Genomic DNA, 54,454 nt, shown 5'->3' on the forward strand with positions numbered 1-54,454 from the left:
CCGGTTGGTCCAGTCCGCCATCGCTTCCATCACAATCGGGGCTTTGGGCGATACGCTGAATCTTTCCGTCCTTATCTACACGGGCAACGGCATTTGCAGAGAAATCTGCTACCCAAATATTTCCTTTATCATCGATACACATACCGTCTGTGGTACGAAGCTGAGTCGTATCCTGTGCCCAGACATCGTTGCTGACAACTTTTCCTTCTGCGTCCATCTTGATACGATGGATAGCGCCGTCACCGAAGTTACCCACAAAAAGGTCACCCGCTTCGTTAAACACGATTCCATCCAGTCCGTATTGTACTTCAGGGTTCTTGGTGATTACCGTAGTCAACAGGTTCTGATCTGCCGAAGTATTGGTTACTGCGATGTCACGGTCGTTCATATCAAAGCAATATACACCGCTGACAAGCAGACCGGAAGGGTCTTTGATCTGTGACAAAGAGCTTTGAGTCACATATAATTTTCCGTTACGGATACGGATACCATTGGGATGCTCCATGCCGGATGCCACCGTAATAGTTTCCTTCAACTGGTCATTTTCAAACTTCAGACGAAGTACACGTCCTTTGTTCTTTGCTTTCTCTGCACCGCTCCAGCCCTGATTATCACTAATGAACAGGTCGCCCTCTTCATTGAAGGCAAGTCCCATCGGAGAAGCCCATCCGGTTTCTTCCAATACAGGCACATCCAGCCATTTTGAAACGGCTCCATCCTTAGTAATACGCATCAGGCAAGCAGGCTGTGTGATATCTGCAAAATTGGGACATGCCAGAATCAAATCTCCATTGGGAGCAATGGCCATGCCATCCGGTGTCGGACAATAGTCCGGCAATGATACAAACAGTTCACTCTTTTGGGGAAGAGTATTCTCTCCACTCTTTTGTTTGGGAGAAGTACATTGAATACAAGTTGCTCCAATCAAAGAAGCGGAAATCAGAGATAGTAAATAATACTTTTTCATGGTTAGCTGATACAAATGTTTATGTTTATAATTTGAGTCCGTTAGTTCGGTACGCAAACTTACTGGAAAATCTCAGCAAAGAAGGAAAACGACAAATCAATAAAGGACAAAATTTGTTCATTATGACGCAAAAATGCCCCTTTTTTTATGAAAAAATCGGCATAAGGCGCAAAGAAAAGCAAAGTTCTACATAAATAAATGCAGGTCAGCATCTTGTATGCAGAGCGGGTGGAAACGGACTCCGGCATAAAATGCCTGAAAACACCCCTTTCGGACAAAGTTCGGCTACTAAACAGCTACCGGTTCCAAAACGGGGTATATACAGCATAACAAGTTCTGTTTCATTGCTTTGCCTTGTTTTGCATAGCTCTTGGTAAGAAATAAGTAACTACCTTTAGAAACGAAAATTTTAGAGTTATGGAAACAAAGAGAAGTACGTTTGCGACCTCGTTCTACATCAAGAGATCCGCAGTGAGAAACCGGGACGGAAAAGCCCCCATCATGGTGAAAATCTCCGTTGACGGCGATGACAAGGCAGTGGGAACCAAGCTGTTCGTCACCCCCGACCTCTGGGAGAACGGCAAGGCGAAAGGCAAGTCCGCCGAGGCAAACGAGATAAACGGGCAACTGAAGGAGGTCTCCGCCCGGCTCACCAACCACTACCACCGCATCCTCCGGGAAGAGGATTTCGTCACCGCCGAGAAGCTGCGCAACGCCTTCCTCGGTGTCGGCGTGATGGAGAACTGCATCCTCAAAGACTTCGGGAACATGAACCGGGAGTTTGAGGCGATGGTCGAGAAAGGGCAGCGAGCCAAGTCCACCTACAACAAGTATCTGGCTGTTTACAACCATTTCAAGACCTTCCTTTGGGAGAAGAAGAAGCGCACCGACATGGCTTACAAGGAGCTGACCAAGGAGATCATCACCGATTTCGACAAGTACCTGCGGGTGGAGAAGGGATTGAGCGCCAACACCCTCTGGATATACACCATGCCCCTGCTCAGCCTGACCGACAAGGCGTGGCGGCGTGGAATCGTCCGCACCGACCCCTTCGGCGAGTACAGCCTTGAGATGCAGGAGACCGACCGGGGCTATCTCACGGAAGAGGAGCTGCGCACCTTGGCTAACGCCGTGTTCGTCAAGAAACAGACCAGCCTCGTGCGGGACATGTTCCTCTTCGGGTGTTTCACCGGGCTTAGCTACATTGACATAAAGACGCTCACCCATGACAAGATACAGCGCATGGACTTCGACGGCGAGGAATGGATCATCACCCGGCGCACCAAGACCCGTGTGTCGAGCAACGTCCCCCTTATGGAGATTGCCAAGGAGCTGATAGAACGTTACAAAGGGCTTGCCGGAGGCGACCTCGTGTTTCCCATGCCCAGCAACAGCGTGTGCAACAGGCACCTCAAACAGATAGCCAAAGCCTGCGGCATCCACAAGGAGATCGGCTTCCACCTAAGCCGCCACACCTTCGCCACGACCATCTATCTCTGCAACGGCGGCACCATCGAGGCGCTCTCCAAGATACTCGGGCACAAGCACATTTCCACGACCCAGATCTACGCCGAGGTGACCAACAGGATGGTAAGCTCCGATTTCCGGGCGATCTCCGGCAACCTCGCCGCCATGCAGCGGAGCGTGCTGGAGAAGAAGGACAGGAAACAGGACGGGAAGCGGGTGCGCCGCTCCCTCCGGGAAACGGCTTGACGCCTTCCCCCGGTGCAGAATGCGGCAAAGGCAGGAACTTCCGATGCGGTGTCCCTGCCTTTGCTGCATTTCCCGATGCACACCCCCGTGCGTTTATGTTGGACTTTTCCCCCGTTTGCGCTTTGGGCGCATGTCCACGTAGTTCTCCTCCAGCATACGCAGCAGATCCGACTGGCGGTAGAGCGTCTTGCCCGGCAGCGATATGTACGGGATCAGCCGTTGCGTGCGGTAATCCTGCAACGTTCTCGGCGTGATGTGCAGCAGCCTGCACACGTCCTCGCCCGTGAGATAGACCTCGCCGTTCATCGCCGGGCGGAAGTGCGCCGTCACCGTGTCGATGTACCTCATTCCCTCTTCCAACGCCTCGAAGTACGCCCGTACCTCTTCCGTGTCCCTTGTGATCACTTCCATCTCACTCGTCCTCCGTCATTTCCCGGCTCATGGCTTCCACGAACGCCTCCACGTCCTCCGTCCGGTAGTAAATCTTGTGGTTGATCTGGCTGTACGGCAGCAGCCCCCGGTCACGGTAGGTCTGCAACGTCCGCTTGCTGATGCCCAGTTTCTCACACACGTCCGCCCCGTCCATCCAGTTCATCTTTTCGGGCGGGCGGTAGCGGGCGCAAAGCTCCCTCACGTGCTGCGAGAAGCTGCCGAACCGTTCCTTCATCTCCTCGAAGGTCTTTTTCTCGATGCTTACTATTTCCATTGTCCCGATACGTTTTTATTGTTATACTTCCCTGCAAATATACCGGTCTGTATATGTCCGTGTATCAAAACCGTACCGCTTGTCCTCGTTTTGCTTCACGTTTGTAGCCTTGTCACGTTCCGGGCGGTGAAAAGCAGGGAGAAGCTCTACATATCCGCACGCCCTTCCGCATATTTTCCGCCCCTTCCGTTTGCCGTGTGCCGGACATTTCGCATATTTGTAACCGACCAAACATCATCACTATGGACGAGGCTGTCTTTATCGCTTAATACACCTTCCTTGCCACTCCTGCGGTCATCGAGGAGGAGAGCCGCATCTTGGGCAAGATCGCACGCCGCCTGCGTTGCGAGTACGTCATCCGTTTCGAGGACGACGGCAAGTTCTATTTCCTGCTGGAGACCCGTTCCGGCTACGAGGAGCATTTCGCCCGGTGCGGCTGGTACGTCGTCAGCCAGACCGACTTCAACAGCCGCCTGACCATCGGCATGGGCTTGTACGAGAGCGGGAACTTGGCGGGCTTCATGTACAGGCTCGATTCCGGCAGCCGTATCCGGGCGATTCAGGAGAACAGGCATCGTGCCGCTTGGATTATAAATTAAGCGTTATTTATTCCTAAATATCAGCACTTTCTGAAATTTTGGCTTTGCATCCATCACGCTTTTAGTCCTTAAAAACTGTCTGCTGTTGTCCGGTGTCTGTCTGCCAACATCTTGGGTTCAGATGTCCGCATTATTTTTGGATTATGCAAATCATTGAAAATAAACATTCTAAGGTTAGTGCAAGGTGCAAGCTATATATAGATATATACTTGTACCTTGCACTAAATTTCAATATTTATTTTTCCGTCTATTTTCCATTATCGTTTCAAAATTTTCTTGCCCCCATTGTTTCAACTGCTCTAAATAAGGGATTAAAGTTTCTCCAAATTCAGATACATAATATTCCACTTTGGGTGGAACTGTGGGATATATTTTTCTATTTACCAATCCGTCCGTTACCAATGACCGCAAAACAGTAGATAGCATCTTTTCCGATATAGAGGGGATTGTTTTGTATAGTTCATTGAAACGTATTACTTCATTCTCATGTAGCTTCAATAAGACAACTAAAGCCCATTTGTCACCCAGCCATTCCAGTATAGGGGAAGCAGAACAATAATCGTAATCTAACTTTTTTCTCATTTTTCTTTTATCCAACAAATTGATATACAGGAAAACTAACCTAAATGTAAGTTACTGATAACCAAGACAGTTCTTCTTTTTTTTAAAGAGACCTATTAACTTTGCTGTCGCAAAAATAAATGTTATGGACTATAAAAGCAAAACGGCAAACGACAAAGAAATATCCATCTATTATTTCTCCGCCACAGGCAACAGCCTGAAATTGTCGCAGGATATTGCGGCGGCTTTTGGAGGAGCCGGGCTGTTCAGAATGACACCGTCAGCTGGAATCACCGCATCGGACTCCCGAATCGTAGGTTTTATATTCCCCGTATATATGGGCGGACTGCCCGGCATTGTCCGCCGGTTCTTGGAAAGTTATCCGTTCAGGAAAGGCGTGTACTATTTCTCCATAGGCACATATTACACGTACAAGGGCTGTGCGGTGTCCGTTGTGGACAAAATCATGTCCGGCAAAGGCGTGCGTCTGGACTATGGCTACAACCTGCCCACCGTAGGGAACTGCCTGAAGGAATACGAGGTATCTTCAGTAAGGAGGACGAAGATACTGGAACGGGCGGAGCTTTACACTTCACGAATAATCGACGACTTGAAAAAAGGCAAACGGAAAAAGCCTTTCCCGTATTGCAGGTTATCGGATCTGTTGCACAAAGGGCTGTTCAATGCCTTTTTCAGTCGCTCGCACTTGAACTTCTCCTTGGAAAATGGTTGTATGGGATGTGGTGTCTGCGAACGTGTATGTCCCGTGAACAATATTACGCTGAAAAACGGAGTGCCCCGGTGGGGAATCGGTTGCGAGGCTTGCCATGCTTGCGTACACTGGTGTCCCCGGAATGTCATTCAGATCGGGAAGTCCAAAGGGCGGCTGCAATACCATCATCCAGCTGTAAAAAGAACGATGCTGTACCGTGTGGAATGACGGGTTCCTATGCTGCGTATCCAGAGATTCCGGTCTGTTTCCCGTTTGTAGGATTCCACCGGAACCAGCCCGTTCTTGCGTTGTTCATGCCGACAGGTCATAGAAACGATATGGATGACCTTACGCATCCTTGCCATCATCTGGAAGAATCGGCGCATGTATTGGAATATCCTCATGCGTCCCTCTTTGCAGGTTATCGTGAATGGTCTAACTCGATGTACCAGCCTTCCTTGACAGGCTTGTACAACGTGGTGTCGTTGTACGTCCTGCGGTAGATCTCGTTCAGGTCGCCGTGTTCGGTGATACGGATATTCCGGCGGCTTCTCAATCCGGGATCGTAAACGAAACTCTTGGATGTTCCTGCGTCCACGATGCCGTGGGAATAGTACGGCATAACGAGGCTCACATATACCGAATCCGCCGTTTCCCATTCCCTGCGGTCAACAAGGACAAGACCGCATCCAATCTCTGACAACAAGGAATCGAGCTGTATTCGGTCTGGCTTCAGCAGCCCATATACCGGGAGGTCTTCTTCGTCATTCGTTTCATGGGATGTATCGCTTTGCTCTGTTGAATCAAGTATAATGACCTCTTCCGGAGAAAGCGGCGGGTAGTGGAAACTGCCTTCTGAACTCTCTGACATGATTTCGTACACCTTGCGGAACGCCGCCTCGTGCGTGGTAAAGTGGCGTATCATTTCCTCGTCGCTCGGTGGCATGGGCGGCTCTCCGCAACTTGCGGCAAACAGGCTTGCTAAAAGCAGGATTATGGCGAATGTTCTCATATTTTTATGTAGATGATGCTTGGCAGCGTTTCGCTTTAAGCGGCAGTGCTGTTTGTTATCTAAATCTTAATGTATTTATTGGCAAAATCAAGGCACTATTTCGTAAACGGTTCGCTCATTGTTCCTGAAAATGGTATGCTCAATCTGGCTTCCGACCTTTACGATACTGTCTATGTCAGCATGGACTTTCAGGCTAAGGACGGGAGCGTATTTCAGATGCTCGTAATCGACCGGAGTATTGTTATAGGTTGTTTCGACAATAGGATAATTATGTTCCTTTGCGAACTGTTTCAAGGTATCTATGTAGGGAAGCTGCTCTTTACCCATAGCTTCAAAATCTATGTAAAACTTTCCGTTCTCCAGCACAAAGTAGATGCAGTCCACACCATTGGAACAAATACCTATAAAATCATAATCAGTATTTCCTGCCTGCACGTTTCTCAATACATCCGGCAGTTTGTCTATCGTAATCCGGGCAGCAACCGGGATATTGGAGTTTATACCGTCGTTTTGCGTCACTCGTTTATTCCCATGCCCGCAACTCAATAAACTTAAGATAGAAGTAAATATTCCCATAATTTTTAAGAATCTCATAGTTTTATGCTTATTATTAAATAGATAACATTCGGTGGATAATCGACTCTATTAAGAGAAATTTATCCGCTTATTATTAACGAGTTATTAATAGTATTTTTCTATTTCCACCATTTCATTTCCATTATCATCCCAAAATAATGTTCCGCAATCACTACAACTTTTTCCTGCCAGATTTTTTTCGTCTATGTCTGTGTCTAACCCGAAAAATTGTATATTGCCACATTTCGGACAATTTGCGACATAAAGCGGAGTTTTATTTTGGAAAGAAACTAATTTGAACTTCCAGAAAGTCGATTTTATTTTCGTTAATCTATCAGCATCCGTTTTAGGTGCGACAAATATATAATATGTATCATTACCCATATCCAACAAAACAACTCTCAAACCATTTGATTTAAGATGTTTGTCAAAGTATTCAAGTGCAAAAGGCACGAAATCACCTCTTTTAGGTGTATCTATATCTTTGTCAAATTGCTGATATACTTCATTGCTTGATATATCTAACTGCCTACCCAATAGAGAAACAGTTCTTTGATTAAAGAAATTGAATAAATAATTATTTCCTTCTTCTCCGCTCCAATCCACAACCAAAGCATATTCTTTACGAATTAGCTTTTCGAGGAGAGCATCGTCCTCCTTGATTTTCTTTATATCCATATCTGCAAGTTCTTTCTCTGAAAGAACCTTAGCGAGCATTACTTTGTAATTCATATAGTCTTTTTTCCGTTGATAATATGTAATTATATACGTTTTCCGCTGTATATCTTCGCTCAATTACAAATATATATCATAAGGGCGAAACTTCGGAATATTCGGTCTTCCTTTTTTCAAGGTATGCTTAAAAGCAGTTCTGCGGGCGGTTGTTTGGGCGTTCCCCTTCGGGTCGGGCTTTCCGTTGCAAGTCCTCGCTATGCTGTGGGCTTTCCCCTGCAATCCCTAACGTGGGTGAAAGGGATTCCACTGTCTTGCGCTTAAACCTTGGCGCACGGGCTGTCCCGTCCCGGCGTCCGTTTCCGACCACTTCGGCAGGCTGCATGGCCGAAGCCGGACATCGGGCGGAAGGACAAACGGAACACGTCCGTCCGTACCGTCACACGGGGCTTCGGCTGTTCGCCGAAACTTCCCGTGCCCCGTGCCGTCCGAAAGAGTTCCCCGGCGTTTGTCCGGCAGCCGGAAGCTGACCGTCCTCCCATTGTATTCTCCCGCCCGTATCTCCTTGCCTTGGGAAACGGGCGTTCCCGGCTCTCCGGATGGCTTCTTTTTCCCGCATCCGGCAAGTAACTTACCATTGACTGGAATAGACTGACAGGGCATTTTTTCCCTAAGCTGATTGGAAAAACATTGACGAAGGTAGGCGGAGGTGAAAGCAAATCCGCAAAAAATGCCAAATCTCCACCCTGCGGGTAGTATTTACCATTTTTTCAGATGGTTGCAATTCACCTTTTCCGCTATCAATGATGGTCAATGTTCTTCCCAATCAGCCAAGGGAAAAAAATTGGTTGGGGCGACAAGCGATGAAAACAGAGTAATAACGATTAAAATTTGTGAGTTATGGCAACAACGAACAGCACCATCGAAAAGATTGCACCGATGTTCACCGATTTGTTAATCAAGAAAATCGAGTGCTTGAAAACGGATTGGCAAAAACCATGGATTGCGAGCCTTGAACAAGGTTTGCCCCGCAACATCAGAGGGACAGTCTATAACGGCGGAAATGTCTTGATGTTATTGTTCTACACCGAGTTCATGAAATTCACTTTGCCCGTGTTCCTCACGTTCAACCAAGCGAAGGAAGAGGATTTAAGTGTTTGCAAGGGCGCACGCTCGTTTCCCGTCTATTATTGGTTTAAGTTCGTGGTACACAAGGAAACGAAAAAGACAATCAAGTACGAGGAATACCGCAAGCTGCCCGCAACCGAGCAGGAAAATTACAAGGTCATCCCGCAGATGAAGTATTACAATGTCTTCAACATCGACCAGACCGATTTTGCCGAAAAGCAGCCCGAACGCTACGAGCGCATGAAGAAGGGGGAGCAGCCCGAAGACTGTTCGGACGGGATGATTTACGAGGCGTTGGACGAGCTTGTCTATCTGCAAAATTGGTATTGCCCCATCAAGGTGCAGTATTCGGACAGTGCCTACTATTCGCCCTCTTCCGACCATATCGTTTGCCCGCAGCGTGAGCAGTTCCCGCAGGGAGCGGAATATTACGGCACGCTTCTGCACGAGATGGCGCACAGCACGGGAAGCCCCCAACGGCTGAACCGCACGTTCGGCAGCTTCTTCGGGGATGCGCTCTACGCCCGTGAGGAACTTGTCGCCGAACTTACCGCAGCCCTTTGCGGTGCGTTCTTCGGCTACGCAGCCGCACCGCAGGAGAACAACGCCGCCTATCTGAAACACTGGCTCACCAAGCTAAAGGAAGAACCCGCCTTTTTGGTGGAGATATTGGGGGACGTGAACAAGGCGGCGAAGATGATTGCCGACAAGGTAACCGAACCGATAAACGAACCCGCAGCAGCCTAAGCGGGACAGCAAAGAACAAGAGTTTCAACCAACGGGCGGAGCAGTCCGCCCCACTAAAGACATAAGACGATGAAAACATTATCGGAAAAGGAATTTAACGGGTTAAACATAAAAGTTATGTTTACCGAGAAGGTGGAACAGGCAAAAAAAGAGCTGTCTCCACTCATGCAGGAGATAAGGAAGTACATGCCCCAAGCGGAATACGGCTACCACGTGGTAAGCGGTGAATACCCCGCATTTTACGGCGTGCGCATAGAGTTCACGTACAACGGCATCCGTTTTCATGTGTACAAGATAAACAAAGAGAACAAGTACAAGATAGCCGCCGACATGGAACACTTTGAATATGTCAACCGCTACGACATCGAAAGGGCGGGCAGCCAATACGAAAAGCCGTGCAATATCGGCGTGTTCACCGCCAAGAAAATAAACGATTGGATAAACTACTGCACGCAGATATACAGGCAGGTGGAGCAGGGAAATGCGGAGAATTCGAAAAAGGTAGCCGACTTCTTGAAAAGTATCGAGAACGAACCCGTAAGCTGGGAACGTAGAAACTATGCGAAAGGGACGATAACCCGCAACGGCTTGCGCTTCACTTTCTACATAGAAAAAGGACACCTCTCCTTTGAACTGTCCCTAAGTTATCGGGGAACGGCTGATTACGACACGTTCCGGCTGTTGGCTGATAACCGCTATATCCCGTAAGGGAACTGTTAAAGAACCACGGGCGGAGCAATCCGCCCGACAATACCCAAGAACATGAAAACGGCATTTGTTTACAAACTGATATACCGCCTAATCCTTTGGGCTTCGGCGGCTTATTTCCTTACCACCGCCGCAGGGCAGCTTTTCGCCTTGTTTCTTGTCGTGGCTCTGTTTTACTTCGTGGCACGGCTTGTTTTCGCCCTTGCGTGGCGGCTGTTTGTCGGCTTCGTGTTCGTACTGATAATCATTCTTTTAATATTCTAATATTTACCAATATGGAAACAAGGACATGGACAGAAAACGGAACACCCGTTACCAAAGAAAAGACGGTAGCCTTTTCGGGACACCGCACCAACCGTATAGCCAAGTTCACGGCAGACCGTGAGAAACTCTTCAGGGAGGTGGCGTTCGACACGTTCGCAGCCATCGAAAGTTATTGTATCAAAAAAGGCTACGACACCTTTTTGTCGGGAATGTGCGAGGGCTTCGACCTTATCGCAGCAGAAGAAGTATTGAACCTCAAAAAGAGATACCCGCATATCCGTCTGAAATGCGTTGTCCCCTTCAAGGGACAAGCCGAACGGTACACCCAAGCCGACAAGCAGCGTTACGACACCATTTTGGCGCAAGCCGATGAAGTGGTAACCTTGCAGGACGGATATACCGAGGGCTGTTTCCTGCGCCGTAACGACTACCTTTTGGAAAACTCCGCTTTTCTGATGGTCTATTACGATACGGTAGCCATAGGCGGCACGTTCTACACCCTCAAACGGGCAGTAGAGCAGAAAAAGAAGTTCGCGAACGTATGCTATAACCGCAGGTAGCCCCGTAAGGGCGGATTTTCCGCCCGCTACTTTCTTTCGTGAGCCGGAGCGGGGAAAGAAAGATAGCAAAGAAACCGATTGCCCGAACGGGACGGTTTATTAAAATCAAAAAGAACAACTATAAACAATCAACTTAAAAATAACAGATTATGAAGACAAAAGCAAATCAATCAGCAGCAGAGAAAAACATCACGATGGTAGCATTGGCAGACATTCAGCCGAGCGGCTTCAACCCACGCAAACGTTTCGATGAAGCAGCCCTTTACGAACTTGCCGAGAGCATCAAACGGCAGGGCGTGTTGCAGCCCATCACCGTACGCCCCGTTGACGGGACAGACCGTTACGGGATTGTTTTCGGGGAACGTCGTTACCGTGCGTCCGTCATTGCGGGCAGGGACGAAATTCCCGCAATCGTAACCGAGTTGTCGGACGAGGAAGCCGAGGAAATGGCGATTACCGAGAACTTGCAGCGAAAGGACGTGACACCCGTGGAGGAAGCCGCAGCCTATCAACGGCTTATCGAGAGCGGACGCCATACCGTGCAGACCTTGGCGCAACTCTTCGGAAAGAACGAGAACTACATCCGCACACGGCTGAAATTCACCGCCCTTATCCCCGAAATCGCCGCCCTTTTGGAAGCGGACGAGCTGACCATCAGCGTGGCGGCTGAAATCTGCCGATACGGGGAGGACATTCAGCGTGAGGTGTACGAGAAGCATTTGCAGGACGAGGGAACGTACAACAGTTGGCGGGGACTGAAAGCCGCCGATGTCGCAAGGCGCATCGAACAGAACTTCACCACCGACCTGCAATACTACCGCTTCGACAAGACCGAGTGCGCCACGTGCGCACACAACACCAACAACCTGCTGCTGTTCCGTGATGGCGGGTGCGGGCATTGCGCCAACCGCACGTGCCTTGCCGAAATGAACGCATCCTACCTCATGGAGCGGGCTGTGCAAATCATGCAGACCCAGCCGGGCGTGTCGCTCTGCCGTGACCGCTACTGCACCAACGAGACGGTGGCAGAACGGCTAACCGCTTCGGGCTACGAGGTGGAGACCCTTGACAGGTACACCGCCTTTCCAAACTGCCCGAAAGAACCCAAAGCCGAAAATTTCAACGACCCCGAACGCTACGGGGAAGCCCGCACCCGCTACGAGCAGCAATGGGCGGACTACATGGAGCAGGAGGAGGAAATCACCCGCAGGAGCGAAGCGGGGGAAATCACCATCTATGCCAAAATCGGGCAGAAGGAGATTGACTTCTGCTATGTGGAGAACGTGACCGAAGCGCAGACAGCGGACGGAACGCCCGCACCCGCACCGCTCTCACCCGTGGAGAAATTGGAGAAGCAGGACGAGCGCAACAAGGAAATCGCACTCGAACGCACGGTGGAGGACACCAAGAAACAAATCCTCGAAGCCGACATCACGGGCGGCAAGTTCAGTGCGGACGAAGACACGATGCTCTACTTCTTCCTTCTGTCCTCGCTCCGTAAGGAACACTTCGCAGCCGTGGGGATTGCGGAAGACAAGCAGTATATCACGGACGAAGACAAGATGGGGATTATCGGCAACCTCACCGTGAGGATGAAGACCATCATCCGCAGGGACTTCCTTGTAGCCAATTTCAAGGGAGCATACGGCAACAACACCGTGGCGACCCTCTTGCTTGACTTCGCACGCAGGCACATGCCGGAGGAACTCGCCAACATCGAAAGGGAGTACAACGGGGTGTACGAGAAGCGGCATCAGCGCATCGAGGAAAAGAAAGCCGTCCTCTTGGTGCAGGAACGGGCAAGGGAGCGCAAGGTAACGCAACCCGAGGAACAACCGCAACCCGAAGAGATTGCAGCCTAAGGACAAAGGGCAGGGCGGAGAAATCCGCCCGCTACTTTCTTTCGTGAGCCGTAGCGAAAAAGAAAGATAGCAAAGAAACCGATTTTTCAACTTTCAAATTTTGATAACAATGAAGCAGGAAATCAGACAGAACGGGAAAACCGTCCTTTACAGCGAGGACGGTTGCAGCATCCCCATGATATTCAACAACCTTGTCGGGAAGAACCTCAAAGGCAGGGAGTATTCGGACTATATCGCTCTCGTAGCCATTCCCGACATGGGATTTACCTACGGGAAGATAGCGTATTATTCGGACGGGAATTTAATCGCAACGGGGGAAATCAAGCCATAACCTTCCCCCCTCTATGTTTCATCGCCGCAGGTCCGGGACGGGTAGCGATCCGCCCGGACTTCTATTTTTACCCGCCCGTGGGAAAGGATTGACCCGACATTTCGGACGCACTTCTTTTTCTTTCGGTGAGCCGGATGCGGACAAAGACAAAGAAGCAAAAAGAAACCCCTTGACCTACCGGATTTTTAGCCAAGCTCCACACTCATTTTTTAGCAAATCTACGGGGAAAAACGGACAAGTAGCAAGGCTGAACCTGACGGTTTTGCGCACAATCTCCACACCTTCGGGTCGTATTCCACGCAAAAGCCTTGCATGAAGTCCGTTCTTTCCCCGTGCCCCAAAGCAAAAAATAAATGTTTCACTTTTAATTTTTTGCATTATGAATACACTGTCTTTTCCTCAAATCACCGTAAGTTACAAGGATGCTGACGCATCCAAGAGAATTAAAATCCACTCTTCCAAGGAGTCTTACGACATCCTCAAGACCTTCTACGAGGACTGTATGCAGCACCACGAGGAGTGCTGGGCGATGTACCTGAACCGGGCAGGCAAGCTGCTGGGCGTTTCGTGCATCTCACGCAGCGGGATAGACTGTACGGTGGTGGACATACGCATCGTTCTTCAGACGGCTCTCGTTTCCCATGCTTCGGGAATCATCCTCTCGCACAACCACCCTTCCGGCTCGACCGTGGCGAGCACGCCGGACAACAACCTGACCAGCCAGTTGAAGAAAGGCTGCGAGGCAATCGGCATACAGCTTTTGGACCACATCATACTGACCGAGGACACCTACCTCAGCTACATGGACGAGGGGATGCTTTAAGCGTCCCCTTTTTTGCTCGCTATCCTTTTTGCACTTCTTTTCTTTCGTGAGCGGGGCGGAAAAAGAACAAGAAGCAAAAGAAACCGGAAGACGATAGGGCGGATATGAAAAAAGCATCCCGAAGGATGCTTTCCATTTCGTCCGGCTCACGCTACATCTTCAATCCCCGTTTCCGCTCCTGCCGGATGTCGGAGAAGGAGAACTTCCCCGTCTCCTTGTCGAACTTCACCGCCTTGTCCTTCTGCACGCCGTCCGGCGTCTCCATCCGTTTCACATTCAGCGGCTTCCCGTTGTAGAAGTCCGTCATTTGCCGGTAGCTGAACTTTTCCCCCGTCAGGCTTTCCATCAGGCTGTTCAGCGTGTAGATGCTGTCTTGGTTACGCACGCTCTCCGGCACGAACTCCGGGTGATTCTTCACCCAGTCCGGGTACAGCGTCTTCGCCATCAGGCAGACCTCCGGCGAGCGTTCCGCCCACGGGATCATCATCAGCGACTCCCGGCTGTGGGCGGCGCACCTGACATACACCTCGGGCGTGAGCAGGCTTTTCGGCACTCCGCCACGCCCGACGGCGGACATCCCCGATGTTTCCACCGCCACCCGCACCCGCTCCGGCGTTTGCAGGTGTACGGGCAGGATGCTGATGCACCTGCCGTCCAGCGGCAGCAGGAAGTCCGCCATTTCGCCGTTCATCACCTCCGGGCGGATAGCCACCGCCACCCCGTAGAGTTCTTCCGGGTTGTTCTCCCGGCACTCCTTCAGCACCTCCATGCACACCTCCGGGGACGGGATATGCTGGACCAGCCCCCGGTGGAAGTCGTTCCCGAATCCCGCTTCCGTTTCCAGCGCCTTCCGGCACAGTTCCGGCGTCTTCATCTCCTCGGGCACGTTCTCCAACTGCCAGCCGTCCTCTTCAACGGCGGCACGGCAGACCTCCGCCGTGCGGTCGTGCCTGCATATCATCTCTAAAGGCACTTGATACATTCTTTCTTCTCGTTCCATGTTTTTACATTTTTTCTTGTTATAAACCCCTTTAAACATCCACCGACAACACGCACATCCATCCGCCGCTCTCCTCGTCCGGCGTCCAGCATCTCGCCCGGACATGGCAATAGCCTTCATTCTTTATCCACTCCAGCAGGCTTTCCGCTTCATCGCATTCCGTTTCCGCCAGCAGTTTTCTATCCGCCTCCGAGAGCAGCGGCTTTATGTTCACGAACTCACGCACCTCCGGGTATTGCGGCAGCGTGTCCGGCACGTCGATATGCACAAAGTATTTCCGGAAATAAAACCGGATTTTCCCGCTTTTCCGTTCCACGCCCCGGGCTGGATAGGATGGCGGCACTTCTGTTTTCATCCGCCTTCCGGCATCGTGCACACGGTATCTTTGCAGCGTCAGCGTGCAGCACGGTGTCCCGTCCCTGCGCAGGTGAAATCCCCGTTCCGTCACCCGGAACAGCTCGTGCTCCACGACCCGGCGCATGGTCCGGCAGTCGTCCTTCATGTCTTCCCAGACCTCCCCGGCGGAAACCGTCTCCAGCATGGCGAGCGTTTTCTCCGACAGCAGGTTTTCCGGACGTATATTGTCCCCCGCTTGTGGAAGGACAATGTCCGTCCGCCACTTCGAGACATGCAGGGCTTCGGAAAATTCCGGTATGTCGAGGTATAGAACCAGATCATTCCGTTCCATACCCGTCCTCCTTGTCGTTGTCCGCATTGAAGTCGAACTCCAGCTCGACCGCCTGACCGTCCGAGTCCTCCACCCAGACGGTGAAGCCGCTCTGCTCGTCCGACAGCGGGGTGTAATAGAGCCGGAACGTCTCTTTCTCCAGCGGGTAGCGGTCATTGGGCAGCAACACCGTGCCGTCGTCCAGTTTGAGCGTCCCTTCCCCGTCGAAGAGGAACCAGCGGATCGTGTACCGGGTGTCCTCCCAGCGTCCTTCCCGTTTCAGCTCGCACCGTATCTCCGCCGTCTCGTTCACTTTCAGCTCCTTCGGGACGGACATCGTCTCCACCGTGAACGGGTATTTCGTCTGAATGTCCAGCCCGTCATTACAGGCTGCGACCAGCACGAGGGCGGCCACGATGTAGCAGCCCGTGAGCATTTGATAGATTATCTTTTTCATATACTTTGCAATCAATCAGTTATTATCGAATCATAAAACGTATTCCCACGCCGACCTGCGTGTGGAATTTCCCGCAGTCGCCGCCGAACAGCACCCTTTGGCGACCGTTTACCAGCAAGACAATCTTGTCCGTCACGTAGGCGGACAGCTCCAGCGTCAGCGCACCCCCGTAGATGAAATTGTCCTCATCCGTGAGCCGGGAGCCGTCCGGCAGCAGGCTCTCGCCCCAGTTCACCGTCTCGTACCCGGCAAGGGCGGACAGCCCCAGTGCGGCGAAGAACATCTTTTTCCGGTCGGAAAGGAAGTTCAGGTAATAGCCACCCTCGCCCGTGAACTGGCTCGCCGGATAGAGGCAGTCCCGGTAGCCGTATCGCTTCTCCAAGTATTCCGCACCGACCACCCAATGGTGGGCGTTCTTCGTGTAGGTGCTCACCGCTATCCCGGCGTGGTAGCCGAAGCCGTCGCCGTTTTTCCAGCGCATGTTGTCCGACAGCCCGCCCGTGAGCTGTATGCCCCTCATTCCGGGCAGGCACCGTTGGGCGTGTGCCTGGTTCACATGCAGGCACACCCCGAAAAGCAGGATAATGAACAGTAACCTTTTCATCGCTTATTTGATTTTCAGTTCGTTAATCTGTCTTGCCGCCACGAGGTCGGCGTTCTCCACCCGGATGGTCTGGTGCCTGCCGCCGTCCTTCTCGAACAGCTCGATGACCAGCAGCTTGTCGTCCGGTATGGTGAACTGCGGGACGGCATACACCGTGCGCACGTCGCTTTTTCCCTCCGTCACCAGCACCTCGTTGTAGCTGCGCACCGGGTCGATCACCCGTTCCTGAATGGCGGTGCGCTTCGGCACTTTCTTGTCCACGATCTTGAACCGGATAAAGTCCGTCCGGAAAGCCACGTTCGACCTGTTCCTCGTTTCCGTGTGGAAATAGAACAGCCCGTTGTGCGAGTGGACGGATTTCAGGAGGAACTGCACCCCGAAGCGTTTGCAGCCCAAGTGCCGGATCTCCCGCCTGTCCTCCTTGTAGATGCTCTGCATGATCAGCTTCACCAAGAGCGGGCTTTCGCCTGCCAGCTCACGGAAATGGATGTTCATGCGGGTATGCGAAAAGTCCGTCGTGTCCCCGTTCTCCAAAAAATCCTTCATCTCGATGTTCAGCATCTCCGGCTCGTGCGCATACCGGGCATTGAATGAATAGAAACTCCCGTCCTCGCAGATGACGGAAAAGTTCGTTTCCCCCGGAAACCCCTCGGTCGCCGCCTTCACCCGGATCACGTTCTCCGCACCGTCCGCTTTCCCGGCGATAATCCAATTGCTTCCCAAATCCACGTACCGCACCGCCGAGGGGAAGATGATATGCACCGTCTTGGCGAACGTCACCTGCACCCCGTGGGGCGTCACCATCTGCCGGTAGGGTAGCTTCCGTGTAATCCCCTGATACAGGTCGTTGCCCGTGGTCCGCTGTATCGTATCATTCACTTGTGCGTTCGCACCCGTCACCATGCCTACAAGCAGGGCAACCCATCCAAAAATCTTTTTCATTGTCTTTACTTTTTAATGGTTTTATAATCTGTTGATTTATTGTTGTTTGGCGTAGAGCATCAGCGGATCACCCGCTTTCAGGTGCACCTTTACCGTGCGGAACTTCTTGGCGAGGTACTGGCTGCCGCCCTGCATCAGCCCACGGGTGATGTCCATCGCCACCTGTTGCCCGGCGCTCCGTGCGAACGAGATGCTCGTTCCCAGCCCGCCGCCGATGTTCGCCATCGCCTCCTTTGCCGCTTCCCGCTCCAGTGAGGTTTCTATGCACAGCCCTTTCATTCCCTCGTTGTCATAGACCGCCAACTCCACCGGCAATATGTTACCTTGGTACTGGACGGACGATACCGTGATGTCGAGCCGTTCCCCCTGCACCTTGCCTGTACCGGATACCACCGTATTGCGTGGGATGGTCAGGTTTCCCGCCTGCAACGGTTCGAGCAGCCGGAGCTTCACCTGCTGACCGTCCATAACCGTCTGGTCTTGGTGGATGCAGGCGGCTATCGTGTTCTTCCCGAGGGCGTACCCGCTGCCCACCGCCGTGTTGAAGCCGTAGTTCCTCGGCTGGCTGTACCGCCGCATGAACTCCGCATCGCTTAGGGGCTGTCGCAGCCCCGATACCGTCCGCTCCCGTGCCGCCTGCACCGCCACGGCGGGCTGTCCCAAGCCGTTGCCGTTCTGCACGGTGGCGGGTGTCTGCACGGTTGCGCCGTCCTGCCCGTTCTGCCCCATGTACTTGGCGGCAAGCTCGTAGCTCTTCTCCATCAGTGCCACCTGATCGTCGATTCCGCCCGCCTGCCGTTCCCTTTCTTCTAACTTGGCGGTCAGCTCCTCCACCTGCCTTTTCAGCTCCTCCTTTTCCCCGTCCACCTTCGGCTCTTCGTAGAACGAGCCGAGTTTCCGGTTGATGTCCCGGTAGGCGGCGACGGAAGAGCGGCCGCCGCCGTTGCCCGAGTAGTCCCTGAACGGTTCCCGTTCCGGCTCGCTGTCCGGCAGTTCCATTTCCACCCCGTCCGCATCGCTCTCTTCGGAGAAGGCGAAGTCCTCCAGCGAGCGCACCTTCTCTGCCTGCCGCCTTTCCGCCTGCGCCTGCTCGTAGGCTTTCCGCTTGTCGCCGATGATCCCGTCGTTCTCCGGCAGGGGGATGTCGGCGTTGAACGCCCCCACGGTGTCCCGGTTCACCTCCCGCTCCTCCGAAGGTGCGAATATCAGCCACATCGAGCCGAGGAACAGCAAGCCCATCAGCGGATATACCATCAGCTTCTTCCGTTGCTGCAACTGTTTCGGCGTGAGCGGCTTGGCTGTCTTCTTTTCCTTTTTCCCGCCGCCCTTGTCCTCCTTCTTTCCGTTCCCCGTCTCCGGGGCTGCGGCATCCGCCGCCTTTACGTGCTGCGTTGCCGTTACTTTTTCTTGGTTCTGTTCTTCCATCATGTCAAAAATTTATGGTTGTCCTACATTCTGATTCTTCTCCCCGGAGGCTTCCGCCTGCCTGTCTCCCCGGCTTGCCGCTTGCCGGGTGGTTCCTTCCGTTCCCGTTTGAGCGATGCCGTGGGGCTTGCCCGGTTGTCCGCCCGCAGGTGCGCAGCCTTCCGTTCCCGGCTTGCCGCCTTTTCGGGGAACAGCCTCGCTTCCAGACCTGCCAGTTCTTTCGCCGCCCGCTCCCGAATGGCACGGTTGTGGCGTCCGATGGCGGCTTCCGGGTAGTCACGGGAGAGGTCGCCGTTGTCCTCGCTCAGGTGGTAGTCCCACCTTAGCCGGGCGATGCCGGCAAAATCCTCCATCAGCCCGTACTTCTCCACCGTCTCCTTCGGTACTTCCCGCTGACCGTCCCAGCCGTGGCGGGCGAGCCCGTGGAGCAGCGCCCGTTCCGCCTTCACCGCTTCCAGATAGTCGCCGGGCAGTATGCCGCCCGTCTTCCTCTCGTAAAGGGCGGCGGCTTGCCGCATCAGCTTTCCCCGCTCGTCCGCCTCCCGCAACTCGATCTGTTCCATGACGGTGTGGTTGTCGCCCCGCATCTCCTCGCTCCATTCCCGGCTCAGTTCTTCGAGCCTGCGGTAGCCTTCCGCCAGCCCGTGGCGGATGGCCACCGAGTCGTCCGGTTTCTCGCCTTTCAGGGCAAGCCTTTTCAGTGCGTCGAGGTCGCCCTCCCTCATGCAGCAGTTCAGCAGCCGGTGCGCCGCATCCCGTTCCGCCTGCGCTTCGGGGGATAGCGGCTGCGGGGCGTTGCGCCTCGTGTACTCGTGCTCCAGCACCTTGTATTGCGCCGCCAGACGCAGCATCGGGCTTTCCGCCGCCTCCTTCACGCTCCGGGGGATTGCCGCCCCCTCACGCATCCCGTAACGGGTCTCTTTCAAGGCGTCCATGACCGCCCGCCATTCGGGATAGCCCGTCTGGTACACGTACCGGAAGAACCTGTGTTCCAGCAGCAGCTCCGCCTGTTTCCTTGTCACCTCCGGGCAGTCCCGGTAGTCCCTGACGGACTGGAGGATTGCGCCGGCATCCGCACGCCTCTTTTTCAGCAGGCTCCCGAAATACGCCGTTACCTGCCTCATGTTCCGCTCCTCCTGCCGCTCCCGGCGGCGGAGCAGCCACTCACTCAACCTCTCCGCCAGTCCCATGCCGTCCGCTTTCAAAAGGGTTGACAATACTGTCATTGGGCAATTGCAGGCGCCTGACATGCTCTATCCCCAGTTCCTTCCCGTCGTTCCTGCCGATGCGGTAGATGGAGGCGACGGTCATATAGACCGACAGTGCGCCGAACGCCGCCAGCATCACGAGGATGATTGCCACACGCATGTCGGGCGAGATACGCCCGGCGAGGCGGCGGAGCTTCCCGTCCGCCCAGTCCTGCGCCTTTGTGATGAACTTGCCTATCATGTCCGTCAGCGTTTGAGGGTCTGCAAATCCTTGTTCTCCGTGACCTCGAAGCCCTCGATGATGAAGCCCTGCGGGTTGTTGTCGCTCCTGACCGCATCCAGCAGACGGCAGCGGGTCACAAGGCTGCGCTCCGTAACAGAGCTTTCCCTAAGGATGATCTGCCGGGCGAATGTCCGCACGCTGTACGGGTACTTGTCGAAGTCGCACCGCAGGCTGTCTATCTCTATCATCTGGTTGATGTTCCCCGAGATTATCCGGTTGTAATACCCCTTTTCCGAGAGGTCCTTGTAGTAGTTGAAGGCGCTCTTGTCCGCCAGCAGCAGCGAACGCCTGATGTTGCCCTCGATAGCCGACTTGTCGGGCGAGAGCGTGAAGAACAGCTCGTGGAAGCGGCGCACGTGTTCCCGTGCCTCCACCGGGCGGTTCTGCCGCACGTCCTGCGAGAGTGCCAGCATCAGGCTCTTGCCGTTGTCCAGCACGTAGATCTTCTGCCGCTGCGCCTCGGCGAAGCTGTACGACTTCCACAGGGCGAAGCCCGTCACCACGGCGCACAGGCTGGCGAACACCAGCGTAAAGAGCCGTATCTGCCTGAAGCTCGTTTCGATATTTTTCAAACTTTTAAATTCCATGTTTCCGGTTTTTTATTCGTTATGACTCATGTTCTTGGGACATCCGCCGCTACTTGACGATCCTTCCGGCGATGTTCCCCACGGCTGCGCCCGCACCCGCTGCGGCGACGTTGCCTATCTTCGTGGCGGTCTGGTTCATCGCACGGTTGGCATGGCTCACCCCGCCCGCCATGATGATCCAGTTGGCGACGGTCGGTATGGTGAAGTACCCGAATATCCCGATGATTAAAAAGATGATGTACACCGTGTTCGAGCTGTCCGGGATGAAGGTCGGGTCGCTCATCGCCTCGATGTCACGGGTGAGCATCAGCACTTGGATGCGTGCCAGCACCGAGCTGAACAGGTCGCTCACGGGCAGCCACATGTAGATGGAGATGTACCTCGTTATCCACTGCGTGAGCGTGCTCTGGAACCCGTCATAGACCGAGAGGGCGAACGCTATCGGACCGAGGATGGAGAGGGCGATCAGGAAGAACGTCCGTATCGTGTCGATCACCAGCGCAGCCGACTGGAACAGCAGTTCGAGCAGTTCTTGGAACCACAGCCGGATGCTCCGCTTCATGTTGTACTCCGTCCGGTCAATGTACATCACCGCCATCGTCTTCAAGTCCTTGGGCGACCAGCCCAGCTCGTCGAGCTTCTTGTCGAAGTCCTCCTTGCTCGCCAGATACGCCTTCTCCGGGTCACGGCGGAACGCCTCCCTCTCCAGCGTCTCCTTCTGTTCCCGGTATCGGTTCATGTCGAAGGTCTGTGATTCGAGCATCCCGTGGCAGCCCTTCACCACGGGCGAGAGCACCGTGTTGATCGTGCCGATGACGAAGGTGGGGAAGAAGAGGATGCACAGCCCGATGGCGAACGGGCGCAGCAGCGGGTACACGTCGATGGGCTCGGCACGGGCGAGCGCCTGCCACACCTTGGCGGCTACGTAGAACAGCGCACCCAGCCCGGCGATTCCCTTGGCTACCCCCGTCAGCTTCTCGCAGAGCGGCATCATGTCCTGATACAATGCCTGCAATATCTCGTGCAGGTTCGTGAAGTCTATCGCTAACAACATAGTCCTATATTATATTTATGTACGTGAACATTATTATATATTGCCACTCTCACCAGTAACGGTCTTCCGCATCCCCGTAGAGAGCCACCACCCGGTCGGCGTCCTTTTTCTTCTTCGCCCGCAGGTAGCTCACCGAGATGTTCTTGTCCGTGTAATACTGCACGAGGTTGCGGTACTCCAGCAGCCGCTTGTAGCTCTGGTCGATGATCGCCAGCCGCTCGGCGTCCGAGAGCGACATCCCCGTCACGTTCACCACGTTCTTCAGATCTTGCAGGATGTCCGCGCTCTCGGAGAGCAGCTTGGCGTACCCGAACGAGATGGTTGACAGCTCGTCCGGCGTGTAGTTCGGGTCGCCGAGCATCTTCTGGTAGTTGCGCACGTAGATTTCCGAGATGTCCGCCACCATCTCGATGGACTTCTTCACCTTCACGCCGCCTTTCACCACGTCATGCACCGCCTTGAGCGCATCGTAATACTTCCGTCCCTGCTCGAATATCTTCGCCGTCTCCTTGAATCCGTCCAGCGTGTGCTGTGCGGTGGCGGAGGTCTCCACGATCTCCTTGGTCGTGTTGATGATGCCCTGCGCCAGATTGCCGGGATCGTGTACGACCCACTGGGCGTTGGCCGCACCTGCCGTCAGGCACGCTACGCCCACGATGATTGTCTTTATCGTTCTCATGTCCTTACTGTTTTAGGGTTCCGTCACTCTTTCTCCTGTACTCTCCGCCCGGCGACAGCCGGATGCGGTCTTTCTCCCGGTCATAGTCCATCATCACGGCGAAGCCCGTCTCGATGAACAGCACCCCTTCCGTTTCCCGGACGAGGTAGGTTTCCGCTTCACTGCCGCCCGTGTGGTTCCTGTGCATGACCGTCACACGGTACCTGCCGTCCTCTTCCCAGAGGGTGAAGGGCGGCTTTCCGCCCGTGCTGACCCATTCGCCGCACATCTTTTCCAACCGTTCCGCATTTGTCTCCTTGCAGGAAATGACAAACGCCAGCGCCGCCGTCACCGCCGACAGCAGCAGGATTAAATTCAATCGTCTCATCTTGATTCCGTTTTTTTAAGTTTTACAAAATTTTATTCTCTCCATATCGTTTAGCCGTTTGTACATCCAGCCGTTTAACTGTTTAACCGTTTGACCGTTTAGCCGTTTGGTCAATCATCCGACCCTTCAGCCGTTCGTCCGGTCAATCAACCACCCGTCCGGCAACCTGTCCGCCGCTCCCCGCCAGCGCATCGGCACATTATTTATACTTCGTCTCCGCCAGCCGCTTGATGGCAAGCTCCAAGTCGCCGCCCAGCTCTTCCGCCAGTGCGAACACCTCCGTCTTCTCGCTCTCCTCGGTGGTATAGGTCAGGTACTCGGCAGCCGACACCTCCGTGGCGTACACCGCCGACTGCACCCCGTTCAGACCGATCCAGACCTCCTTGTACTTCCGTCCGGGATGGTTGGCGAGGTTGATGGAGAGTATCTGCGACTTCTCCTTGTCCGTCAGACCGAGCATCGACTGGATGCCGTCGAACTTGTTCATGTACTTCTTCTGGTCCAAAAGGATCTTGCAGTCCGAGTTGGTGATGATAGCCTCCTTCACGATGGGGGACGAGATGATATCATCGACTTCCTGCGTGACGACAATCGCCTCGCCGAAATATTTCCTGACGGTCTTGTAGAGATATTTCAGGTACTCGCTCATGCTCGGCGAGGAAAGGGCTTTCCAAGCCTCCTCGCAGATCAGCATCTTCCGCACCCCTTTCAGGCGGCGCAGCTTGTTGATGAAGGCTTCCATGATGATGATCGTAACCACGGGGAACAGCTCGGCGTTGTCCTTCACGGCGTCGATCTCGAAGACGATGAACCGCTTGTGCAGCAGGTCGATGTTCTCGTTCGAGTTCAGCAGGAAGTCGTAGCGCCCGCCCTTGTAATACTGCCGCAGCGTGGTCAGGAAGTTGTCGATGTTGAAGTCCTCCCGGCTCACCTTGATGTCCCTTGCAGCCAGCTCCTTCCGGTAATCGTTCAGCATGTACTCGTAGAAGGTGTCGAACGAGGGGGCGATGTCCCGGTTCTGTTGTATCCGGCGGATGTACGCCGACACCGCACTGCCCAGCTCGCCGCTCTCCGTCTTCGTGACCTTCTCGTCCTCGCCCTTCCACAGCGCCAGCAGCAGCGTCTTGATGCTGTCCTTCTTCTCCACGCTGAACTTGTAGTCGTCCGTGAAGAAGGGGTTGAAGCTGATGGGCTTCTCCTCCGTGTACGTGTAATAAATCCCGTCCTCGCCCTTGGTCTTGCGGTGGATCAGCTCGCACAGCCCTTGGTACGAGTTGCCCGTGTCGATCAGCACGATGTGGCTGTTCTGCTCGTAATACTGGCGCACGAGGTGGTTCATGAAGAACGACTTGCCGCTTCCGCTCGGACCGAGGACGAACTTGTTGCGGTTCGAGATCACCCCTTTCTTCATCGGCAGGTCGCTGATGTCCAGATGCAGCGGTCTGCCCGTCATCCTGTCCGCCATCTTGATGCCGAAGGGCGAGAGCGAGTCCTTGTAGTTCGTCTCCTCGGTGAAGAAGCACAGGGCTTGCGGGATGAACGTGTAGAAGCTCTCCTCGAAGGGGAAGTCCCCCTCGTTGCCCGGTATCGCCGCCCAGAAGAGCGTCGGCACGTCCACCGTGTTGTGCCTCGGCTTGCACTCCATCAGGGCGAGCTGGCTGCCCACCTCGTTCTTGATGCGCCTAAGCTCCTCCCGGTCGTCGCTCCACGCCATCACGTTGCAGTGGCAGCGCACCGAGGTCAGCCCTTTCGAGTGCGCCTCGTTCAGGTATTCCTCGATCCATGCCTTGTTGATCTGGTTGGAGCGGGAATAGCGGGAGAGCGAGTGCATGTTCCGGGCGGTCTGCTCGAAGCGTTTCAGGTTCTCCCCGTGGTCGTCGATGAAGATGTACTGGTTGTAGCAGTGGTTGCAGTCCAGCAGCAAGCCCACCGGGGCGGCGAACGACAGGCGGCAGTCCGAGCGGTCGGTCGAGAGCCGCTCGTAGCGGCTGTCAGTCGCCACCTTGCCCGGCAGGTCTTCCGTGTCAGAGAGGGTGTGCAGGCAGAGGATGTCGTCGCCGATGCGCATCTCCTCCGGGTTCAACTGGATGTCCTTCAGCACCGTCGTGTCGTGCTGCGAGAGCGAGAGGTACTTCTCCACGATGCCCGCCGCCGTTTCCGTCCCGGTGATCTCGTCCGTCGTGAGGCGGCGCAGCGTAACGAAACCGCTGTCGTTCATGATCTTCTCGAACTGACCGACCGCTTCGAGGAACCTCGTAACCGTCTCCCGGTCCTCGATCTCCTTGGGGACAAGCCTGCCCTTGCAGAGGGTGGAGAACGTGCTTTCCTGACGGCTCCGTGCCTTCGTCGTCTTGGTAAGGAACAGGTAGCAGAAGTGGTTCAGGAACGGGCGTTCGTTGAAGTGCCTCTCAAAGCTCCGGCTCAGGAAGCTAAGGTCGTCCCTGTCCGTTTCCGGCCGGTACTTCTCCTCGATGAAGAAGTCCTGCTTGTGCACGATGGAATACTCCGGCAGCACCTTCACCGCCTTGTGCCAAGCCGAGTGGACCGCCTCGTACTCGCTCCCCGTGACGGAGAACAGTTCCGGCAGTTCCACCCTGAAGGCGACCGTCACGTCCGCCTCCTTGCTCACGATGCAGCCGTTCTCCACCGCCAGCAGCGGGAACTTGCTTTCGAGTGTCGCCGCTTTCATTACGTTTCTCATTCTTGCCAGTGTTTAAAGGTGAATAATCGGGGGATTTTCAGGCGGTTCACCACGTACCTCGGATGCCGCCTGCGGGCGGCTGCCTTCATCAGCCCGTGCGTGCCGTACCGGGCGTTCAGCCGGAAGGTCAGCCATACCAGCAGCGTAGCCGCAGCCACGCCGAAGCCGATGCACACCCACTGGTTCACGCCCGCCATGTACAGGATGACGAACACCACGAACACGGCGAGCAGACCGCCGCAGAAGATGAAGAGGTACTGGCTTTCCAGCCCCTTGAACTCCACGTTCCTGCCGATCCCCTTGTTGATTTCCAAGTCCATAGTCCGCTGTTTTACAGGAAGAACGAACGGAGGATGGTAGCCGCCACGATCAGGAAGATGCAGGCTCCGAACCAGCTTGCGGCGACTTTGCTCACGTCCGGATCGCCGGCGCTGTCGAGTAGGTCAGCCCCCTTACGGGAGCTTTCCCCTCTAAGAACCGTACGTGCGAGTTTCCCCGCATACGGCTCAAGCAACATGACCGCTACCGACTTTGTTGTCGGTAGAGCCATCTCATTTTCGACTTTCATATTCATAATCTACTTTGCATTTTACGTTTACAACTGGTATGTACAAGAGTTCTTACCTTTTGTCCGCTGACAATTTGTTCTGTGATACTCCAAGGTCTTTCTCTGTCAATACGTTCTCCACATACAGGACACACTTTATTCTGTCGTTTCCAAATGTTTATCAGAGATTGTCTGCCTTTCAGCGTTTGCTTCATTCGGTAGGTTTCTCTCCATTCGTAGTACGACTTATCGGCTGGGTCATAGGGATTGGCATAGTGGCGAACCTTGACGAACTTTTCATGGTGAATGGTTGGTAGATAGGTCAGTTCGAGATAATCTATTTTATCTTTCTTGCCCATATCTGCTGCAAATCTCCACGAGCGTCCGTGTAGTGTTCTGAAATACTTATCCTTTACCCACCTTTTACATTTTTGTGGATGTCTGCGTCTTGCCCATTGCCATATTTTCTTGAAGATTTCCCAATCCATTCGGTGAAATATCTCGCCAGAAGCACCATATTTGTAATAGTTTCCCCAACCTTTTATGATTGGGTTCAACATCATGATAAGTGACTTCTGTTTTATACACTTGTTGGATTCTATAGTCTTGCGGATTTTATCGCAAAATCTCTTTTGCGCATCCTTTGACGGTCTTGTCAGCAATGTGTTGTTGCGGAACTTTCGGATATTGAAACCGAGAAAGTCAAATCCCTCACTTATATGTGTGATTTTTGTCTTTTCTTCTGATAGTGTCAGACCTCTTTCTGCAAGAAATTTGCGTACTAACGGAAGTATGACCTGTTCAATCGTTTCCTTATCCTTTGCCGTGACAATGAAATCGTCTGCATATCGTACAAGATGTATCTTAGGAACTATCTTTTTGTAGTTCACCTGATATTTCTTGATACTCTTTTCCAACAATTCTTGTAGTCCATCAAGTGCCATGTTTGCAAGAGTTGGGGATATTATGCCACCTTGTGGGGTTCCCTCTTCCGTGGGAAAGAGTTCGCCGTTGAACACGTAACCGCATTCAAGCCATTTTCGTAGTATCTCCTTATCCATAGGGATATTGTTGATTAGCCACTCGTGACTGATGTGGTCGAAGCATCCTTTGATGTCCCCTTCAAGAATCCATTCGGGAGCGACCGAACGAGAAAGAACGATGTAGCATTGTTCAATGGCATCATGCGTACAGCGATGCTTGCGGAATCCGTAAGAGTGGCTGTCGCCAGTGGTTTCCGCTATCGGGTCAAGAGCCATTAAGTATAATGCTTGCATCGCACGGTCTTTCATCGTTGGTATTCCGAGTGGGCGTAATTTCCCGTTCTTCTTTTTGATATTCACACGCTTTAGAGGTTGTGGCTTGTAACCACGTCTTTTCAGAGTGAATATGGCTTTGGCTTTCGCCAATGGAGAAGACCATGTAATCTTGTCAACGCCGGAAGTAGATTTTCCTTTGTTAGTCGTAACTCGTTTTACCGCCAATGCTTTGGCGTAGAACGAGTGGGTAAGCATCCATTGCAGGGCTTTCACCTTGTTATGTCTGCCTTCCCTTTGAGCCTTTACAATACGTGCTTGCAGCTTTTGGACAAAACGCTCACATTTGTCCCAGTCGATTTTTGACCAAAGTTCGTGAATGTTTATGTCTTCGGGCGCACACGCCAATTTCTTTGCGTTCATTTGCTTTCCTTTCTTTAAAAGTTCTGTAAACTATTTTGTAAAGTGTCACCATAGGCGGAAGTCTGCCCACTTTCGTGTCGGATGATGTTGCCTTTACCAACCCGTGATATTGGCTCAATCCGTATCCTCCCCATTACAGGGAGGCATTCGCTTTTTCCGCTATCCTATACCCGCACCCCATGTAGGCTTGCCTTACGGCTTACTTACCAGCTCTGATGAACTGGAGAGGTACGGGCTTACCGTGTTTTACATAAGTGACAAATAAGCGGGTTAGGTCCTGTCTATTCCACCGGCAGTGCTAATGTCCGTGTGTCCCCAAAGTTCAAGAGGACAGCCGACTGCTTACCTTTTGGTTCGAGCCTGTCAACAACCTTTGGCTCGTTGTACTTTACGGTGTTTATCGGACAGTTCACTTTCGTTGACCATACCGCTAAGCCAAGCTCCTCGCGCTGAATGGTGTTATCAGCCGTTGATTTCCCCTCGCGGTTCAATCTCCTCCTTTCGGAAAGGCTACCTTGTCGGGACAGCTTCGTACAAAAGGATTACTCCTAATGCACGTGTCCGTAGGCTACTCCAGACGGAACTGGAGGTGTAATCTTAATGTTACACAATCACTTACGCAACTTCACGTCGCACGAACTTCCCGTACACTTTCACCCCGCCGATCAAGCCGACCACCGCACCGATGGCGTAAATCAGTTTCGTCCCCGGCTCAAAATACGAGGTGACCATCTGCGTGGCTTCGGTGATGCCCGCCTGCCCGTTTCCCTGCGCCATTGCGCCCACGGCAGCCAGTATGCAGGCCGCCGTAAAAAAGATTCTTTTCTGTTTCATTTGTCTTTAAAATTTTAATTAAACATTATGGTTGTCCATCAGCCGGGCGACACGCTCACGTGCGCCCTCGAACTCGTCCAGCATCGCCTCCCAGATGTCCGACCCCATCACGGACGGCAGCACCTCACGGGCTTCCCGCTCCGCCTTTTCGCCCGCATCGTCCGACACCAGTACCCGGCGCACCTTTTTCAGGTCATCGAAGGAGTACCCCGTGGCGAAGTCGGGGTTGCCGTCCGGGTAATAAGCCCCTAATTCCTCTTCCTCCTCCAGTGCCCGGATCTCCTCCGGCGTGGGTTCATAGTCCGTCTCCTCCTCGTCCTCCTCCGGCTCGATGTCGGAGTAGTCCGCCCCGTCGTCCTCCGTGGCGGGTTCGTCCACGGCTCCGGCTGCCGCTTCCTCCCCGTCCTCCGCTGCGAAGGGCAGGTAGGTGCTTTCACCCATGACCGTGTACGGCTTGCCCGGTTGCCCCGGTTCCTTTCCCGTTCCGTCCGTGTCTTCGTCCGTTTCCGCTGTCCCGAATATCCCGGCGATGTCCTGCCGGTAGTATTTCCACAGCACGGCGAGGTAATAGAGCAGCAGGACGGTGAGCGATAATTTCAGTATCATGCCGTTTCCTCCTTCCTATTTAAAAGAGGTTCTCCAGTTTCCCGGCGTATGCCGCCTCGATCTCCTCCCGGTATTGCTCGAAGTGCTGCGCCAGCACGTTGTCGATGTATGCCGAGAGCGACACCTTGCCGCCCGTCAGCATCACCGAGATTTTGGCGATGCGCTCGTGGTACTCACGGCGCACATAGACCGGCTTGCCGTAGCGGGCGGGGATGTCCATGCCTTTGAGGAAGGTCGTCTCGTAGTCCGCCTGCCTTCCCTTGCGCCGTCTTGTGTCCGCCGCCTTCCCTTCCTGCGCCTTCTCCACCGGCACGGCGGTTTCCTCCTTTCCGGTTCCCGGTTCTCCCGTCCCTGCCGCCTCGCCCGCCATCATCCGCATCAGCAGCTCCTCGTCGATGGGCTTCTCATTCCGCTGTCTCTTCATAGCCTTCCAGTTTGAGGATGGTCGCTATCTCACGGGTCAGTTCGGGGATGCCGCTGCCTGCCAACATCCGCCTGTCGGGAGCCAGCAGCGTGGAGCGGAACACCGTCCGTCCCGTGCCGTCCGCCTCCTTGCGGAAGCGTTTCGTGTCGGGGATGCGGGTTTGCAGCATCGGCAGCCCCATGTCGGCGACCACCTGCCCGTACTTCTCGTACAGCCCGCTCGTTTCCCGCTTGTCGACTTGGTTCCAGAAAAGGTAAAGCCCCTTCAGGCGGCTCGTCTCCTTGCCCAGCATCATCCGTTGCAGCACGTCGAGGAAGGAGAGCGTGCTTTCCAGCACCGCCTTGTCCGCACTCACCGGGGCGAAGATGTAGTCCATCTGTGCGATCGTGCGCAGGATGCCCGCCGAGTTCACCGTGCCCGGCAGGTCGAAGAAGAGCAGGTCGTAGCAGCCTTCCGCCGCCAGCTCCCTTGCCGTGTCGGGGGCTTGTTCCACCCGGCACTTGCGCACCGGATAGGCGGCACGCCCCGGCTGCCGCATCTGTTCGTAAGCCGCCCGTTTCAGGTGTTCGTTCTCCAGTACCGCCCGGCTGTCCCGCTCCCGCATCTCGTACAGGCTGTACTGCGGGAAGTCGCAGTCGATCACCGCTAACGGACACCCCAAGCGGTAGTGCAGGTAGCCCGCCACCAGCACCGTGATAGCCGTCTTGCCGCTGCCGCCTTTCTGTGTGGCGAAAGCCACGTTCAATGTCTGTCTGTCCATATCGTCATTCTGTTGGTTATTCATCCGGCTGCCCGTGCAGCCGCTTCTCTGTTCACTCAATCGGTCAGCTTTTCAGCCACTCTGCCGTTCATTCGTCCGTTCATTCGTTCAGGCATCCGGTCATACATTCAGCCCGGCATCCATCCAATCATCCGGCTGTCCGCTTGTCCGGCTGTTCAGCCGTTTGACCGTTTAGCCGTTTAGTCATTTAGCCGTTTGGCTGTTTAGCCGATCATCCGGCTGGTTATCCGGTTGTCCGTCCGTTTGTCCGGCAAGACAATCAGCCGTTCGGCTGTCCGTCCGGTCGGCTATCCGGCTGTTTCCTTGTCTATCCGGACAGTCGTTTCACCGCTTCCACGGCGCAAAGGAATATCAAAATACCGGTAGTTTATCCGTTTGATTATCAGCGTGTCGTGCATTGTCTTTCCACCCGTAGGTTTGTCGCATCCGGGTATGGTGTCCGGACGGGAAAAGGACTGTTACTTTGCAGGCGGAAACCAAAATGGAGTAAGAATGGAAAAGAGCGGCAACCGCCCGAGGGAGTGCCCCGGCACTCCGCAGCAGGCAAGGGCATCCCCAATCTGTCCGGCAGGACGGATTTTATTTTCAAACGAAAATGGCAAGTTGTGTGCTGCGGCACTCGAAATGAATTTCGTGCCTCACCACCACCTTGCCCCCTCGATGTGGCATCCCCCTCCGGAGTCGGGGGATGCTCACGGGGGAGAGCCGTAGGCATACGGCGTTTTCAGACCATGTTTCACTTAAAATTTTACAGGATGATGGACAACCAGAAGAAGTATGCGGGCAACCACGGGCGAAAGCCCAAGCCCGACAAGATGCGCCACCGCTACGTGTTCCGTCTGGACGACGGGGACAACGCCCGTTTCCTCGCGCTTTTCGACGAGTCGGGCAAGGCGACCAAGGCGGAGTTTATCGTTTCCGCACTTTTTGGCAGGGAGATTAAGGTCATTAAACTGGATAAGGGGACGCAGGATTTCTACATGCGCCTGACCACTTTCCACTCGCAGTTCCGTGCCATAGGCACGAACTACAACCAATGCGTGCGTGCGCTCAAATCCAATTTCTCGGAGAAGAAAGCCCTCGCTTTCCTCTACAAGCTGGAGCGGCACACCCTCGAACTGGTCGAGTTAAGCAAGCGGATTTCCGCACTGGTGGAGGAATTCCAAAGCAAATACCCCGTCCGATGATAGCCAAGATCTCGCACGGCAGCAGCCTGTACGGGGTGCTTGCCTACAACCAGTTGAAGGTGGACGAACGGCACGCCGACGTGCTTTTCACCAGCCGGATTATCGAGCCGCAGGGCGATAACCCCTACACGATAGGGCATCTTTCCCGCTCGTTCGGTGACTACCTCACAGCCAACCGCAAGACCGAGAAACCCGTCCTGCACATCTCCCTCAATCCCGACCCGAAGGATTGCTTGAGCGAGGAGCGGTTTGTCAGCTTGGCGGAGGAGTATATGCGGCGCATGGGCTTCGGCGACCAGCCCTATATCGTCTATCGCCACAACGACATCGGGCGGGAGCACCTGCACATCGTCTCCGTCCGGGTGGACGAAACCGGGCGTGCCATTTCCGACAGCTACGAGCACGGGCGTTCGATGAAGGTCTGCCGAGAGCTGGAACGGCAGTTCGGTCTTGTCCCGGCTACGCCCAAGCAGTGGAAGGAGGGGCTACCCTTGTCGCCCGTCGGTTACGGGGACGGCAACCTCAAGGGGCAGTTGGCGGGAGTCATCCGCCCGATAGCCCGGGAGTGGCGTTTCCGTACACTGGGCGAATACCGTGCCGTCCTTTCGCTCTACGGCATCACGGTGGACGAGGTGAAGGGGGAATACGGCGGGCGGGAGTATCACGGCTTGACCTATTCGGCAACCGACAGGGAGGGCAACAAGGTCGGCAAGCCCTTCAAGTCCTCCGTGTTCGGCAAGGAGGCGGGCGTCGCAGCCCTCGAAAGGCGGATGCACAACGCTGCCGCATGGGAAAAGACCCACAAGGAAGTCGCCGCCGCCACCGCCGGAAAGGTTGCCGCCGCCATGCAGACCGCAGGGCATGACCGGGCGCAGTTCGAGCGGGAACTCATGCGGCAGGGTATCGGCGTGGTATTCCGTCAGAATGAAACCGGGCGCATCTATGGGGCGACCTTCATCGACCATGCCGCCAAAGCCGTCTTCAACGGCTCCCGTCTGGGCAAGGAGTTCTCTGCAGGCGTGTTCAACGACCTTTTTGCCGGGCAGGAAGGTATTCACCTGCCGCAACCCTCCGCCGAAGTGGAACATCCCACCCGGCAGCAGGAGCATACGGGCGCATCCCAATGGGACGGACAGGATACCGGCTACCGTCCCGACCACAAGGACGGCACCACCCAAAACGTGGCGGCCGCCTTCAATCTCTTTGCCCCCGTACCCGGCGGAGCGTCCGGCGACCAGCCCGTACCGCCCCGAAAAAGGAAGAAAAAACGCAAGTACGGCAGGCAACAATAAAGAGCAAAAAAGCATTAACCAAGCAACCAGCCGCATGGCACACCGACCTCATTTTCGCAGCGTAAAGCGAACGACCGAAGTGTAGCGTTAAAAAGAAAAAGCTGTTTGAGCGAAGCGAGTTCTTTTTCTTTAGCGAAACGCAGGAAGAGAGTAGCGGAGAAAATGCAGTCTTGACTTTTTCTTTTTGGTATCTTTTTCTTTTGTGTCAAGACAAAAGAAAAAGTACATAATAAAACGAAGTTTTATATTTAATTTTCAACGAATTATGCAAAACGAAGACGATTTGCGTGGACTCGCCAAAGTCATGGAGTTCATGCGTGCGATAAGCATTTTATTTGTAGTCATCAATATTTATTGGTTCTGTTACCAGTCCGTCCGGGAGTGGGGCATCGACATCGGCGTGGTCGATAGGATATTGCTCGGCTTCCAGCGTACCGCCGGGCTGTTCTCCAATATCCTCTGGACGAAGCTCTTCGCCGTGCTGTTCCTCGCCCTTAGCTGCCTCGGCACAAAGGGTGTGAAGGAACAGAAAATCACGTGGCGCAGGATCATCCTTTGCGGCGTGTCCGGCTTGCTGCTCTTTTTCGGCAACGGGTGGCTGCTCGCCCTTCCTCTGTCGCTTCCGCCGGGCACCGTGCTGTATATCGCCACCCTCACCGCCGGGTATATCTGCCTGCTCATGGCGGGACTGTGGATGTCCCGCCTGCTGAAGACCGACCTGCTCGAAGACGTGTTCAACGTCGAGAACGAATCTTTCATGCAGGAGACCGAGCTGAAGGAGAACGAGTATTCCGTCAACCTCCGCACCCGCTTCTGGTTCAGGGGCAGGGCGTATGACGGATGGATCAACCTTGTCAATCCCTTCCGTGCGACGATGGTCTTGGGCACGCCCGGTTCGGGCAAGTCCTATGCGATAATCAACCAGTACATCAAACAGACCATCGAGAAGGGCTATTCGCTCTTCCTGTATGATTTCAAGTACCCCGACCTCTCCGAGATAGCCTACAACCACCTGCTCGCCCATTTGGACGGCTACAAGGTCAAGCCCAAGTTCTACGTGATAAACTTCGACAACCCGAGGGAGAGCCACCGCTGCAACCCCATCCACCCGGACTTCATGACCGACATATCCGATGCCTACGAGAGTGCCTACACGATTATGTTAAATTTGAACCGCACGTGGATTTCCAAGCAGGGCGACTTCTTCGTGGAATCGCCTATCATTCTGTTAGCCAGTATTATATGGTATCTCAAAATCTACAAGAACGGCAAGTATTGCACCTTTCCCCATGCCATCGAGTTCCTGAACCGCAAGTACGCCGACATTTTCCCCATCCTCACCTCGTACCCGGAGCTGGAGAACTACCTTTCTCCCTTTATGGACGCATGGGAATCCTCGGCGGTGGAGCAGTTGCAGGGGCAGATTGCCAGTGCCAAGATACCGCTTTCCCGCATGATTTCCCCGGCGCTCTACTGGGTGATGACGGCGGACGATTTCACCCTCGACATCAACAATCCCGAAGAGCCTAAAGTGCTCGTAGTCGGTAACAATCCCGACAGGCAGGGCATTTACGGGGCGGCGTTGGGACTGTACAACTCCCGCATCGTGAAGCTCATCAACAAGAAGAAACGGCTCAAATCCGCCGTGATTATCGACGAGCTGCCCACCATCTACATGCGTGGGCTGGATAACCTGATTGCCACCGCCCGAAGCAACAAGGTAGCCGTCATGCTCGGCTTTCAGGATTTTAGCCAGTTGAAGCGTGATTACGGAGACAAAGAGTCCGCTGTGATTTGCAATACGGTCGGCAATGTCTTTGCTGGTCAGGTAGTTGCCGAAACCGCCAAGACACTGTCCGAGCGTTTCGGCAAGGTCTTGCAGAAACGGCAGAACATGACCATCAACCGGAACGAAACCTCCGTCTCCATCAACACCCAGATGGACAGCCTTATCCCGGCGAGCAAGATTTCCACCCTCACACAGGGTATGTTCGTCGGTGCGGTAGCCGACAATTTCGACGAGCGCATCGAGCAGAAGATTTTCCATGCCGAGATTGTCGTGGATAACGAGAAGGTCAGGCGGGAGACCGCCCGCTACGTGAAGATACCGCAGATCATCGACTTCACCGACAAGGACGGCAACGACACCATGCAGCAGCAGATCGACGCCAACTACTACCGCATCAAGAGCGAGGTCAGGCAGATTGTCGCTGACGAGATCGGGCGCATCAAGGCAGACCCGGAGCTGTCGCATCTGATTAAGGACAAGTGAGGATAAAAATACCCCGTCGGCAAGAACAAGCCGGCGAGGTCCTTTTTATCGGGTATGGTGTTTTTCGGCATGAAGTAATGGTTAAGTGGGCAAAATACATTATTTTTGTAATGATATGGATAAGGACAATCGCAAATACCGGTTCTGCTTCATCGACTATATGTGGTATGTAGCCGAGATATGGCACGAAAGGGAGCATACCAACCTTAACGGGCGTATGCTGTTGCTCTTTTGCTGGCTCTTTGCCATACTCGTACCGCTTGGAACACCGTTGATGTTTCGCTATTTCAGTTGGATTGTTGCTTTTGCCATAGTGATGATGCTCTGCTTTCTTCCCGACTTATTCTGCCAGCTCCGCTACACAGCCGGGCGGCGTGAAGCACTTCGTGAATATTACGGAAAGATGAAACATCCCGGCAGGAAGCTCGCCAAAATAGTCCTTATCGCTATCGCCCTGACCGTGGTGAATGTCGCACTGATGTTTCACCTCGGATTTATACATTGGGCATGATGAAACGGCAGGAGAATAAGCATCGGTTCTATCTCTGGGATTACTTACATATCGGCTAATTTCCATTTCACGGCAGAAGTCGAAACATCATCATCTATATATGCTTGCAAATAGGAAGCCAAGTCTTTATATCGACTTTCGCCATTACAATCATACACCCATAATTCCGGTTCTTCCGTACCGTCAAACCAGATTAGACAAATCATTTCATAACTGTTATCACTTGCGGCAAAAATAGAAACTCTGTTAAGTGCAAATAACCCGGTTGCATGATCTTCCCAATTACCCATTGAGGCTTTTACATTTCGAACAATTCCAGCCAACCGTTCATCATCTGCACCTTCACTCCAAAAACTTTCCATTTCTTCCGTATCAAGCCAATCTCCATGTGTGGCATTTAGCCATTTACCGAATAACTCATACCTGACTTTCAACATAGGAGAGTCTTTTCTATAAACACCACTTTCAAGAGTCGGCACACCCTTGTGAAAGTCGATAACCTTACTTGTTTGAGGATTATCTTCCAAAGTAATAACTATATCAAGTAATTCTTTTATCGTTTTCATTTCCTTTCTATTTGATGCTAATGTCCGGTGGCTAACCGACCTTTTCAGGGGAGGGTAAGCCGCTTGTTATCGTCTATATTTTCTCAACAATCCAAGTTACTCTAAAATATATCCATCATCTATCATCTGTCGTACTCTTTCAGATACATAAACATTATGAATCTTGTCTATTTTTATTGCTATAAAATTTCTCTTTATCCAAAGATAAAAAGCATTTTGCCATTTTAAAAATTCATTACTCTTAGAAAGTAATACTCCATCTGTTAAATATTTAGTAATTCCAGATATATTACCTCCTACAATTTTTTTATTTGCCACATCTATATATGCTCTATCAAAAGTCAATATATCACTAATCATAAAATTAGGTGTAAATATCTTTTCAAATGACACAGCGGATTCTATTTCTTCAATTTCTACCGAATGTTTTTCTTTGTACACAATTACTCTATTCCAATCATTTTCATCAAAATCACTAATTTGTATGGGTCTCAAATCAAATCCAGACAATGGCATTGCTGATATAAATATCTGTTTCTCTCTAAAATATTTGTCCAAAAGATAATAATCTTCTTTTATACAATATAATTGAATCTGTTTTGCATTCATATTTTAATTTTGTTGATGCTAATGTCTGGCAGCTAATCGACCTTTATGGGCGATTGAGGTGCATGTTACTGATACATTCTTTTAATTCTTATATCCTTTCTAATTCATATAAAACTTCTTTCAGTAAGTCATATTCTTTATTATTCAAATCTCCATGCGCTAATAATCCGCAAAGATTAGAATATATCTTATCATAGATTTGTGGATCAGCATCATTCTGGAAGGAATGTATTAGTTTCTTATAAAACTCATTCCTACTTTCCGATAGCTCTGTCATTTGCTCCAATTTTCTAATAAGTTCTTTCGTATTCATTCTTATCGGTAATGTTTGGCAGCGTTCCGCTTATTCAGTCGGTTTGCTGCTTGTTAGTTTGATTATTTATTTGATTTTTCAAAATATCGTAAGACATTTCTATATAATGCACCACATTTGTCTTTTTGATAATATGACTTGGCAAGTTCTATGGCTCTCGCCTTATTGCCAGTCATACTATACATCGTAATTATGCGAAGGATAGAACCTTCTTTTGAAGTCCACCAAATATAATCCTTATTATTCTCAAAATCTGTAAGCAAATCTTGAATTGTTGTTTTTTTATCAAGAAAACTTAATATTTCCTTGAATGGCAAATCATCAAGATTGAATATATCAGGGAGATTATCTACTGAACACAAGTCGAACGAAACAGCTTCTTTACCTGAAATAAAACCAGAATTAATGTTAAGAACTATATTAACTTTCTCAAAATTCCTTTTTGCATCGACCAAAACAGAAGCCATCTTTTCAATTTTTGGCGAATTATAAAATAAGTGAATACTAATATAGCCAATCCCATCAGTGAATCGGGTATTAGTAGAGGAATTTATCAGAATTGTTTGCTTAAAATCTCCTATTTTACGATGAAAACACATCTTAGTTTTGTTCCAACTATATCCCATTTTGGAGAGGGCTGAAACAAAACATTGTTCCAATACATTCCGTATTGCTATTCGTAATTCCTCTGCTTTCATATTCAAACTAATGTCTGGCGGATAACCGACCTTTATGGGAGATTCATCCGCTTGTTATGCGCTTTATTTAATAATACAATTATTTTCTTTTATAAAATGACTTCCTTCAATATCTTTTGATGCAGTAGGACTTATTTTTATCTTAGTCCTATGCACATTTTCACCTATTGTAATCGTCAGATTTCTACATAATTGCTTTATCCTTTCTACTACCACTTGGTACACGTCATTATAATTTTCCAATTCATTACATAGTATTTCTCTATTTTCCTCTATTGAATATATTTGCTTAGGGTACTCTAATTGAACCCCCATTATATTCTCCGGAAAATTTATGTAACTGAATTTAGTTTGTAACTTACGTTCTTCATCAAGATAGAAGGCAAATAGATTGAACCCGACGCAAGGCTCTATGAAATCCGCTGTTTTATACCATAATCCATCATTTGAATCTTGAAAGGGGACTTTATACGCACTCTTACTTAGATTGTTTGAAAAGCCCGTGAGCAAATTGTCGATTACAATATGCTCGATTTTTTCACCGGACGTTAGTAAACGGTAAAAAAATTCGTAATCCCTTACAAAATTTGCAAAGTTACTTTCTATATAATCCGCAGGTACTCTACGGTTGTATATCACAATGTGAAATCCTCGCAAAATGTCTTTCAATTCTTGCGGTGTAACCAAGAACTTGTAAGTATGCCATCCTTTTGGATAATATTTCATGCTCATATTGTATTAGTTTCTAAGCGCATAATGTTCGGTGGATAATCGACCATTAAGGAAGATTGATCCACTTGTTAGCTGCACTTATTCCAATTTATAAATAAGCCCTTTTATTGTACTTGCAATCAATATTTCTTTATCATCAGGAGAGAATGAAATATTACCATAGCCGATATTTGATAATTCAGCCAATATTTCCATATTAGGGAACGTACAAAGTTTTAGATTATCTTCTTGATATAAGGCAATCATCTTGTTGTTATGCGAAAGTTGTATATCCAAACAGCCTTGTTGGTGTTTAATTGGCAGTTCTATATTTAAGGGCAAAATGCGAAAAGCAAGATTGCCTTCTTTCGCAAAGTATAACACTTGCTCTAAATATTCACTATACAGAAAATTTGCATCGTCCAAATCGCAGAATGTTTGTTCAAATGTTCTGTTGTTCATATCAAACCAAAGATAGAAGTACCGATTCTTTTCACTTGTCCCTTCTTCCGGTCTGCGAAACCCGTCAATGAAGTATAATTGGCGTGAAGGGATATAACATATATGTTCATACACTTCTCTCATATCTTCACGGAATCTCGTTTCCTTTCCGTTTTCAATATCATAAACTGATATATAGCCGTATGGAAAATCATACCCCAAATTAATGACATACTTGTTATCATGTGAAATACAAGCGTCACCATCACCATTTGAACTGCCTATTTTCGGTTTAAGTTTGCAACGGATTGACATGGTTGCTAAATCATACACAACAAGTTTGCGGTCATTATTTTTAGCCAAGAGCAAGTTGCTGTCGTCTGAAAAGAAAACAGATGCATCGCCTACTTCTTTGAACTGTGCTAAATGCCGATATGTTTCATTTTCAAAGATGTTTATCTGACTACTATTAACTTGTGCAATCAAATGTTTGTCGTCTGACATCTTTAGAAAATATGACTTCTTAAAAGTTTGTATCAGTTCCATACTCATTATTTTTTTAATTTGCAGCTAATGGGATGTAGATAGCAACCTGTTCGGGTTGCTTATCTACTTGTTGGCAATATTTTTATTCTAATTTAAAATACCATTCCAAAAAAGAATTAAAGTCTTTCCATTGTGGTAATAACTTTCCATTCTGGAAATTGATTAGTTTTTCGCCTAATTCAATTTCAATAACTTCCTCTGTTTTACGATTATAAAAGAAACCACCTTCTGCTTCAAAACTATCTAATGGGAGGTACTCATCTGGTAACTTTAGGATATTCCGAGCAGATTCGATAGCATAACTCAAATCGTCCGAATAAATACTGAACCAACATACATTATACATTTCACTATGCCGCCCAAGAAATGTCATTTCAGTAGTATGTAAATTGAAAAATGCAAAATCGCTATTCAAATCAATACCTAAATTGATTAAAGCAGTTTTGTATTTTTCATCTTCCTTTTCTGAATAAATGCCTTGTTGTTTCAGATGCTCTATTATTTTATTGCTCAACATAATTGAATGGTACTTTATTCATTTTACATTTTATTGCTAATGTCAGGCAGCGTTCCGCTTTAAGCGGTAGGGCTGTTTGTTACTAACTTTTACACATTGAATATAGATTAATTTTATTTTTGAATATTTGTTCCGATTCTTTATATCCTTGCATTTTATAATATTCAAGTAAAATATCCGGATGCTTATTCAGCAAATAATAATCTATTAAACAATTCGCAACATCAAGATAATCATGCGTTTTACAACGCTGCTTATATTCGTCTTCCGAGATTTCAAGTTCATTTAATATATAATCTCGCTCCGACTCATCTATAACAATTTCTTCGTTTTCCCACTCTAAAAGCACGTATTTGCAAAAAGCCCTAAAACTATCCGATAAAAGATAAGTATATAAATCTTTTATTGATAATTCTTGAAAGTTACACTTACAAATCAAAGTATTACATTCGGAGATGTAATCTTCAAGGTTATCAATTCGTGCTTCCTCCCAAAAGTCATTTTCTTCACAAAAATGAAGTTGTGGCAACTCTTGTTGAATTGTTTGCCATAGTTCCTTCAATTCTTTACTTTGAAGTAGTCTTTCAATTTCTATTCGATTTACCATATTTCTTGCAAGTTAGTAGTGTTCGGTGGCTAACCTACCTTTGGGGAGATTAAGCCGCTTGTTATTGTCGATTATTCAATTAATGTCGTTATTATTCTTTCAAAATCAGAGAATGATATTACAAATCCAACATCCCAACATTCATCATCTTCACCCAAAATAATACAAACAATATTATTCTTTTCTTCATAATTCCAATAAATAGGAACTGACAAACAAGTAGCTCCAGCCTTTATTGATTTTCTTTCAGACCAATCAGCTTCTTTAATACCTTTATGCAAGGTTTGAATATCCTCTTTTGAAAGACGTAAATTTAACTCCCAGTTTGAACCTTGCAATTTCAAACCAGTAAATTCCTCATATTTACAACTACTTATATTTATATTACTTTCCATAATTCTATTTTTCGACAATAATGTTTGGCAGCGTTCCGCTTATTCAGTCGGTTTGCTGTTTGTTATCGGTCTATTTTCTTCTACTTCAATCTTTCCTCCAAGTTTTTCAATTTCTTTTCGGTATTCATCCACGATTATAGAGTTTCCTATTCCAAGTAGAATTTTATCTTTTGAACAAAATTCCTTAATTTCACTCAATGGAACAGAAAATTTCTTTTTTAAATACAGCATAATTTTAGGAAATTCATTTCCTTTATCGACAAGATATATATTGTAGATTTTAGGACTAATGATAGTCAGATAATCCCCTAATTCTGTATTTTCAAATTGAACGAACTCGGAAATTGGTAATATTGCATAGCGAAAGCAATCTGATTTTGTGTCACAAAATACAATGGCATATCCGTCTTTGTTAAGTTGCATATTCATATCTCGAAATAACAAAGGCAAATAATCCCCACGGTGAATTTTCTCCCAATCCAAAGACGCCTCAAATTTCTTAGTGTTCCATAAGAAATGTTCTATTCCATAATGTTTCAACATCATCGTAATGGATCGCTTAACCTGCCCGGGATATTCCTCACCACTCCAATCAATAACTGCCATTCTACGAGAAGTTATAGCAAAACAAAGCATAATATCCACTTCACTTAATTCATTATCATCAGAGTCTATATCGTACCATCCTTTTTCAAACATTTTCCTATGTTTGAGGATAAAGGTTCTCTTATCTACATTGAACAACTGAATCATTTTCAGAAACTCATCATATTGTTCTTTTAATAAGACTTTTGTGAATGATTGAAGTTTATTATCCATATTTGCAATTTGAAATTTTGACCGATAATGTCCGGCGGATAATCGACCTTTCTGGGGAGATTGAGCCGCTTGTTATCTGCCACTATTCACTTTGATAAGTTTCAACTACATACAAATCAACGTTAGGATAATCGTTTGAAACTTTGTTCAAAACAGCTTTTACATCATCCCATTTTAATCCTCCTAATCCAGCACCGATTGCAGGTAAGGCTATTGCCGTTACATTATCACCACTGGCTAACTCAAGCATCTGTATCAGTGCCTTTTCGATATACTCTATTTTAGCTCGTGTTCGCCACGTTGCTTGAGTGCCAAGATTATATATATGCCCGTTGCCATAATCATAATCAAATACATCTCCGGGGCAAAACTTGTTTTCTTTGCACAATAGCTTATATTCAAGATACATATCTGGATATTTGTCTTTGAACTGCACGGCAATGCCTTTACCCATTGCACCGGCGCAATTACATCCGTGCGCATAACTACTTACACCCTCAATGCGGAATATGTCGCCTTTCTCAATATACCTAATCATTGTTTTTTCTTTTTTATTGTTATTTTATTCTGGCAGATAATGGCTTGGAAAGGAACGCCGTTTAGGAGTTAGCTTTCCTTGTTATCAATTTTATATTCTTCATATTCAAGAAACGCAGTATCAATATCTCCTTCTAATAGGTAGTAGAAACAATCTTGTATCATATCAACCCATTCTATGATTTGCTTTTGCTGCTCTTGTGTAACAAAATCAGCTCCGTCAATCCACCTCCTGCCTAAATGTATTATGCTATATACATCACTTAGTAGGGTTTGATTGATCGTTGGCTTCATAAAATCATCTGCAAGAACTTTAAGACATTCCATTATCTCGATAAAATTACACTCATATAGTTTTCCTTGAAATGGACGAAGTGAACCAAGAAATCCATTTTCCCATTTCTCATTTTCTATATCATTGTTTTTACAAGAATGGAAACTTAATAAAATATATGCTTCTTCTTTTGTCATTGCGTTTCTGTTTAATTATTGATAATGTCTGGCGGATAATCGACCTTCGGGGAGATTAATCCGCTTGTTAGTGGTCTATTTATAGAATAATATTGCGCCATGAACCATTGAACCAGCGTTCTTTCGCATTGTCTATTCTCCAAAGACCTTTTTTGCGGACTAAAACAAATAAATATTTTGCATCAAAATCATTCTCTGTTTTGAAATAGACTTCTGCACGGTTACTATTTTTGAACACAACATTAGCTTCAATGCATTTTTCTATTCCGTCAAATTTAGTTGGACAACCGAAAGAACCGGCTCGTCCACCGTAGACTCTCTTCTTGTCTGAACAATAAGCCGTAAAGACGGGTAAGTATTTCTGTTCGTACTCTTCAAACAAATCAGATGTTGATATTCCGCCGGCTTCTTGTTTCAAGAATATCTCCGTTTCTATCCGATTCATGGTACTGGCATATCCCAATACCAAAGAAACTAAATATGACTTTAGTTCACTTTCGTTTCTAAATTCTGCTTGTTGAAGATTTATTTGTTCCATATATTTCTTTTTTGTGACCACTAATGTCCGGCAGCGTGCCACTTGTTCAGTCGGTTTGCTGTTTGTTATCGTTGTTAAAGAATCTTCTTACATCATAATTTGCGATAGTTCTTGCCAATGATTTAGGAGATACTCCATTGTTGTTCTCTATATCGGGATTAGCTCCATTTTTCAAAAGGTGTTCGATAAAAAAGCCATCTCCCTTGTATTGCATAACAGCTTCCCATAAAGGAGTATTACCATTTGCATTTTGCATATCTATATCTGCATTATGATTCAGGAGTAATTCAAAAATACCTTTCAACTGATATTGAACAGAAAGATATAATGCAGTGCGTCCGTCTTTCCTTTTTTCATTTATATCCAACCCTTTTTTTACAAATTCGGGTATAATTACACCTGCGGGATGTACGATACTCTTGTAATTCATTATATAGTAATGAAGTAGATTACTCCCATATTTATCTTTACTATTTATGTCATAATCTATTAGAGCTTGTATAAACCTGTTTGAGTCATCACTCAATAATTCAAGTTTCATATCTTCTATTGTTCTCATTTCTTTGATTCTAATGTAAACAACGATAATGTTTGGTGGCTAACCGACCTTTTCTGGGGAGGTTTAGCCGCATGTTAATCGTCTTTATTGGATTGAATGTATTATTAAAGATACTTCGTCTTTTTGGTAATGATAAGTTTTTATTATACAAGATGTTTTTTGTAGTGATAAAAACACTTTAACCGATGCTTCACAATAGGGAGACAAAGAATCAAATAGGACTAATTCAGTAGAATCCCATTTTACTTCAACTTCTTCTATCGGTTCTGCCCCAGTTACTATATCATTCTCCAGAAGTTTTTCCACCGTTAGATAATCGGGAGCATACTTCCAACGAATTATTAAAATTGCTCCATCTTTATTTACTATGCGTGTAGCCATCGGTTCATCTCCCATTACCAATAAGACATGATTGTCTATATAGATTTTCCCCAAGTAATCTGTTACGCTACATATAGCATTGTAGTTTTCTTGACCCTTCCATTGATGGGCATATTGTTGCTCAACAATGACAAATGGGCTTCCTGATGTTTCAATCCAATTATTCATATTTTTTCTCAGCGATTAATGTTAGCGGGGAACGCTGTTAGGCGTTATCACGCTTTGTTAGCTACCTCTTTTGTATTTTCCAATTCTTCAATGGTTCTCAAACACATTCCTTTAATGCTTTTGTTTGAGGATTTCTGATAGACTAAACGTAAACTGTTTAGAATATCTATTCGTTGATTATTTGTCATAGTACCACCAAAGAAATGATTGTCGCCGTTAGCAACTCCGGTGCAATGCCGTCTTATTCCCAGTGTAATGTGACTTATAGTAAGCAAATCTCTTTTCTTCAACATTACATTACAGAATATGTCCCATACATCATTATCCCCCATATATCCAATTATAGAACCTGACATTTGGCGGACTATCGCACTTGAATGATGTGCATATTGTTTTGCAATCTCATAAGCTCGTTGCTTAAACTCCACACAAGAGGATTCTTTTGCAAAATCTTTAGCATAACAGCCGTGATCTATATATCTTTCACACACCATAAGCAATATTAATAAATACTCCCAAAGTAACTTTTCTTCTGTTTCTTGATGTAAAACCCGAATTAACTTTTCTCGATTCTCCGAAGATAAAAACCAAGTTTGTACACTTAACGTATCACACGTTTTTCCGAACAGCTCACTACGAGATGCCATAGATATAAAGTTTATACATTTTTTTCGTTGTACTACATTTTCAGATTGTAGCTCTTCCAGTGCGACATCCAATGTTTCTTTGGTGTACTTATACTTTCTCATTTTAATTCAATTTTACATGGTAGCTAATGGGTTGCAGCTTGCCGCCGTTAAGGCGGAACAGGTGCTTGTTATACACATTTTTATACATAGTAATAATACCAATTACTATTAAAATTGGTATCAAAATTTTCTTTACTATCCAACTTTACATGGAAATTTTCTTTTGTGAAAAATCCAAATTCATCATAGCGATTCAACAAACCTAAATACATTTCCGACCATATATCTATAAATCCTCTTTCTTTATATTGTCTTACTTGCTTATCCTCATACAAGAAAAAAACAACATTAGCCAAACAGCGAGAAATATCCCATAAATCATTACAATGTAATTTTTCTTTTAATTCCAATATTTCAAGTTGAGTAATGCTATTATTAGCTTCCTCTTTTGCTAATGTTTCAAATGCTTGATAGGATAGATAAATGCTATCGGCTTTATTTTCTATATTCGCAATTTGTTTGAATTTATTCAATATCGTATTTCTTTTTCGAGAATCGACAACAAACCGTCCTTTATAAAAATAATTTACTTCATTTTCATATTTGAACCAAAGAGTAAGATTAATAGAATCTTCCCCTTTTGCACATATCACATTGATTACTTGTACAGAAAATCGTTCCTGTATAAAATCGGCAAGTTGAGCATATTCTTTATTCATGCTTTCTTGTCCGAGTAGAACTCTTTTGGTTTGTTGAAAATCGTTATCTGTCATTTCTTTATGTGTATAATGTTTGGCGGATAATCGACTGTTATAGGAGATTTATCCGTTTGTTATGCGCCTTCTTATTGTGGATATTCAAGTTTCAAACTCTTTCCATCCAATGCAACCGCATCACTAAGGGTAATCCTGAGCTTTTGTTCTTCCGAAAATCCGATGGTTTCGCCATCATTCAAAGTTACATCGCAGTCTAAAACATATGTAACTATATCAAGCAGAAAATCGCGAACATCATTCAGATCGGCATTGGCAGCATAAACTTCCATTTCTTCTTTACCAAATTTTCTCATTCCGTAGGTATATATACCTGCACATTCTTCGGTGCGATATACGCCAAACCACACCCAATCCAATATAGGCAATGCTTCATTATCTTGCTGCATTACAGATGCAACATCACAATAAAACTGGGGATAGAACACAGTTCCATCAGTATAGACAGCAATGGCTCTTTCTTGTTTAAGGCATGAAGAAACGACTTTTGTAAATAGTTTCCCTCGTTCCAATAGATTGGCATCCTTTCCCAATACAGAAACCATGAGATGTGCCTTGTGGCTTTTAGTCACTTCTACTGCATCTTTCCACATGTAATTTGCTCCTGCATAATGTTCCGCCTCTTGATTAGGAACAGGTGCAGGCATAATGGCTACTGCAAGTGTAACATCTCCCATAACAGCTACCAACGCTTCTTCATTGCCGTCATATGGAATTTCTATGTTCCAATCTGCCTTGCAGTCGTTGATGAGTTTTTTAATATCCCATTCATTTTGTGATAATAACACAAAGGCTACAAAAGCTCCAGTTGGATAATTTTCTTCTTTCATATTCTTATTGTTTTTATATTATATCTTTGGTGCATAATGTTTGGTGGCTAACCGACCTTTCAGGGGAGGTTAAGCCGCTTGTTACTAACATTTTATTGTGTCAATTCATTATTAGTTTTACAACAGACCAATGACATTTGCAACAATATATATTGTCGCTATGTTGTTCTATACCTTCTATATCTATCATTGGAAGTTGTAATTTCTTTCCTTTCATCACAATCTCAAACTCATTGAAATGCCAATCTTTAAGTTCTTGTTTTTCTATTGTGAAGCCACAACTCTGTAAAAGTGTTGTAAGCTCTATTATAGGATTGCATATTGATTTGTATTGACACATATTATTTTTTCCTTGTTAGTAATGTTGGGTGGCTAACCGACCTTTCAGGGGAGGTTGAGCCGCTTGTTAGTGTCATTTTTTATCTTATTCTCAACCAATTAATGAACATATCTGTAAATGATTGGGATAAAAATCTATTCTCAGATAAGTCTAAATCTCCTAATGGTTGTAAAAAAATAAAAGTAGGTTCTCCAAAATAAAAACCGATACAATTATCGCCTCCATCAGTGCCAATAACCAAAGATTTTTTCGACAAATACTTTTGTATTTGGTATTCTTTGTTCAGTTGCATCAAATCTTCAATCTTCCATAATGATAAATATTGACTACCAATATTACCTTCTCCACCATTACTCCATAACATAAATTCCTTATAATCATCGGGTAATGGAAACAACTTTCCCACACTCAACATTATTTGTTGATCACATGGAGGATTGGAGTGCCAACTTTTATTGATTTTTTCTATTATCTGTTTCATTATAATTTTATATGACACTAATGTTTGTCAGCGTTCTGCTTTAAGCGGTAGTGCTGTTTGTTAGTGATTCATTTATGTTCTCAATTTCCATATCAAGAAAGGTTACATACCATTCTATAAATGATATTCTTTGCCCATCTTTTAATTTCGGTACAAGTCCACTATAATCAGCTCGTCCATCAAACCAAATATGTCCTTTTTCATTTCCATTCACCACCAATAGAAATGTACATCCATGTCCGAAATGACTTATTTGCAGACAGCCTGCAATATGTGCGGTACTAATATACGCATTAACAATTTCCGTTTCCGGGTATCCCTCGTTCCAATTAAAGGAGGTTATCCATTCTTCATTCCAACTATCTTGATATGGGAATTTTTCATTCAAGGAAATATTAGGTTTGTCTCTTAATTTGAAATCAACAATAGCTTTATCAAGAGGCAATAATCCATATCCCGGTCCAAAACCTCCATTTCCTATTTCAGAAATAAAAGTTCTGTAATCATCAGGAAGAGTTATACAATGTTTATGCTCAAACTCCTTAATATCTTCTTCAGATAGACAAGGATTATAAGATACCTCTTGTTCCTTTACTCCAAAAGATGCAAATTCTTTATGGCGTCTTATGAAAGCCAATTTTTCTAATATTTCCTTTTTTTGATTCATAATCACTAACATGTAATTATCAGCGGTTTTCGCTGTTATTTTCTTATTTAACTATCTCATTATCACCTTCAAGAATATCATCCAATGGAGTGCGGATGCTGCTCTTGAAAGTGTCGGCTATATGCACGTACATTTCCGTCGTTTTCAGTTGGTTGTGCCCCAACAGCTCTTTTACGATTTTCAAGTCCGTGCCTTGCTCGATCAGATGCGTGGCGAACGAGTGTCGCAACAGGTGGGGGTACACCCGCTTGGTGATTCCGGCTTCCTTCGCCGCCTCTTTCAGCTTCTTCGACACGATGCTCTCCGTGAACGGCTCGCCCTTGTACCGCTCGAACAGCCATTCCTGCGGCTTGTACAGCTTGGCGTACTCGGTCAGCTTCCTGACAAGGGGCTTCGACAGCAGCGTGTAGCGGTCTTTCCTCCCTTTGCCCTGCCGTACCCGTATCAGCGAACGGCTCACGTTGATGTCGTGGGGCTTCAAGTCCAGCAGCTCGCTGATTCTCAACCCGGCGGAGTAGAGCAACGAGAACATGCAGAACAGCCGGATGTCCGGACCGGTTGCGTCAAGGATGGATTTTATCTCCTCCTTGCTCAGCACGTCGGGCAGCGTCCGTTCCCGTTTGGCTCGCTTTACCTCGTAACATTTCCGTTCCTGTCCCAGCACCTTCTCGAAATAAAACTTGATCGAGTTGATGCGCAAGTTCTGTTGGCACGACGAGATCCTCCGTGTGTCAATCAGGTGTACGATGTAGGCGTTGATTTCTTCCGGTCGGATGTAGCGAAGGTTTCTTCCCGCAAAGTATTGCTGGAACTCCCTGAAATAGACAGTGTACGCACGGACGGTATGCTCGCTGTACCGCAGTTGCCGCAGCGTCTCGGCATAGCCGGGCGGGATGGCGGGGCTGGTTTTCCCGCTCTTCTTGGGCAAGGTGTTTTTCAGGGCGGAGTAATTGATATACGCCGTTTCCACATGGCGGTCGAAAAAGCCGGACAGGTCGAAGCCTTCTTCCGGCAGGTAGGCTCTGTCCCCCTCGAACCGCACGCCCTTCTCTTTCGACAGCGACAGCCGGATGGCATCGTCCTCGTCGAACTCCACTTCCACGTATTTCTGCCCGTCACGGATGGCAGGTGAAAGCGTTATTCTCGGTTTGCTCTGATAAACTTTCATACGCATCGCATGGGTGGCAATGACAGACCGTGTCCCTCATTACCCATATTTTACAAATATAGAGAAAACAACGAATTATCGCCGTTTTCCGGAGGAAAAAAATGCGTGTGGGGCATGATTTTTTTGTATTTTTCACAGGAAAGGGCTGCGACAAACCTGCGAACCGGACGACAAGTGCGGACAGCCCGCCCCGGACTTGCACGTTCCCCGTGTTTCTCCCTCTATATTTACGCCCGGTTTCACTTGAGAACCAATAGTATTCACCATTTAAAAACATTAGATTATGGACGAACGACCGGACAGCAGCCAGCAGTTGATGGACATCCTGCTCGTCATGGACGAGAAAGGCACGCTCCAAGCCGTCAGCGGAGTAAAGGACGGCGAGTTACAGACCAAGAACCCGCTGGAGGACAACAACGACCTCCTGCGGGTGGATCGCCACGGCGATATGTTTTCGAATTTCTTTTCCAACCTCTGGAACCAGTTGAAAGACCCGACCCGCTTCCACTTCTTCCGTGTGCCGGAAGAGGAGGTGCAGCGGGTAGCCGCCGATTTCCGGCAACGGGAGAGCCAGTCCGTCAAGACGGGCGAGCCGCTCGTTGCGCAGTACGAGGTGCAGCCGCCCGTGCAGGCGCAGCAGCAGACCCAAGCCGGGCAGCAGCAACAGCCGGAGGGTGCGCCGCAGCAGTCCGCCGGGCAGACCGAACAGAACCCGCAGTACAAGTACCGCCCGGAGGACATCGACTGGAACAGCCTCGCCGCCCTCGGCGTGCAGCGGGAGCAGATCGAGGGCAACGGGATGCTCGACCAGATGCTCCGGGGCTTCCAGACCGACAAGACCGTCCGGGTGCATTTCCACTTCGACGGCATCTCGCACAGCAACGACAGCCAGCTCTCGCTCAAGCCCGGCACGGACGGCAGGCTGACCGTGTGCAGCCACGGCATCCTCGACCCGGAGAAGATGCAGAAGCAGTTCTTCGGCTACGACATCACCGACTCCGACAAGCAGGTGCTCCGGCAGACGGGCAACATGGGGCATCCGGCGACTGTCACCAACCGGGCGGGCGAGCAGGTCGAAGCCCTTGTCAGCCGCAACCTCAAGACCAACGAGCTGGTCGCCTTCCCGCTCTCCAAGGTCAATATCCCGGCGGAGAAGAACGGGCATACCTTCACCCCGGACGAGATAGCCCGGCTCAAACAGGGCGAGGCGGTGGTCTGCCAGTTCCTTTCCAGAGCCAAGGAGGGGGAGCAGCCCAAGCTCTACCCGGCACCCGTGCAGTTCAGCGCAGCCAAGATGCAGCTCGAATTTCTCTTCGGCGACCGGGGCAGGCTGGCGATGGATGCGTACAAGGCGAACCTGAAACAGACCGCCAATCAGGAGGTACCGAAGACCTTCCGCAAGCAGGAGCTTACCGAGAAGTCCCGCCTCGAACTCGAAGCCGGGGGAACGGTCAAGGTCTCCGGCTTGGTGGACAAGAAAGGAAAAGCCTACCAAGGCTACATCACATGGAAGCCCGGCGAGAAGCCCGCCTTCATGTTCCCCAAGGACTACAAGGCGGCGCTCGAAGAGGGGCGTGTCAAGCCCGCCGTGGAGAACGAGGTGCAGGTGGCGGTCAATTCCGAGGGCAAGACCGTCGAGGCGACCCGCAACCTGAAAGAAGCCCTGCAATCCGCACAGCAGCGACCCACCGGGGAGCAGAAACAGCAGCAGGAGCGCAGGCAGGAGCAGAAAGAGGACCGGAAACAGGCACAGAAGCAGGAACAGCCCGACAAGCCCAAGCGCAGCCGGGGTGTCCGTCGATGATTTCCCCCGCCATTCTGTAAATGAATTACCCGGTTATCCCGTCCGAGCGGCGGGATAACTTTTGTCAAACCGTTAAATTTTAAAGAAATATGATTACAGCAGTCATCGCTGAAAAGCCTTCCGTAGCGAAGGATATAGCAAACGTGTTGAATGTCCGGGAGCGGCACGATGGCTACCTCTCAGGTAACGGCTACCTCGTTACCTGGGCGTTCGGCCATCTCGTCCAGCTCGCCATGCCCGAAGCATACGGCTACACGGGCTTCCGGCGTGAGAACCTGCCCATTCTGCCGCAGGAGTTCAAGTACATCCCCCGCCAGATACGGGAGGGCAAGGAGTACAAGCCCGACCCCGGCGTGCTCAAACAGTTGAAGGTCATCAGGGAGGTTTTCGACCGTTCCGACCGTATCGTCGTGGCGACCGACGCCGGGCGTGAGGGCGAAGCCATTCATCGGTACATCTACAATTACCTTGGCTGCCGCAAACCCTGCCTGCGCCTCTGGATCTCCTCGCTGACCGACCGTGCCATCCGGGAAGGGCTGGACAACCTCAGACCCGGCAGCGACTACGACAACCTCTACCGTGCCGCCGAAGCCCGTGCCATCGCCGACTGGGAGATTGGGCTGAACGCCACCCAAGCTCTCAGTATCGCCGCCGGGCAGGGCATCTACTCCCTCGGACGGGTGCAGACGCCCACCTTGATGATGATCTGCTCCCGTTATCTGGAGAACAGGGATTTCACCCCGCAGACCTATTTCCGGCTGAAGATCACGGCGGAAAAGGACGGCACGCCCTTCGCCGCCATCTCTGAATTGCGTTACGAAACCCTTCCGGCGGCAAACGCCGCCCTCGCCGCTGTAACCGCAACGGGGACGGTGCAGGTTGCCGACGTGCAGCGCAAGGAGGTGAGCCAAGAGCCTCCCTTGCTCTACGACCTGACCGCCTTGCAGAAAGAGGCGAACGGCAGGTACGGCTTCTCGGCGGACAAGACCCTCTCCGTCGCCCAGTCGCTTTACGAGAAGAAGGTGCTGAGCTACCCCCGTACCGGCTCCCGCTACCTCTCGGACGATGTGTTCGACGAGATACCCGACCGCATCGCCCTGCTGGAGCGGTACCCGGCTTTCGCCGCCCATGCCGCCGCCCTGAAAGGGGCTTCGCTCAACCGCCGCAGCGTGGACGCAGGGAAAGTTACCGACCACCATGCGCTCATCATCACCGAGTGTCTGCCCGGCGAGCTGTCCGCCGACGAGCGCACGGTGTACGACATGGTAGCCGCCCGCCTGCTCGAAGCCTTCTCCGCCCGTTGCCTCAAGGATGTTACCACCGTCTCCTTCACGGCGGGGAACAGCGTGTTCACCGCCAAGGGAACGGTCGTCAGGTCTGCCGGATGGCGTGCCGTGCGTGGCGAGCGGGACGAGGACGACGAGGGAACAGCCGCTTTGCCGCCCTTGCAGCCCGGCGAGTCTTTCCCCCTGCAATCGGCGGAGTGCGTGGAGAAACAGACCAAGCCCCGTCCCCTGCACACCGAGAGCAGCCTCCTTTCGGCGATGGAGCATTGCGGCAGGGAGTTGCAGGACGACGAGCTGCGGGACAGCCTGAAAGGGAACGGTATCGGCACGCCCGCCACCCGTGCCTCCATCATCGAGACCCTCTTTGCCCGTGACTACGTGCGCCGGGAGAAGAAGAGCCTCGTGCCGACCGACAAGGGGCTTGCCGTGTATCAGATAGTAAAGGACAAGCGCATCGCCGATGTCGAGATGACCGGGCAGTGGGAGACCGCCCTCGCCAAGATCGAGAGCGGGGAGATGAGTCCCGACACCTTCCGCAAGGGCATCGAGGTCTACGCCGCCCAGATTACCGAAGAACTCCTGCAAGTGCAGGTATCTGTGGCGGACGGCGGACATATCCCGTGCCCCAAGTGCCGTTCCGGTCGCATCCTCCTTTACCCGAAGGTCGCCAAGTGCAGCAACGTCGATTGTGGGCTTACCGTCTTCCGTGGCAAGGGGGAGAAGCAACTCACCGACAGCCAGATTACCGACCTTGTAACCAAAGGCAAAACATCCCTTATCAAAGGCTTCAGGAGCAGGGAGGGCAAGCCCTTCGATGCGTACCTCACCTTCGACAAGGACTTCCGCACCGTGTACGGGTTCCCGCCCCGCACGGACAAGCCCAAAGGAAAGGAGCGCAGGCGATGAACGGCATCGGTTGGATCACCGTGGCGGAAGCCGCCCGGCTCTGCGGCACGGACGAGCTGCGCATCACCCTCTGGATGAACGGCAACCACATCGCCTACGCCCGTTTCGACGGCATCCTGATGATCGACGGCGCATCCCTTGCCGCCCTGTTCAGCCGCAACCGGGTCGCCACCATCTACGAAGACGTGGCGCAACAGCGGGGCAAGCCCGGCAGACCGGGCAGGCTCCGCCGCCTGCTCGATACCCCGCTCGACACCTTCGGCTTGTCGCAGCGCATCGTCCGGGCGTGCCGGGAGTTGGGCGTCTTCACCGTGGAGCACCTGCTCGTCCACCTCCGCCGCTTCCGCTTCTCCCGCCTGTACTGTGTCCGCAACTTCGGCAGCGGATCGGCAGCCGAGACCCTCCGGCGGCTCCGGCAGGACGGCTTGACAGACGGCGGCAGCCCACGGGATTTCAAGGTCTTGTACCCGTAAAGGCTTTTAAGCACAATTGTTAAAAAACAACCATGTAGTTCTCTTGTAAATTAATAATATAGTTAATAATATACTGATCTACATTGTAATATAAATAAAATGTATAACTTTGC

Annotated in this window: 69 protein-coding genes and 1 pseudogene (2 of these 70 only partly in view); 19 read left to right on the forward strand and 51 right to left on the reverse strand. The window is 49.8% G+C overall.

Going from position 1 to position 54,454, the window contains the following annotated elements:
* Positions 1-967, reverse strand: the 5' portion of a protein-coding gene (locus tag NBH01_RS11195; RefSeq protein ID WP_008764572.1) for an SMP-30/gluconolactonase/LRE family protein. 122 nt of this gene lie to the left of the window's left edge; 967 of the gene's 1,089 nt are visible here — the first part of the coding sequence; the start codon lies at positions 965-967; its stop codon lies off the left edge, out of view.
* A 417-nt stretch (positions 968-1,384) separates the two neighbouring features.
* Between NBH01_RS11195 and NBH01_RS11200 the strand changes: the two genes are divergently transcribed.
* Entirely contained in the window at positions 1,385-2,680 is a 1,296-nt protein-coding gene (locus tag NBH01_RS11200) for a site-specific integrase (RefSeq protein WP_009041185.1), read from the forward strand.
* Between the two features lie 93 nt (positions 2,681-2,773).
* On the opposite strand, the gene NBH01_RS11205 is transcribed toward NBH01_RS11200, so the two are convergent.
* From NBH01_RS11205 to NBH01_RS11220, 4 genes are all read right to left on the reverse strand, one after another.
* Positions 2,774-3,091 carry a helix-turn-helix domain-containing protein gene (locus NBH01_RS11205; protein WP_009041186.1) on the reverse strand — a complete coding sequence of 106 codons (318 nt, stop codon included), beginning with the start codon at positions 3,089-3,091 and terminating at the stop codon, positions 2,774-2,776.
* Position 3,092: 1 nt separating this feature from the next.
* Positions 3,093-3,386 (reverse strand): helix-turn-helix domain-containing protein, encoded by a 294-nt coding sequence (locus NBH01_RS11210; RefSeq protein ID WP_004326140.1) that lies wholly within the window; start codon positions 3,384-3,386, stop codon positions 3,093-3,095.
* 146 nt (positions 3,387-3,532) lie between these two features.
* Positions 3,533-3,961 (reverse strand): hypothetical protein, encoded by a 429-nt coding sequence (locus tag NBH01_RS11215; RefSeq protein WP_009041187.1) that lies wholly within the window; start codon positions 3,959-3,961, stop codon positions 3,533-3,535.
* 252 nt (positions 3,962-4,213) lie between these two features.
* Positions 4,214-4,567, reverse strand: coding sequence for a winged helix-turn-helix transcriptional regulator (locus NBH01_RS11220; protein ID WP_004326138.1), 354 nt, complete (start codon positions 4,565-4,567; stop codon positions 4,214-4,216).
* 124 nt (positions 4,568-4,691) lie between these two features.
* Between NBH01_RS11220 and NBH01_RS11225 the strand changes: the two genes are divergently transcribed.
* Positions 4,692-5,486: an EFR1 family ferrodoxin gene (locus NBH01_RS11225; protein WP_009041188.1), complete on the forward strand. Its 795-nt coding sequence runs from the start codon at positions 4,692-4,694 to the stop codon at positions 5,484-5,486.
* Here the strand turns inward: NBH01_RS11225 and NBH01_RS11230 are convergent.
* The 5 genes from NBH01_RS11230 to NBH01_RS11250 form a co-directional block, all read right to left on the reverse strand.
* Positions 5,444-5,662 (reverse strand): hypothetical protein, encoded by a 219-nt coding sequence (locus NBH01_RS11230; RefSeq protein WP_172680450.1) that lies wholly within the window; start codon positions 5,660-5,662, stop codon positions 5,444-5,446. The genes NBH01_RS11225 and NBH01_RS11230 overlap by 43 nt on opposite strands.
* A 17-nt stretch (positions 5,663-5,679) precedes the next feature.
* The gene (locus NBH01_RS11235; protein WP_009041189.1) at positions 5,680-6,270 is read right to left on the reverse strand and encodes a DUF4948 family protein; all 591 of its coding nucleotides are present in this window, start codon (positions 6,268-6,270) and stop codon (positions 5,680-5,682) included.
* 87 nt (positions 6,271-6,357) lie between these two features.
* Positions 6,358-6,864, reverse strand: coding sequence for a hypothetical protein (locus NBH01_RS11240; protein WP_117978523.1), 507 nt, complete (start codon positions 6,862-6,864; stop codon positions 6,358-6,360).
* 87 nt (positions 6,865-6,951) lie between these two features.
* Positions 6,952-7,578, reverse strand: a complete 627-nt coding sequence (locus tag NBH01_RS11245; RefSeq protein WP_117978522.1) for a DUF6630 family protein — start codon at positions 7,576-7,578, stop codon at positions 6,952-6,954.
* 260 nt (positions 7,579-7,838) lie between these two features.
* Positions 7,839-8,156: a hypothetical protein gene (locus NBH01_RS11250; RefSeq protein WP_032843353.1), complete on the reverse strand. Its 318-nt coding sequence runs from the start codon at positions 8,154-8,156 to the stop codon at positions 7,839-7,841.
* Positions 8,157-8,418: 262 nt separating this feature from the next.
* On the opposite strand from NBH01_RS11250, the gene NBH01_RS11255 reads away from it, so the two are divergent.
* The 7 genes from NBH01_RS11255 to NBH01_RS11285 all read left to right on the forward strand — a co-directional run bounded on the left by NBH01_RS11255 (position 8,419) and on the right by NBH01_RS11285 (position 13,941).
* Positions 8,419-9,393, forward strand: a complete 975-nt coding sequence (locus NBH01_RS11255) for an ArdC family protein (protein ID WP_117922798.1) — start codon at positions 8,419-8,421, stop codon at positions 9,391-9,393.
* A gap of 69 nt (positions 9,394-9,462) precedes the next feature.
* Positions 9,463-10,101, forward strand: coding sequence for a hypothetical protein (locus NBH01_RS11260; RefSeq protein ID WP_250700106.1), 639 nt, complete (start codon positions 9,463-9,465; stop codon positions 10,099-10,101).
* A 54-nt stretch (positions 10,102-10,155) separates the two neighbouring features.
* On the forward strand, positions 10,156-10,365 hold the full coding sequence (locus NBH01_RS11265; RefSeq protein ID WP_250700107.1) for a hypothetical protein: 210 nt from the start codon (positions 10,156-10,158) through the stop codon (positions 10,363-10,365).
* An 11-nt stretch (positions 10,366-10,376) separates the two neighbouring features.
* Positions 10,377-10,925, forward strand: coding sequence for an SLOG family protein (locus tag NBH01_RS11270; protein WP_041926203.1), 549 nt, complete (start codon positions 10,377-10,379; stop codon positions 10,923-10,925).
* Between the two features lie 149 nt (positions 10,926-11,074).
* On the forward strand, positions 11,075-12,787 hold the full coding sequence (locus NBH01_RS11275) for a ParB/RepB/Spo0J family partition protein (RefSeq protein WP_117922801.1): 1,713 nt from the start codon (positions 11,075-11,077) through the stop codon (positions 12,785-12,787).
* A gap of 109 nt (positions 12,788-12,896) precedes the next feature.
* The gene (locus NBH01_RS11280) at positions 12,897-13,118 is read left to right on the forward strand and encodes a DUF7688 family protein (RefSeq protein WP_008629243.1); all 222 of its coding nucleotides are present in this window, start codon (positions 12,897-12,899) and stop codon (positions 13,116-13,118) included.
* Positions 13,119-13,497: 379 nt separating this feature from the next.
* Positions 13,498-13,941 carry a JAB domain-containing protein gene (locus NBH01_RS11285; protein WP_117513373.1) on the forward strand — a complete coding sequence of 148 codons (444 nt, stop codon included), beginning with the start codon at positions 13,498-13,500 and terminating at the stop codon, positions 13,939-13,941.
* A 151-nt stretch (positions 13,942-14,092) separates the two neighbouring features.
* Here NBH01_RS11285 and NBH01_RS11290 read toward each other — a convergent pair whose 3' ends face one another.
* The 20 genes and pseudogenes from NBH01_RS11290 to NBH01_RS11390 form a co-directional block, all read right to left on the reverse strand.
* On the reverse strand, positions 14,093-14,941 hold the full coding sequence (locus NBH01_RS11290) for a hypothetical protein (protein WP_117922803.1): 849 nt from the start codon (positions 14,939-14,941) through the stop codon (positions 14,093-14,095).
* A gap of 31 nt (positions 14,942-14,972) precedes the next feature.
* Positions 14,973-15,629 carry a hypothetical protein gene (locus NBH01_RS11295; protein WP_010992663.1) on the reverse strand — a complete coding sequence of 219 codons (657 nt, stop codon included), beginning with the start codon at positions 15,627-15,629 and terminating at the stop codon, positions 14,973-14,975.
* Positions 15,616-16,065: a DUF3872 domain-containing protein gene (locus tag NBH01_RS11300; RefSeq protein ID WP_117978519.1), complete on the reverse strand. Its 450-nt coding sequence runs from the start codon at positions 16,063-16,065 to the stop codon at positions 15,616-15,618. Before NBH01_RS11300 ends, NBH01_RS11295 begins: the two co-directional genes overlap by 14 nt.
* Before the next feature lie 22 nt (positions 16,066-16,087).
* Positions 16,088-16,669: a conjugal transfer protein TraO gene (locus NBH01_RS11305; RefSeq protein ID WP_055268692.1), complete on the reverse strand. Its 582-nt coding sequence runs from the start codon at positions 16,667-16,669 to the stop codon at positions 16,088-16,090.
* 3 nt (positions 16,670-16,672) lie between these two features.
* Entirely contained in the window at positions 16,673-17,611 is a 939-nt protein-coding gene (gene traN / locus NBH01_RS11310; protein WP_055268694.1) for a conjugative transposon protein TraN, read from the reverse strand.
* A 36-nt stretch (positions 17,612-17,647) separates the two neighbouring features.
* On the reverse strand, positions 17,648-19,039 hold the full coding sequence (gene traM, locus NBH01_RS11315; RefSeq protein ID WP_055268695.1) for a conjugative transposon protein TraM: 1,392 nt from the start codon (positions 19,037-19,039) through the stop codon (positions 17,648-17,650).
* Between the two features lie 20 nt (positions 19,040-19,059).
* A complete protein-coding gene (locus NBH01_RS11320) occupies positions 19,060-20,226 on the reverse strand; it encodes a hypothetical protein (protein WP_004327370.1) in 1,167 nt (388 codons plus the stop codon).
* On the reverse strand, positions 20,201-20,485 hold the full coding sequence (locus NBH01_RS11330) for a TraL conjugative transposon family protein (protein ID WP_004327369.1): 285 nt from the start codon (positions 20,483-20,485) through the stop codon (positions 20,201-20,203). The genes NBH01_RS11320 and NBH01_RS11330 overlap by 26 nt, the downstream gene beginning before the upstream one ends.
* Before the next feature lie 5 nt (positions 20,486-20,490).
* Complete coding sequence (gene traK, locus NBH01_RS11335) at positions 20,491-21,114, reverse strand: conjugative transposon protein TraK (protein ID WP_004327368.1); 624 nt, start codon at positions 21,112-21,114, stop codon at positions 20,491-20,493.
* 49 nt (positions 21,115-21,163) lie between these two features.
* Complete coding sequence (gene traJ, locus NBH01_RS11340; RefSeq protein ID WP_004327367.1) at positions 21,164-22,168, reverse strand: conjugative transposon protein TraJ; 1,005 nt, start codon at positions 22,166-22,168, stop codon at positions 21,164-21,166.
* A gap of 49 nt (positions 22,169-22,217) precedes the next feature.
* A complete protein-coding gene (locus NBH01_RS11345) occupies positions 22,218-22,847 on the reverse strand; it encodes a DUF4141 domain-containing protein (protein ID WP_009041281.1) in 630 nt (209 codons plus the stop codon).
* 4 nt (positions 22,848-22,851) lie between these two features.
* On the reverse strand, positions 22,852-23,214 hold the full coding sequence (locus tag NBH01_RS11350) for a DUF3876 domain-containing protein (protein WP_010992658.1): 363 nt from the start codon (positions 23,212-23,214) through the stop codon (positions 22,852-22,854).
* A gap of 199 nt (positions 23,215-23,413) precedes the next feature.
* Entirely contained in the window at positions 23,414-25,915 is a 2,502-nt protein-coding gene (locus tag NBH01_RS11355) for a TraG family conjugative transposon ATPase (protein ID WP_121955966.1), read from the reverse strand.
* A complete protein-coding gene (locus tag NBH01_RS11360; protein ID WP_004327363.1) occupies positions 25,912-26,235 on the reverse strand; it encodes a DUF4133 domain-containing protein in 324 nt (107 codons plus the stop codon). The genes NBH01_RS11355 and NBH01_RS11360 overlap by 4 nt, the downstream gene beginning before the upstream one ends.
* A gap of 11 nt (positions 26,236-26,246) precedes the next feature.
* The gene (locus tag NBH01_RS11365; protein WP_195422299.1) at positions 26,247-26,489 is read right to left on the reverse strand and encodes a DUF4134 family protein; all 243 of its coding nucleotides are present in this window, start codon (positions 26,487-26,489) and stop codon (positions 26,247-26,249) included.
* Complete coding sequence (ltrA, locus tag NBH01_RS11370; RefSeq protein WP_087339715.1) at positions 26,486-28,141, reverse strand: group II intron reverse transcriptase/maturase; 1,656 nt, start codon at positions 28,139-28,141, stop codon at positions 26,486-26,488. Before ltrA ends, NBH01_RS11365 begins: the two co-directional genes overlap by 4 nt.
* A 636-nt stretch (positions 28,142-28,777) precedes the next feature.
* Positions 28,778-28,975, reverse strand: a pseudogene (locus tag NBH01_RS11375) (DUF4134 family protein); the annotation flags it as partial.
* 18 nt (positions 28,976-28,993) lie between these two features.
* The gene (locus tag NBH01_RS11380; protein ID WP_032581416.1) at positions 28,994-29,581 is read right to left on the reverse strand and encodes a hypothetical protein; all 588 of its coding nucleotides are present in this window, start codon (positions 29,579-29,581) and stop codon (positions 28,994-28,996) included.
* 19 nt (positions 29,582-29,600) lie between these two features.
* Positions 29,601-30,005, reverse strand: a complete 405-nt coding sequence (locus tag NBH01_RS11385; protein ID WP_117978558.1) for a DUF3408 domain-containing protein — start codon at positions 30,003-30,005, stop codon at positions 29,601-29,603.
* Positions 29,986-30,765 carry a ParA family protein gene (locus tag NBH01_RS11390; RefSeq protein WP_010992654.1) on the reverse strand — a complete coding sequence of 260 codons (780 nt, stop codon included), beginning with the start codon at positions 30,763-30,765 and terminating at the stop codon, positions 29,986-29,988. The genes NBH01_RS11385 and NBH01_RS11390 overlap by 20 nt, the downstream gene beginning before the upstream one ends.
* Before the next feature lie 12 nt (positions 30,766-30,777).
* Between NBH01_RS11390 and NBH01_RS11395 the strand changes: the two genes are divergently transcribed.
* The 6 genes from NBH01_RS11395 (at position 30,778) to NBH01_RS11420 (ending at position 36,048) form a co-directional block, all read left to right on the forward strand.
* Positions 30,778-30,969, forward strand: a complete 192-nt coding sequence (locus NBH01_RS11395; protein WP_032537824.1) for a hypothetical protein — start codon at positions 30,778-30,780, stop codon at positions 30,967-30,969.
* A 192-nt stretch (positions 30,970-31,161) separates the two neighbouring features.
* Positions 31,162-31,497, forward strand: coding sequence for a hypothetical protein (locus tag NBH01_RS11400; protein ID WP_182015014.1), 336 nt, complete (start codon positions 31,162-31,164; stop codon positions 31,495-31,497).
* 47 nt (positions 31,498-31,544) lie between these two features.
* On the forward strand, positions 31,545-31,973 hold the full coding sequence (gene mobA / locus NBH01_RS11405; RefSeq protein ID WP_004327358.1) for a conjugal transfer protein MobA: 429 nt from the start codon (positions 31,545-31,547) through the stop codon (positions 31,971-31,973).
* Complete coding sequence (gene mobB / locus NBH01_RS11410; RefSeq protein ID WP_117978559.1) at positions 31,970-33,265, forward strand: conjugal transfer protein MobB; 1,296 nt, start codon at positions 31,970-31,972, stop codon at positions 33,263-33,265. The genes mobA and mobB overlap by 4 nt, the downstream gene beginning before the upstream one ends.
* A 265-nt stretch (positions 33,266-33,530) precedes the next feature.
* Positions 33,531-35,537 carry a conjugal transfer protein MobC gene (gene mobC / locus NBH01_RS11415; RefSeq protein WP_250700108.1) on the forward strand — a complete coding sequence of 669 codons (2,007 nt, stop codon included), beginning with the start codon at positions 33,531-33,533 and terminating at the stop codon, positions 35,535-35,537.
* Positions 35,538-35,652: 115 nt separating this feature from the next.
* Positions 35,653-36,048, forward strand: a complete 396-nt coding sequence (locus NBH01_RS11420; protein ID WP_250700109.1) for a hypothetical protein — start codon at positions 35,653-35,655, stop codon at positions 36,046-36,048.
* Positions 36,049-36,092: 44 nt separating this feature from the next.
* On the opposite strand, the gene NBH01_RS11425 is transcribed toward NBH01_RS11420, so the two are convergent.
* The 21 genes from NBH01_RS11425 to NBH01_RS11525 form a co-directional block, all read right to left on the reverse strand.
* Positions 36,093-36,614 carry a hypothetical protein gene (locus NBH01_RS11425; protein ID WP_250700110.1) on the reverse strand — a complete coding sequence of 174 codons (522 nt, stop codon included), beginning with the start codon at positions 36,612-36,614 and terminating at the stop codon, positions 36,093-36,095.
* 96 nt (positions 36,615-36,710) lie between these two features.
* Positions 36,711-37,223: a hypothetical protein gene (locus tag NBH01_RS11430; RefSeq protein ID WP_117978564.1), complete on the reverse strand. Its 513-nt coding sequence runs from the start codon at positions 37,221-37,223 to the stop codon at positions 36,711-36,713.
* Between the two features lie 88 nt (positions 37,224-37,311).
* Entirely contained in the window at positions 37,312-37,536 is a 225-nt protein-coding gene (locus NBH01_RS11435; RefSeq protein ID WP_029427360.1) for a hypothetical protein, read from the reverse strand.
* A gap of 62 nt (positions 37,537-37,598) precedes the next feature.
* The gene (locus tag NBH01_RS11440) at positions 37,599-38,234 is read right to left on the reverse strand and encodes a hypothetical protein (RefSeq protein WP_250700111.1); all 636 of its coding nucleotides are present in this window, start codon (positions 38,232-38,234) and stop codon (positions 37,599-37,601) included.
* Positions 38,235-38,297: 63 nt separating this feature from the next.
* The gene (locus NBH01_RS11445; protein WP_130059725.1) at positions 38,298-38,960 is read right to left on the reverse strand and encodes a hypothetical protein; all 663 of its coding nucleotides are present in this window, start codon (positions 38,958-38,960) and stop codon (positions 38,298-38,300) included.
* An 84-nt stretch (positions 38,961-39,044) separates the two neighbouring features.
* Entirely contained in the window at positions 39,045-39,932 is an 888-nt protein-coding gene (locus NBH01_RS11450; RefSeq protein WP_173023026.1) for a WD40 repeat domain-containing protein, read from the reverse strand.
* Between the two features lie 82 nt (positions 39,933-40,014).
* Positions 40,015-40,449 carry a hypothetical protein gene (locus tag NBH01_RS11455; protein ID WP_009017704.1) on the reverse strand — a complete coding sequence of 145 codons (435 nt, stop codon included), beginning with the start codon at positions 40,447-40,449 and terminating at the stop codon, positions 40,015-40,017.
* Positions 40,450-40,531: 82 nt separating this feature from the next.
* Positions 40,532-41,056 carry a hypothetical protein gene (locus NBH01_RS11460; RefSeq protein WP_117543499.1) on the reverse strand — a complete coding sequence of 175 codons (525 nt, stop codon included), beginning with the start codon at positions 41,054-41,056 and terminating at the stop codon, positions 40,532-40,534.
* 71 nt (positions 41,057-41,127) lie between these two features.
* Positions 41,128-41,451 carry a hypothetical protein gene (locus NBH01_RS11465; protein WP_055168130.1) on the reverse strand — a complete coding sequence of 108 codons (324 nt, stop codon included), beginning with the start codon at positions 41,449-41,451 and terminating at the stop codon, positions 41,128-41,130.
* A 39-nt stretch (positions 41,452-41,490) separates the two neighbouring features.
* Positions 41,491-42,270 (reverse strand): DUF6630 family protein, encoded by a 780-nt coding sequence (locus NBH01_RS11470; protein WP_055168134.1) that lies wholly within the window; start codon positions 42,268-42,270, stop codon positions 41,491-41,493.
* 82 nt (positions 42,271-42,352) lie between these two features.
* Positions 42,353-42,808: a macro domain-containing protein gene (locus NBH01_RS11475; protein WP_029427323.1), complete on the reverse strand. Its 456-nt coding sequence runs from the start codon at positions 42,806-42,808 to the stop codon at positions 42,353-42,355.
* A 68-nt stretch (positions 42,809-42,876) separates the two neighbouring features.
* The gene (locus tag NBH01_RS11480) at positions 42,877-43,278 is read right to left on the reverse strand and encodes a hypothetical protein (RefSeq protein ID WP_117513271.1); all 402 of its coding nucleotides are present in this window, start codon (positions 43,276-43,278) and stop codon (positions 42,877-42,879) included.
* A 79-nt stretch (positions 43,279-43,357) separates the two neighbouring features.
* Complete coding sequence (locus NBH01_RS11485) at positions 43,358-43,816, reverse strand: NTF2 fold immunity protein (protein WP_117795615.1); 459 nt, start codon at positions 43,814-43,816, stop codon at positions 43,358-43,360.
* A gap of 46 nt (positions 43,817-43,862) precedes the next feature.
* On the reverse strand, positions 43,863-44,375 hold the full coding sequence (locus tag NBH01_RS11490; RefSeq protein ID WP_007558978.1) for an ankyrin repeat domain-containing protein: 513 nt from the start codon (positions 44,373-44,375) through the stop codon (positions 43,863-43,865).
* Between the two features lie 84 nt (positions 44,376-44,459).
* Positions 44,460-44,924, reverse strand: coding sequence for an Imm21 family immunity protein (locus NBH01_RS11495; protein WP_018665639.1), 465 nt, complete (start codon positions 44,922-44,924; stop codon positions 44,460-44,462).
* A 47-nt stretch (positions 44,925-44,971) separates the two neighbouring features.
* Positions 44,972-45,673 (reverse strand): hypothetical protein, encoded by a 702-nt coding sequence (locus tag NBH01_RS11500; protein ID WP_070782543.1) that lies wholly within the window; start codon positions 45,671-45,673, stop codon positions 44,972-44,974.
* Positions 45,674-45,753: 80 nt separating this feature from the next.
* A complete protein-coding gene (locus NBH01_RS11505) occupies positions 45,754-46,386 on the reverse strand; it encodes a hypothetical protein (protein ID WP_122141435.1) in 633 nt (210 codons plus the stop codon).
* Between the two features lie 71 nt (positions 46,387-46,457).
* Positions 46,458-47,216 (reverse strand): DUF4261 domain-containing protein, encoded by a 759-nt coding sequence (locus NBH01_RS11510; protein WP_117978568.1) that lies wholly within the window; start codon positions 47,214-47,216, stop codon positions 46,458-46,460.
* A gap of 419 nt (positions 47,217-47,635) precedes the next feature.
* Entirely contained in the window at positions 47,636-48,037 is a 402-nt protein-coding gene (locus NBH01_RS11515) for an SMI1/KNR4 family protein (protein WP_032581400.1), read from the reverse strand.
* A gap of 40 nt (positions 48,038-48,077) precedes the next feature.
* On the reverse strand, positions 48,078-48,704 hold the full coding sequence (locus tag NBH01_RS11520) for an SMI1/KNR4 family protein (protein ID WP_032851662.1): 627 nt from the start codon (positions 48,702-48,704) through the stop codon (positions 48,078-48,080).
* Between the two features lie 43 nt (positions 48,705-48,747).
* Entirely contained in the window at positions 48,748-49,878 is a 1,131-nt protein-coding gene (locus NBH01_RS11525; protein WP_172884490.1) for a tyrosine-type recombinase/integrase, read from the reverse strand.
* 277 nt (positions 49,879-50,155) lie between these two features.
* Here NBH01_RS11525 and NBH01_RS11530 point away from each other — a divergent pair, with 277 nt between their 5' ends.
* From NBH01_RS11530 to NBH01_RS11545, 4 genes are all read left to right on the forward strand, one after another.
* On the forward strand, positions 50,156-51,676 hold the full coding sequence (locus NBH01_RS11530; protein ID WP_008627643.1) for a DUF4099 domain-containing protein: 1,521 nt from the start codon (positions 50,156-50,158) through the stop codon (positions 51,674-51,676).
* 89 nt (positions 51,677-51,765) lie between these two features.
* A complete protein-coding gene (locus NBH01_RS11535; RefSeq protein WP_250700112.1) occupies positions 51,766-53,868 on the forward strand; it encodes a type IA DNA topoisomerase in 2,103 nt (700 codons plus the stop codon).
* Positions 53,865-54,341, forward strand: coding sequence for a hypothetical protein (locus NBH01_RS11540; protein WP_008627641.1), 477 nt, complete (start codon positions 53,865-53,867; stop codon positions 54,339-54,341). The genes NBH01_RS11535 and NBH01_RS11540 overlap by 4 nt, the downstream gene beginning before the upstream one ends.
* A 109-nt stretch (positions 54,342-54,450) precedes the next feature.
* On the forward strand, positions 54,451-54,454 hold the start of the coding sequence (locus tag NBH01_RS11545; RefSeq protein ID WP_009040055.1) for a type II toxin-antitoxin system RnlA family toxin. 1,079 nt of this gene lie beyond the right edge of the window; only the first 4 of its 1,083 coding nucleotides appear in the window; the start codon lies at positions 54,451-54,453; its stop codon lies off the right edge, out of view.

Source organism: Bacteroides sp. B1-V-101 (assembly GCF_023656585.1).
GTDB lineage: Bacteria > Bacteroidota > Bacteroidia > Bacteroidales > Bacteroidaceae > Bacteroides > Bacteroides thetaiotaomicron.

Coding starts and splice junctions, on each gene's coding strand:
- NBH01_RS11425 (WP_250700110.1), bottom strand. CDS start 36,614: ATGAAAACGATAAAAGAATTACTTGATATAGTTATTACTTTGGAAGAT.
- NBH01_RS11450 (WP_173023026.1), bottom strand. CDS start 39,932: ATGGAACTGATACAAACTTTTAAGAAGTCATATTTTCTAAAGATGTCA.
- NBH01_RS11475 (WP_029427323.1), bottom strand. CDS start 42,808: ATGATTAGGTATATTGAGAAAGGCGACATATTCCGCATTGAGGGTGTA.
- NBH01_RS11535 (WP_250700112.1), top strand. CDS start 51,766: ATGATTACAGCAGTCATCGCTGAAAAGCCTTCCGTAGCGAAGGATATA.
- traJ (WP_004327367.1), bottom strand. CDS start 22,168: ATGTTGTTAGCGATAGACTTCACGAACCTGCACGAGATATTGCAGGCA.
- NBH01_RS11435 (WP_029427360.1), bottom strand. CDS start 37,536: ATGAATACGAAAGAACTTATTAGAAAATTGGAGCAAATGACAGAGCTA.
- NBH01_RS11480 (WP_117513271.1), bottom strand. CDS start 43,278: ATGACAAAAGAAGAAGCATATATTTTATTAAGTTTCCATTCTTGTAAA.
- NBH01_RS11485 (WP_117795615.1), bottom strand. CDS start 43,816: ATGGAACAAATAAATCTTCAACAAGCAGAATTTAGAAACGAAAGTGAA.
- NBH01_RS11365 (WP_195422299.1), bottom strand. CDS start 26,489: ATGAATATGAAAGTCGAAAATGAGATGGCTCTACCGACAACAAAGTCG.
- NBH01_RS11515 (WP_032581400.1), bottom strand. CDS start 48,037: ATGAAACAGATAATAGAAAAAATCAATAAAAGTTGGCACTCCAATCCT.
- NBH01_RS11520 (WP_032851662.1), bottom strand. CDS start 48,704: ATGAATCAAAAAAAGGAAATATTAGAAAAATTGGCTTTCATAAGACGC.
- NBH01_RS11205 (WP_009041186.1), bottom strand. CDS start 3,091: ATGGAAGTGATCACAAGGGACACGGAAGAGGTACGGGCGTACTTCGAG.
- NBH01_RS11215 (WP_009041187.1), bottom strand. CDS start 3,961: ATGCCTGTTCTCCTGAATCGCCCGGATACGGCTGCCGGAATCGAGCCT.
- traM (WP_055268695.1), bottom strand. CDS start 19,039: ATGATGGAAGAACAGAACCAAGAAAAAGTAACGGCAACGCAGCACGTA.
- NBH01_RS11235 (WP_009041189.1), bottom strand. CDS start 6,270: ATGAGAACATTCGCCATAATCCTGCTTTTAGCAAGCCTGTTTGCCGCA.
- NBH01_RS11240 (WP_117978523.1), bottom strand. CDS start 6,864: ATGAGATTCTTAAAAATTATGGGAATATTTACTTCTATCTTAAGTTTA.
- NBH01_RS11390 (WP_010992654.1), bottom strand. CDS start 30,765: ATGGACAGACAGACATTGAACGTGGCTTTCGCCACACAGAAAGGCGGC.
- NBH01_RS11460 (WP_117543499.1), bottom strand. CDS start 41,056: ATGGTAAATCGAATAGAAATTGAAAGACTACTTCAAAGTAAAGAATTG.
- NBH01_RS11430 (WP_117978564.1), bottom strand. CDS start 37,223: ATGAATGCAAAACAGATTCAATTATATTGTATAAAAGAAGATTATTAT.
- NBH01_RS11220 (WP_004326138.1), bottom strand. CDS start 4,567: ATGAGAAAAAAGTTAGATTACGATTATTGTTCTGCTTCCCCTATACTG.
- NBH01_RS11330 (WP_004327369.1), bottom strand. CDS start 20,485: ATGATAGGCAAGTTCATCACAAAGGCGCAGGACTGGGCGGACGGGAAG.
- NBH01_RS11300 (WP_117978519.1), bottom strand. CDS start 16,065: ATGAAAAAGATAATCTATCAAATGCTCACGGGCTGCTACATCGTGGCC.
- NBH01_RS11225 (WP_009041188.1), top strand. CDS start 4,692: ATGGACTATAAAAGCAAAACGGCAAACGACAAAGAAATATCCATCTAT.
- NBH01_RS11455 (WP_009017704.1), bottom strand. CDS start 40,449: ATGTTGAGCAATAAAATAATAGAGCATCTGAAACAACAAGGCATTTAT.
- NBH01_RS11290 (WP_117922803.1), bottom strand. CDS start 14,941: ATGGAACGAGAAGAAAGAATGTATCAAGTGCCTTTAGAGATGATATGC.
- NBH01_RS11230 (WP_172680450.1), bottom strand. CDS start 5,662: ATGAGGATATTCCAATACATGCGCCGATTCTTCCAGATGATGGCAAGG.
- NBH01_RS11380 (WP_032581416.1), bottom strand. CDS start 29,581: ATGATACTGAAATTATCGCTCACCGTCCTGCTGCTCTATTACCTCGCC.
- mobA (WP_004327358.1), top strand. CDS start 31,545: ATGGACAACCAGAAGAAGTATGCGGGCAACCACGGGCGAAAGCCCAAG.
- ltrA (WP_087339715.1), bottom strand. CDS start 28,141: ATGAACGCAAAGAAATTGGCGTGTGCGCCCGAAGACATAAACATTCAC.
- NBH01_RS11285 (WP_117513373.1), top strand. CDS start 13,498: ATGAATACACTGTCTTTTCCTCAAATCACCGTAAGTTACAAGGATGCT.
- NBH01_RS11530 (WP_008627643.1), top strand. CDS start 50,156: ATGGACGAACGACCGGACAGCAGCCAGCAGTTGATGGACATCCTGCTC.
- NBH01_RS11275 (WP_117922801.1), top strand. CDS start 11,075: ATGAAGACAAAAGCAAATCAATCAGCAGCAGAGAAAAACATCACGATG.
- NBH01_RS11495 (WP_018665639.1), bottom strand. CDS start 44,924: ATGAATAATTGGATTGAAACATCAGGAAGCCCATTTGTCATTGTTGAG.
- NBH01_RS11255 (WP_117922798.1), top strand. CDS start 8,419: ATGGCAACAACGAACAGCACCATCGAAAAGATTGCACCGATGTTCACC.
- mobB (WP_117978559.1), top strand. CDS start 31,970: ATGATAGCCAAGATCTCGCACGGCAGCAGCCTGTACGGGGTGCTTGCC.
- NBH01_RS11295 (WP_010992663.1), bottom strand. CDS start 15,629: ATGGAACGGAATGATCTGGTTCTATACCTCGACATACCGGAATTTTCC.
- NBH01_RS11540 (WP_008627641.1), top strand. CDS start 53,865: ATGAACGGCATCGGTTGGATCACCGTGGCGGAAGCCGCCCGGCTCTGC.
- NBH01_RS11250 (WP_032843353.1), bottom strand. CDS start 8,156: ATGGTAAGTTACTTGCCGGATGCGGGAAAAAGAAGCCATCCGGAGAGC.
- NBH01_RS11265 (WP_250700107.1), top strand. CDS start 10,156: ATGAAAACGGCATTTGTTTACAAACTGATATACCGCCTAATCCTTTGG.
- NBH01_RS11440 (WP_250700111.1), bottom strand. CDS start 38,234: ATGAAAGCAGAGGAATTACGAATAGCAATACGGAATGTATTGGAACAA.
- NBH01_RS11445 (WP_130059725.1), bottom strand. CDS start 38,960: ATGAAATATTATCCAAAAGGATGGCATACTTACAAGTTCTTGGTTACA.
- NBH01_RS11320 (WP_004327370.1), bottom strand. CDS start 20,226: ATGGGACTGGCGGAGAGGTTGAGTGAGTGGCTGCTCCGCCGCCGGGAG.
- NBH01_RS11260 (WP_250700106.1), top strand. CDS start 9,463: ATGAAAACATTATCGGAAAAGGAATTTAACGGGTTAAACATAAAAGTT.
- NBH01_RS11420 (WP_250700109.1), top strand. CDS start 35,653: ATGGATAAGGACAATCGCAAATACCGGTTCTGCTTCATCGACTATATG.
- NBH01_RS11465 (WP_055168130.1), bottom strand. CDS start 41,451: ATGGAAAGTAATATAAATATAAGTAGTTGTAAATATGAGGAATTTACT.
- NBH01_RS11355 (WP_121955966.1), bottom strand. CDS start 25,915: ATGAGAAACGTAATGAAAGCGGCGACACTCGAAAGCAAGTTCCCGCTG.
- NBH01_RS11500 (WP_070782543.1), bottom strand. CDS start 45,673: ATGAGAAAGTATAAGTACACCAAAGAAACATTGGATGTCGCACTGGAA.
- NBH01_RS11490 (WP_007558978.1), bottom strand. CDS start 44,375: ATGAGAACAATAGAAGATATGAAACTTGAATTATTGAGTGATGACTCA.
- NBH01_RS11270 (WP_041926203.1), top strand. CDS start 10,377: ATGGAAACAAGGACATGGACAGAAAACGGAACACCCGTTACCAAAGAA.
- NBH01_RS11385 (WP_117978558.1), bottom strand. CDS start 30,005: ATGAAGAGACAGCGGAATGAGAAGCCCATCGACGAGGAGCTGCTGATG.
- NBH01_RS11305 (WP_055268692.1), bottom strand. CDS start 16,669: ATGAAAAGGTTACTGTTCATTATCCTGCTTTTCGGGGTGTGCCTGCAT.
- traN (WP_055268694.1), bottom strand. CDS start 17,611: ATGAAAAAGATTTTTGGATGGGTTGCCCTGCTTGTAGGCATGGTGACG.
- mobC (WP_250700108.1), top strand. CDS start 33,531: ATGCAAAACGAAGACGATTTGCGTGGACTCGCCAAAGTCATGGAGTTC.
- NBH01_RS11350 (WP_010992658.1), bottom strand. CDS start 23,214: ATGAGACGATTGAATTTAATCCTGCTGCTGTCGGCGGTGACGGCGGCG.
- NBH01_RS11210 (WP_004326140.1), bottom strand. CDS start 3,386: ATGGAAATAGTAAGCATCGAGAAAAAGACCTTCGAGGAGATGAAGGAA.
- NBH01_RS11345 (WP_009041281.1), bottom strand. CDS start 22,847: ATGAGAACGATAAAGACAATCATCGTGGGCGTAGCGTGCCTGACGGCA.
- NBH01_RS11245 (WP_117978522.1), bottom strand. CDS start 7,578: ATGAATTACAAAGTAATGCTCGCTAAGGTTCTTTCAGAGAAAGAACTT.
- NBH01_RS11505 (WP_122141435.1), bottom strand. CDS start 46,386: ATGACAGATAACGATTTTCAACAAACCAAAAGAGTTCTACTCGGACAA.
- NBH01_RS11470 (WP_055168134.1), bottom strand. CDS start 42,270: ATGGATAATAAACTTCAATCATTCACAAAAGTCTTATTAAAAGAACAA.
- traK (WP_004327368.1), bottom strand. CDS start 21,114: ATGGAATTTAAAAGTTTGAAAAATATCGAAACGAGCTTCAGGCAGATA.
- NBH01_RS11280 (WP_008629243.1), top strand. CDS start 12,897: ATGAAGCAGGAAATCAGACAGAACGGGAAAACCGTCCTTTACAGCGAG.
- NBH01_RS11200 (WP_009041185.1), top strand. CDS start 1,385: ATGGAAACAAAGAGAAGTACGTTTGCGACCTCGTTCTACATCAAGAGA.
- NBH01_RS11525 (WP_172884490.1), bottom strand. CDS start 49,878: ATGCGTATGAAAGTTTATCAGAGCAAACCGAGAATAACGCTTTCACCT.
- NBH01_RS11360 (WP_004327363.1), bottom strand. CDS start 26,235: ATGGACTTGGAAATCAACAAGGGGATCGGCAGGAACGTGGAGTTCAAG.
- NBH01_RS11510 (WP_117978568.1), bottom strand. CDS start 47,216: ATGAAAGAAGAAAATTATCCAACTGGAGCTTTTGTAGCCTTTGTGTTA.